The 55,860-nt window shown below is 72.2% G+C and carries 52 protein-coding genes and 1 tRNA gene (1 of these 53 only partly in view); 37 read left to right on the top strand and 16 right to left on the bottom strand.

The window, feature by feature from the left end; all coding sequences use genetic code 11:
- On the top strand, positions 1-992 hold the 3' portion of the coding sequence (locus ACGFZW_RS19200; RefSeq protein ID WP_393894321.1) for a LysR family transcriptional regulator. The gene continues 22 nt to the left of window position 1, outside the view; the window shows 992 of its 1,014 coding nt (coding positions 23-1,014); its start codon lies off the left edge, out of view; the stop codon is at positions 990-992.
- 60 nt (positions 993-1,052) lie between these two features.
- Here ACGFZW_RS19200 and ACGFZW_RS19195 read toward each other — a convergent pair whose 3' ends face one another.
- Complete coding sequence (locus ACGFZW_RS19195) at positions 1,053-2,354, bottom strand: uracil-xanthine permease family protein (RefSeq protein ID WP_393894320.1); 1,302 nt, start codon at positions 2,352-2,354, stop codon at positions 1,053-1,055.
- Positions 2,355-2,357: 3 nt separating this feature from the next.
- On the bottom strand, positions 2,358-3,479 hold the full coding sequence (locus tag ACGFZW_RS19190; protein ID WP_393894319.1) for an arylsulfotransferase family protein: 1,122 nt from the start codon (positions 3,477-3,479) through the stop codon (positions 2,358-2,360).
- A 97-nt stretch (positions 3,480-3,576) separates the two neighbouring features.
- On the opposite strand from ACGFZW_RS19190, the gene ACGFZW_RS19185 reads away from it, so the two are divergent.
- Positions 3,577-4,155: a helix-turn-helix domain-containing protein gene (locus tag ACGFZW_RS19185; RefSeq protein WP_393894318.1), complete on the top strand. Its 579-nt coding sequence runs from the start codon at positions 3,577-3,579 to the stop codon at positions 4,153-4,155.
- Positions 4,156-4,183: 28 nt separating this feature from the next.
- Here the strand turns inward: ACGFZW_RS19185 and ACGFZW_RS19180 are convergent, their stop codons facing one another.
- From ACGFZW_RS19180 to ACGFZW_RS19165, 4 genes are all read right to left on the bottom strand, one after another.
- Positions 4,184-5,203 (bottom strand): methyltransferase, encoded by a 1,020-nt coding sequence (locus tag ACGFZW_RS19180; RefSeq protein ID WP_393894317.1) that lies wholly within the window; start codon positions 5,201-5,203, stop codon positions 4,184-4,186.
- Between the two features lie 57 nt (positions 5,204-5,260).
- The gene (locus ACGFZW_RS19175; RefSeq protein WP_393894316.1) at positions 5,261-5,947 is read right to left on the bottom strand and encodes a gamma-glutamyl-gamma-aminobutyrate hydrolase family protein; all 687 of its coding nucleotides are present in this window, start codon (positions 5,945-5,947) and stop codon (positions 5,261-5,263) included.
- Between the two features lie 66 nt (positions 5,948-6,013).
- Positions 6,014-7,486 (bottom strand): ethanolamine permease, encoded by a 1,473-nt coding sequence (gene eat, locus ACGFZW_RS19170; RefSeq protein ID WP_393894315.1) that lies wholly within the window; start codon positions 7,484-7,486, stop codon positions 6,014-6,016.
- Between the two features lie 100 nt (positions 7,487-7,586).
- Positions 7,587-8,318, bottom strand: a complete 732-nt coding sequence (locus ACGFZW_RS19165; protein WP_393894314.1) for a FadR/GntR family transcriptional regulator — start codon at positions 8,316-8,318, stop codon at positions 7,587-7,589.
- Positions 8,319-8,391: 73 nt separating this feature from the next.
- Between ACGFZW_RS19165 and ACGFZW_RS19160 the strand changes: the two genes are divergently transcribed.
- The 4 genes from ACGFZW_RS19160 to ACGFZW_RS19145 all read left to right on the top strand — a co-directional run bounded on the left by ACGFZW_RS19160 (position 8,392) and on the right by ACGFZW_RS19145 (position 13,474).
- Complete coding sequence (locus ACGFZW_RS19160) at positions 8,392-9,780, top strand: glutamine synthetase family protein (protein WP_393894313.1); 1,389 nt, start codon at positions 8,392-8,394, stop codon at positions 9,778-9,780.
- Between the two features lie 10 nt (positions 9,781-9,790).
- Positions 9,791-11,167 carry an aldehyde dehydrogenase family protein gene (locus tag ACGFZW_RS19155; RefSeq protein ID WP_393894312.1) on the top strand — a complete coding sequence of 459 codons (1,377 nt, stop codon included), beginning with the start codon at positions 9,791-9,793 and terminating at the stop codon, positions 11,165-11,167.
- A gap of 1 nt (position 11,168) precedes the next feature.
- Positions 11,169-11,981, top strand: a complete 813-nt coding sequence (locus ACGFZW_RS19150) for a 3-oxoacyl-ACP reductase (protein WP_393894311.1) — start codon at positions 11,169-11,171, stop codon at positions 11,979-11,981.
- Positions 11,982-12,157: 176 nt separating this feature from the next.
- Positions 12,158-13,474: a haloacid dehalogenase-like hydrolase gene (locus ACGFZW_RS19145; RefSeq protein ID WP_393894310.1), complete on the top strand. Its 1,317-nt coding sequence runs from the start codon at positions 12,158-12,160 to the stop codon at positions 13,472-13,474.
- A gap of 43 nt (positions 13,475-13,517) precedes the next feature.
- Here the strand turns inward: ACGFZW_RS19145 and ACGFZW_RS19140 are convergent, their stop codons facing one another.
- Complete coding sequence (locus ACGFZW_RS19140) at positions 13,518-14,735, bottom strand: amino acid deaminase/aldolase (protein WP_393894309.1); 1,218 nt, start codon at positions 14,733-14,735, stop codon at positions 13,518-13,520.
- 202 nt (positions 14,736-14,937) lie between these two features.
- Between ACGFZW_RS19140 and ACGFZW_RS19135 the strand changes: the two genes are divergently transcribed.
- The 4 genes from ACGFZW_RS19135 (at position 14,938) to ACGFZW_RS19120 (ending at position 19,147) form a co-directional block, all read left to right on the top strand.
- A complete protein-coding gene (locus ACGFZW_RS19135; RefSeq protein WP_393894308.1) occupies positions 14,938-16,311 on the top strand; it encodes a hypothetical protein in 1,374 nt (457 codons plus the stop codon).
- Complete coding sequence (gene mycP / locus ACGFZW_RS19130; RefSeq protein WP_393894307.1) at positions 16,308-17,474, top strand: type VII secretion-associated serine protease mycosin; 1,167 nt, start codon at positions 16,308-16,310, stop codon at positions 17,472-17,474. The genes ACGFZW_RS19135 and mycP overlap by 4 nt, the downstream gene beginning before the upstream one ends.
- 71 nt (positions 17,475-17,545) lie before the next feature.
- Positions 17,546-18,277 carry an SseB family protein gene (locus tag ACGFZW_RS19125; RefSeq protein ID WP_393894306.1) on the top strand — a complete coding sequence of 244 codons (732 nt, stop codon included), beginning with the start codon at positions 17,546-17,548 and terminating at the stop codon, positions 18,275-18,277.
- Between the two features lie 117 nt (positions 18,278-18,394).
- The gene (locus ACGFZW_RS19120) at positions 18,395-19,147 is read left to right on the top strand and encodes an aquaporin (protein WP_393894305.1); all 753 of its coding nucleotides are present in this window, start codon (positions 18,395-18,397) and stop codon (positions 19,145-19,147) included.
- A gap of 113 nt (positions 19,148-19,260) precedes the next feature.
- On the opposite strand, the gene ACGFZW_RS19115 is transcribed toward ACGFZW_RS19120, so the two are convergent.
- Positions 19,261-19,653, bottom strand: a complete 393-nt coding sequence (locus ACGFZW_RS19115; RefSeq protein ID WP_393894304.1) for a DUF1844 domain-containing protein — start codon at positions 19,651-19,653, stop codon at positions 19,261-19,263.
- Between the two features lie 325 nt (positions 19,654-19,978).
- Between ACGFZW_RS19115 and infC the strand changes: the two genes are divergently transcribed.
- The 8 genes from infC to ACGFZW_RS19075 all read left to right on the top strand — a co-directional run bounded on the left by infC (position 19,979) and on the right by ACGFZW_RS19075 (position 29,136).
- Positions 19,979-20,692: a translation initiation factor IF-3 gene (gene infC, locus ACGFZW_RS19110; protein WP_393894303.1), complete on the top strand. Its 714-nt coding sequence runs from the start codon at positions 19,979-19,981 to the stop codon at positions 20,690-20,692.
- A 120-nt stretch (positions 20,693-20,812) separates the two neighbouring features.
- Positions 20,813-21,007, top strand: coding sequence for a 50S ribosomal protein L35 (gene rpmI, locus ACGFZW_RS19105; RefSeq protein WP_393894302.1), 195 nt, complete (start codon positions 20,813-20,815; stop codon positions 21,005-21,007).
- A gap of 105 nt (positions 21,008-21,112) precedes the next feature.
- A complete protein-coding gene (rplT, locus tag ACGFZW_RS19100) occupies positions 21,113-21,496 on the top strand; it encodes a 50S ribosomal protein L20 (RefSeq protein ID WP_052857680.1) in 384 nt (127 codons plus the stop codon).
- A gap of 132 nt (positions 21,497-21,628) precedes the next feature.
- Complete coding sequence (locus tag ACGFZW_RS19095) at positions 21,629-22,483, top strand: TrmH family RNA methyltransferase (protein ID WP_393894301.1); 855 nt, start codon at positions 21,629-21,631, stop codon at positions 22,481-22,483.
- A gap of 82 nt (positions 22,484-22,565) precedes the next feature.
- On the top strand, positions 22,566-23,723 hold the full coding sequence (locus ACGFZW_RS19090) for an ATP-binding protein (RefSeq protein WP_393894300.1): 1,158 nt from the start codon (positions 22,566-22,568) through the stop codon (positions 23,721-23,723).
- Between the two features lie 189 nt (positions 23,724-23,912).
- Positions 23,913-25,037: a phenylalanine--tRNA ligase subunit alpha gene (gene pheS, locus ACGFZW_RS19085; protein WP_393894299.1), complete on the top strand. Its 1,125-nt coding sequence runs from the start codon at positions 23,913-23,915 to the stop codon at positions 25,035-25,037.
- Entirely contained in the window at positions 25,037-27,562 is a 2,526-nt protein-coding gene (pheT, locus tag ACGFZW_RS19080; protein ID WP_393894298.1) for a phenylalanine--tRNA ligase subunit beta, read from the top strand. Before pheS ends, pheT begins: the two co-directional genes overlap by 1 nt.
- A gap of 323 nt (positions 27,563-27,885) precedes the next feature.
- The gene (locus tag ACGFZW_RS19075) at positions 27,886-29,136 is read left to right on the top strand and encodes a PP2C family protein-serine/threonine phosphatase (RefSeq protein ID WP_393894297.1); all 1,251 of its coding nucleotides are present in this window, start codon (positions 27,886-27,888) and stop codon (positions 29,134-29,136) included.
- Between the two features lie 131 nt (positions 29,137-29,267).
- Here the strand turns inward: ACGFZW_RS19075 and ACGFZW_RS19070 are convergent, their stop codons facing one another.
- The gene (locus ACGFZW_RS19070; protein ID WP_393894519.1) at positions 29,268-30,125 is read right to left on the bottom strand and encodes a 3-hydroxybutyryl-CoA dehydrogenase; all 858 of its coding nucleotides are present in this window, start codon (positions 30,123-30,125) and stop codon (positions 29,268-29,270) included.
- Positions 30,126-30,284: 159 nt separating this feature from the next.
- Here ACGFZW_RS19070 and ACGFZW_RS19065 point away from each other — a divergent pair, with 159 nt between their 5' ends.
- Positions 30,285-31,562 carry a glycoside hydrolase family 10 protein gene (locus ACGFZW_RS19065; RefSeq protein ID WP_393894296.1) on the top strand — a complete coding sequence of 426 codons (1,278 nt, stop codon included), beginning with the start codon at positions 30,285-30,287 and terminating at the stop codon, positions 31,560-31,562.
- A 48-nt stretch (positions 31,563-31,610) separates the two neighbouring features.
- Here ACGFZW_RS19065 and ACGFZW_RS19060 read toward each other — a convergent pair whose 3' ends face one another.
- Both ACGFZW_RS19060 and ACGFZW_RS19055 read right to left on the bottom strand, forming a co-directional pair.
- On the bottom strand, positions 31,611-31,820 hold the full coding sequence (locus tag ACGFZW_RS19060) for a DUF1918 domain-containing protein (protein ID WP_393894295.1): 210 nt from the start codon (positions 31,818-31,820) through the stop codon (positions 31,611-31,613).
- Between the two features lie 187 nt (positions 31,821-32,007).
- Positions 32,008-32,985 (bottom strand): DMT family transporter, encoded by a 978-nt coding sequence (locus ACGFZW_RS19055; RefSeq protein ID WP_393894294.1) that lies wholly within the window; start codon positions 32,983-32,985, stop codon positions 32,008-32,010.
- Between ACGFZW_RS19055 and ACGFZW_RS19050 the strand changes: the two genes are divergently transcribed.
- The 4 genes from ACGFZW_RS19050 to ACGFZW_RS19035 all read left to right on the top strand — a co-directional run bounded on the left by ACGFZW_RS19050 (position 32,984) and on the right by ACGFZW_RS19035 (position 36,675).
- Entirely contained in the window at positions 32,984-34,486 is a 1,503-nt protein-coding gene (locus ACGFZW_RS19050) for a PLP-dependent aminotransferase family protein (RefSeq protein WP_393894293.1), read from the top strand. The genes ACGFZW_RS19055 and ACGFZW_RS19050 overlap by 2 nt on opposite strands.
- Positions 34,487-34,576: 90 nt before the next feature.
- Entirely contained in the window at positions 34,577-35,029 is a 453-nt protein-coding gene (locus tag ACGFZW_RS19045) for a GNAT family N-acetyltransferase (protein WP_393894292.1), read from the top strand.
- Between the two features lie 43 nt (positions 35,030-35,072).
- On the top strand, positions 35,073-35,642 hold the full coding sequence (locus ACGFZW_RS19040; RefSeq protein WP_393894291.1) for a histidine phosphatase family protein: 570 nt from the start codon (positions 35,073-35,075) through the stop codon (positions 35,640-35,642).
- 232 nt (positions 35,643-35,874) lie between these two features.
- Positions 35,875-36,675: a hypothetical protein gene (locus ACGFZW_RS19035; protein WP_393894290.1), complete on the top strand. Its 801-nt coding sequence runs from the start codon at positions 35,875-35,877 to the stop codon at positions 36,673-36,675.
- 25 nt (positions 36,676-36,700) lie between these two features.
- On the opposite strand, the gene ACGFZW_RS19030 is transcribed toward ACGFZW_RS19035, so the two are convergent.
- The 3 genes from ACGFZW_RS19030 to ACGFZW_RS19020 all read right to left on the bottom strand — a co-directional run bounded on the left by ACGFZW_RS19030 (position 36,701) and on the right by ACGFZW_RS19020 (position 39,014).
- Positions 36,701-37,477: a hypothetical protein gene (locus tag ACGFZW_RS19030; RefSeq protein ID WP_393894289.1), complete on the bottom strand. Its 777-nt coding sequence runs from the start codon at positions 37,475-37,477 to the stop codon at positions 36,701-36,703.
- Positions 37,478-37,617: 140 nt separating this feature from the next.
- Positions 37,618-38,088 carry a YybH family protein gene (locus ACGFZW_RS19025; RefSeq protein ID WP_393894288.1) on the bottom strand — a complete coding sequence of 157 codons (471 nt, stop codon included), beginning with the start codon at positions 38,086-38,088 and terminating at the stop codon, positions 37,618-37,620.
- A gap of 179 nt (positions 38,089-38,267) precedes the next feature.
- Complete coding sequence (locus tag ACGFZW_RS19020; protein ID WP_393894287.1) at positions 38,268-39,014, bottom strand: response regulator transcription factor; 747 nt, start codon at positions 39,012-39,014, stop codon at positions 38,268-38,270.
- Positions 39,015-39,402: 388 nt separating this feature from the next.
- Between ACGFZW_RS19020 and ACGFZW_RS19015 the strand changes: the two genes are divergently transcribed.
- The 6 genes from ACGFZW_RS19015 (at position 39,403) to ACGFZW_RS18990 (ending at position 44,649) form a co-directional block, all read left to right on the top strand.
- Complete coding sequence (locus tag ACGFZW_RS19015; RefSeq protein ID WP_393894286.1) at positions 39,403-39,594, top strand: DUF1059 domain-containing protein; 192 nt, start codon at positions 39,403-39,405, stop codon at positions 39,592-39,594.
- 110 nt (positions 39,595-39,704) lie between these two features.
- Positions 39,705-40,733, top strand: coding sequence for an N-acetyl-gamma-glutamyl-phosphate reductase (gene argC, locus ACGFZW_RS19010; RefSeq protein ID WP_393894285.1), 1,029 nt, complete (start codon positions 39,705-39,707; stop codon positions 40,731-40,733).
- 85 nt (positions 40,734-40,818) lie between these two features.
- Complete coding sequence (gene argJ, locus ACGFZW_RS19005) at positions 40,819-41,970, top strand: bifunctional glutamate N-acetyltransferase/amino-acid acetyltransferase ArgJ (protein ID WP_393894284.1); 1,152 nt, start codon at positions 40,819-40,821, stop codon at positions 41,968-41,970.
- Entirely contained in the window at positions 41,967-42,884 is a 918-nt protein-coding gene (gene argB, locus ACGFZW_RS19000) for an acetylglutamate kinase (protein ID WP_393894283.1), read from the top strand. Before argJ ends, argB begins: the two co-directional genes overlap by 4 nt.
- Positions 42,881-44,098 carry an acetylornithine transaminase gene (locus ACGFZW_RS18995; RefSeq protein WP_393894282.1) on the top strand — a complete coding sequence of 406 codons (1,218 nt, stop codon included), beginning with the start codon at positions 42,881-42,883 and terminating at the stop codon, positions 44,096-44,098. Before argB ends, ACGFZW_RS18995 begins: the two co-directional genes overlap by 4 nt.
- Before the next feature lie 8 nt (positions 44,099-44,106).
- On the top strand, positions 44,107-44,649 hold the full coding sequence (locus ACGFZW_RS18990; protein WP_393894281.1) for an arginine repressor: 543 nt from the start codon (positions 44,107-44,109) through the stop codon (positions 44,647-44,649).
- 126 nt (positions 44,650-44,775) lie between these two features.
- Here the strand turns inward: ACGFZW_RS18990 and ACGFZW_RS18985 are convergent.
- A tRNA-Pro gene (locus ACGFZW_RS18985) sits at positions 44,776-44,849 on the bottom strand.
- A gap of 143 nt (positions 44,850-44,992) precedes the next feature.
- On the opposite strand from ACGFZW_RS18985, the gene ACGFZW_RS18980 reads away from it, so the two are divergent.
- The 6 genes from ACGFZW_RS18980 (at position 44,993) to ACGFZW_RS18955 (ending at position 52,816) form a co-directional block, all read left to right on the top strand.
- Positions 44,993-45,367, top strand: coding sequence for a DUF488 domain-containing protein (locus ACGFZW_RS18980; RefSeq protein WP_393894280.1), 375 nt, complete (start codon positions 44,993-44,995; stop codon positions 45,365-45,367).
- 117 nt (positions 45,368-45,484) lie between these two features.
- Entirely contained in the window at positions 45,485-46,678 is a 1,194-nt protein-coding gene (locus ACGFZW_RS18975; RefSeq protein ID WP_393894279.1) for an argininosuccinate synthase, read from the top strand.
- A 116-nt stretch (positions 46,679-46,794) separates the two neighbouring features.
- The gene (gene argH / locus ACGFZW_RS18970; RefSeq protein WP_393894278.1) at positions 46,795-48,243 is read left to right on the top strand and encodes an argininosuccinate lyase; all 1,449 of its coding nucleotides are present in this window, start codon (positions 46,795-46,797) and stop codon (positions 48,241-48,243) included.
- 120 nt (positions 48,244-48,363) lie between these two features.
- Positions 48,364-48,915, top strand: a complete 552-nt coding sequence (locus tag ACGFZW_RS18965) for a TetR/AcrR family transcriptional regulator (RefSeq protein WP_393894277.1) — start codon at positions 48,364-48,366, stop codon at positions 48,913-48,915.
- Entirely contained in the window at positions 48,912-50,537 is a 1,626-nt protein-coding gene (locus ACGFZW_RS18960; protein ID WP_393894276.1) for an MFS transporter, read from the top strand. Before ACGFZW_RS18965 ends, ACGFZW_RS18960 begins: the two co-directional genes overlap by 4 nt.
- 308 nt (positions 50,538-50,845) lie before the next feature.
- Positions 50,846-52,816, top strand: a complete 1,971-nt coding sequence (locus tag ACGFZW_RS18955) for a bifunctional metallophosphatase/5'-nucleotidase (RefSeq protein ID WP_393894275.1) — start codon at positions 50,846-50,848, stop codon at positions 52,814-52,816.
- A 78-nt stretch (positions 52,817-52,894) separates the two neighbouring features.
- Here ACGFZW_RS18955 and ACGFZW_RS18950 read toward each other — a convergent pair whose 3' ends face one another.
- Positions 52,895-53,566, bottom strand: coding sequence for a lysophospholipid acyltransferase family protein (locus ACGFZW_RS18950; protein ID WP_393894518.1), 672 nt, complete (start codon positions 53,564-53,566; stop codon positions 52,895-52,897).
- A gap of 283 nt (positions 53,567-53,849) precedes the next feature.
- On the opposite strand from ACGFZW_RS18950, the gene ACGFZW_RS18945 reads away from it, so the two are divergent.
- Together ACGFZW_RS18945 and ACGFZW_RS18940 are read left to right on the top strand one after the other, a co-directional pair.
- The gene (locus ACGFZW_RS18945; RefSeq protein WP_393894274.1) at positions 53,850-54,986 is read left to right on the top strand and encodes a glycerophosphodiester phosphodiesterase; all 1,137 of its coding nucleotides are present in this window, start codon (positions 53,850-53,852) and stop codon (positions 54,984-54,986) included.
- Between the two features lie 315 nt (positions 54,987-55,301).
- Positions 55,302-55,817: a GNAT family N-acetyltransferase gene (locus ACGFZW_RS18940; RefSeq protein WP_393894273.1), complete on the top strand. Its 516-nt coding sequence runs from the start codon at positions 55,302-55,304 to the stop codon at positions 55,815-55,817.
- The last annotated feature ends 43 nt before the right edge of the window (positions 55,818-55,860 follow it).

Here is a 55,860-nt window from a genome sequence, read left to right as displayed (position 1 = left end):
GGGACGCCGCACGGGGCGGCGGCAGCGGGCAGCCCGGGCCCGGGGCGGAGCCGGACGGCGCGCGCGACGGGCGTCCGCCCGAGCCCGCCGGGCCGTTGGCGCACCGGGTGCCGGACCTCGGGGCGCTGGAACTGCTGCTCGCGGTGGCCCGGCTCGGCAGCCTGGGGCGGGCCGCCCGCGCGACCGGGATCACCCAGCCCGCCGCGAGCAGCCGGATCCGGTCCATGGAACGGCAGCTGGGCGTGGCGCTGGTGGAACGCTCGCCCCGCGGATCCCGGCTCACCGACGCGGGCGCGCTGGTCACCGACTGGGCGCGGCGGGTCGTGGAGGCGGCCGAGGCGTTCGACGCGGGAGCGCAGGCGCTGCGCGGACGGCGCGACTCCCGGCTGCGGGTCGCCGCCAGCATGACCATCGCCGAATATCTGCTGCCCGGCTGGCTGATCGCGCTGCGCGCACAGCGTCCGGGCACCGCGGTCTCGCTGCTCGCGGGCAACTCCGGCGTGGTCGCCGAGCGGCTGCTGACGGGTGCGGCGGACCTGGGCTTCGTGGAGGGTCTGCGGGTGCCGGAGGGCCTGGACGGCGCGGTCATCGGCCACGACCGCCTGATCGTGGTCGCGGCGCCGTCCCACCCGTGGTCCCGGCGGCGTACGGAGTTGCCCGCGGCCGAACTCGCCGCGACCCCGCTGATCCTGCGCGAGCGCGGCTCCGGCACCCGCGAGGTGCTGGACGCGGCTCTCGCCGGGCACGGCGGACTGGCCGAGCCGCTGCTGGAACTCGCCTCCACCACCGCCGTGAAGTCCGCCGTCGTCAGTGAGGCGGCGCCCTCGGTGCTCAGCGAACTCGCCGTCGGCGAGGAGCTGAGCGCCCACCGGCTGGTGGAGATCCCGGTCCACGACCTCCGTCTGGGACGCGATCTGCGCGCAGTCTGGCCGTCCGGGCAGCGCCCTGCGGGCCCTGCACGGCAACTGCTGGGGTTGACGCGGGGGACGTGATGCCGTGGGGGACGGTCGACCACCGGCCTGCCCACCGACCGGCCAGCGGGAGCGCGGGGCTCAGCGCGCCTCGGGTGCCACCGCAGGCCGGGGTCCAAGTCGCCCGAAGAGCGCCGACAGCACGATCGCTGTCAGGGCCGCGGCCGGCACCCCGCTGCCGAAGAGAGAGCGGGCCCAGTCCGGCAGCGGCGCGTACAACTGCGGGGCCAGCAGCGGCAGGAGACCCGCCAGCAGGGTGAGGGCGACGACCGTCGAGGCGGCAGGGTCGGCGAGGTCGGTGCGCCGGAGCATGTCGAGGCCCATCGCGGCGATCACCGCGTAGATCACCAGGGCCGCGCCGCCCACCACGGCGGGCGGCAGGGCGGCGAGGAGCCGGGTGGCGGGGGCGAACACACCGCACAGGATGAGCATCACACCGGCGGCAGCGGTCACGAACCGGCTGCGCACACCGGTCAGTCGGACGATGCCGATGTTCTCCGCGCTGGTCACCATCACCGGCCCGCCGAGCAGCCCGGCGCCGAGGGTGGTGACGGCGTCCGCGCGGGCGGTGCGTGGCACATCGCGCGCCGGGTCGGGGGTACGCCCCACCGTCTCGCAGTTGAGGACGGTCTGACCGGTCGCCTCGGCCAGCGAGGCGAGGGCGAAGACCATCAGCGGGAGGGCGGCGAGCAGGTCGAAGTGCGGGGTGCCGTAGGGCAGAAGGCGGGGCAGCGAGACCAGCGTCTCGCCGGGGACGCTGCGGAAGGGACTGCCGGTGAGCGCGGCGGTCGCGGTACCGGCGGCGATGCCGATGAGCACCGACAGCTGCCGCCAGACGCCGCGCAACAGCAGGAAGCACAGGGTGGTGGCGGCGATGGTGACCAGCGCGAGCCGGCTGCCGCCGATCGCCATCGGGGCCGCGACGTGCACCATGGTGATGCCGATGACCAGGACCGTCGTGCCCATCACCAGCGGGGGGAAGAGTCGTACGAGACGCCCGTACAGCGGCAGGACGGCCAGCAGCAGCGCGGCCGCGAGAAGGACGGAGCCCGAGGCGGTGGCCGCGCCGTGTTCCTGCGCGATCCACAGGAACACGGCGACCGCCGCGCCGCCCGGCAGCATCATGAACGGCAGCCGGGCGCCGGTGCGCAGTACGCCGAGGGACTGCAGCAGCGCCCCGGCCCCGCACAGCACCAGCGTCGCGGTGAGCAGCGACGCGGTGCGGTCGGCGGACAGGCGCAGCCCGCCGGCGATCAGGAAGACCGTGGAGACGGGAGCGGCGATCATCGCCAGGACGTGCTGCGCGGCGAGCGGCAGCAGCCGGCCCGGCGGCAGCCGCTCATCCACCGGAGCGACGTCAGGCCGGCGCTCGGGCGCGCCCATGGCTCACACCTGCCGCTTCAGCCAGGGGAGTTGCCCGGCGTCGTAGCGGTAGGCGCGGAAGACCGCGTTGTTCAGGGACGGGAAGAGCGCGCCGATCTCCGGCTCGCGATAGCTGCCGAACTGCGGGACGACGTACTCCCAGCAGAGCGTGCCCTGCGCGGTCACCTCGAAGATCCGGCCGGCGGGGGAGTCGGTGATGAGGGTGTTGCCGTTGGGCAGCCGCTGAGCGCTGCCCATGAACGGCGCGAAGAACGCCTCCCGCGCGGGGTCGTGGTACTCCCACACCATCTTCCCCGACGGCCGCTCGACCTCGATGACGCGGGAGTACGGGACGTCCACGCCGGGCCGGAAGACGCCGTTGTCGAAGATCAGGATGTTGCCGTCGGCCAGCTCGGTGGGGTGGTGCTGCTGGGAGACCAGCCCCGGCTCGGTCCGCCAGAGGACCTCGCCCGTCTCCCGGCTGATGACGATCACGGCCGAGACACTGCGCAGACTGGCCAGGACATTGCCGTCGGCCAGCGGGAACACCGAGTTGATCAGCGGCCAGTGCTCGCGGGAGTAGTCCGGGTGCAGGGCGTACTCCTCCGGATCCAGGTGGTCGCTCACCCGCCAGGACCACAGCAAACGGCCGTCGGCGTCCACCTCGCGAAGGGTGTCGGCGTGGACGGTGCCGCCCGGCTCGGAGCCCGGGACGCCGCCGCGCACCGCCGCCGCCCGCGCTCCGGTCAACGGTTCCAGGGCGGTGTAGAGGATGCGGCCGTCGCCGTAATGGTGGGCGTCGTGGTGCTGGAGGGGGTCGGTGAAGGAACGCAGTACCGTGCCGTCGGGGGCGATCTCCTGCATCAGCCCGCCCCGGTACTTGTGCCACATCGGGAACAGGGCGTCCTGGTCCGGGAGGGTGGCGTTGTAGGCGAGGTTGCCATTGGGCAGGATGCGGGCGTGCCGGCCGGGGCGGTGCGGCAGCTGCCAGCGGTGCGCGACGGTGCCGTGCACATCGATGAGCAGCACCTCACCGCCACCGGTCAGCGGCGCGTAGAGGGTGTAACCGCCGTAGCCGGCCTGCTCGTCGAGCGCGATCAGGCCGGTGCCCCGGCGGCGGCGTGTGTTTTGATCGACTGTGGTCATCATTCCCTTTGTCAAACTTTGTTTGATGGGATCAAACAGCGTAGACGTGAGAAACGTGGTGTTGCAGCCCTGTGAACGCAGTAATAAGGAGTGACGGATGAGTGCGCCGCAGGACACTCCGCAGGACGGAGCGGGGCAGGCGCCCCGGGTCGGTGCGGAGGTACGCAGGCGGCGCCGCGCCCAGGACACGACGCTGGCCGCGCTCGCCGGCGCGACCGGTCTTTCGGCGCCCTTCCTGAGCCAGGTCGAGAACGACCGGGCCCGCCCCAGCATGCGTTCCCTCCAGCGGATCGCCGACGCCCTCGGCACCACCGCGGTACAGCTGCTCGCCGCCTCCGACGGGACGCGCACGGTCGATGTGGTCCGTGCCGACTCGGCGTCCGTGCCCGAGGACGGCGACCGGGGCAGGGTGCGGCCCCTGGTGCGCGGCCGGCAGCAGCTGCACGCCCTGGAGTTCACCGGCAGACACGACTGGCAGCGCGAATTCCGGCACCCGCACGACGAGTTGATGTACGTCATCGAGGGCGCGGTGGAGGCGGAGGCGGACGGTGACCGCCACCAACTGGGGCCGGGCGACACCCTCTACTGCTCCGGGGGCGTCACCCACCGCTGGCGGTCCCTGGTGCCCGAGAGCCGGGTCCTGCTGGTCGGGGTCGCGGACGACTTCCGCGGCTGAGCTCGGGCCGGTCCGGCCGGGCCCGCTGTCACGGCTTGACCGCGACCACCGCACCGTCCGCGCCGGGGCCCTCGAAGCGCACGGTCGTGACGTCCGCGAACCCGGCATCCGCCAGCCACCGGCCGTACTCCGCAGCCGTGTAGTTCCGCCCCCAGGTGCTCACCAGCATGTTCAGGCTCATCAGCGCGGGCAGCAGCGGCCCGTCCTTGCTGTCGGCGACGAGCAGTTCGCTGATCAGGATCCGGCCGCCGGACGGGAGCGCGGCGAAGCACTTGGCGAGGATCAGCCGGTTGGTCGCCTCGTCCCAGTCGTGCAGGATCTGCGAGAGCAGCACCGCATCGTGTCCGCCGGGCAGTTCGGCGTCGCGCAGGAAGTCGCCCGGCACGCAGGCGATACGGTCAGCGAGCCCGGCAGCGGCTACCCGTTCACCGGTCAGCTCGCAGACGAACGGCAGGTCAAGGACGGTACAGCGCAGGTCGGGGTGGGCGCGGCACAGTTCGATGTCGTACGCCGCCCCGCCGCCTCCGACGTCCAACAGCAGGCGCACCGGGGAGAAGTCGTACTCGGCGGCGAGCGCGCGGGCGCTGGTGGCGGAGAGCGCGTACATGCTCTTCCAGAAGGTGGCCGTCAGCGCCGTGTCCTCCGGATCGAACATGGACTCCTTCGCCGCGGGGTCGAAGTTGGTGGGGGAGTCGGTGCGCAGCGACTCCTCCAGCCGCATCCAGCCGGTGTAGCGGCGGTCCAGGGAGAGCACGGCGTCGCCGAAGTAGTCCGGCCGGCCGCGCACCAGATACTCCTCCGCCTCCGGGGTGTTGGCGTAGCCGTCTCCCGCGCGGCGCAGCAGGCCGAGTGCCGCGCAGGCGGTGAGGAGCAGGTCGGCCGGGCGCTCGGCGAGACCGTTGCGGGCGGCGACCTCGGCGGCGGTGGCGCACGGCGCCGCCGACAGCTGGGAGAACAGGTCGAGCCGGGTCGCCTCGGCGAGCGCCTTGGCCGCCCACACCCCGGTGGCGATCTCCATCAGGCGCTTCGGTGACCGGTGGTGCGGCATCGGGGCTCCTCGGGATCCTGGGCACGCCGCCGACGGTCGCGCCCCGGCCCCAGTGCATCAGCCGCGCGCCGCCGTCACCAGTGCGTCCATCACCCGCGTGTCGTCCCCGGCCTCCGGGTGCCACTGCACGGCGAGGGCGAAGCCGTGCTCCTCCGGAGGCAGCTCCACCGCCTCGATGGTGCCGTCCGGCGCGTACGCCGAAGGAACCAGCCCACTGCCGAGCCGGTCGATCGCCTGGTGGTGGTACGTCGGCACGGACACCGGCTCGGGCAGTGCCTTGCTCAGCTGTGTCCCGGGGACCGGTTCGATGTCGTGCCGGCCGAAGACGCCGGGCGGCCCGGTGTGTCCGTCCAGATGCTGGAGGAGGGTGCCGCCCCGGGCCACGTTCAGCAGCTGCAGCCCGCGGCAGATGCCCAGCAGCGGCAGCTCCCGCTCCAGGGCGGCCTCGATCAGCGCCAGTTCCCAGGCATCGCGTTCCACCGCGGGCGGCCCGGTCCTGGGGTGCGGCTCCGCGCCGTAGCGGGCCGGCTCGACGTCCGCGCCGCCGGCGATCACCAGGGCGTCCAGCCGGGCGACGGCCGCCGCGGCGGTGGCGGGGGCGTCGGGCGGCAGCAGCGCCGCCAGCCCGCCCGAGCGCTGCACCAGACGGTGGTACCCCGCCGGCAGCACCGCAGCGGGCAGCGTCCACACCCCCCACCGGGCCTCTTCCTGGTAGGTGCTGATGCCGATGAGGGGCTGGGACATCGGTGGTCCTCCGTGCGTGCGTACAGGGTTTCGTCGGGACCGGCCGGCCGCCGCGGCCGGCCGGCGTCAGTCGCGTGCGAGTTCCGCCTCGGCCTCCGCCAGTGCCGCGAACTCCTCCTCGGGCGCCGCGGCCACCAGCCGGTGCCGGGAGTAGCAGGCGAAGTAGGCGATGGCCACGGCGTAGACGCCGAGGGCGATGAAGGCCGCCTCCTTGTCGACCAGGAACGTCGCCACCAGCGCGGAGCAGGCCAGGACGAACGCGATGGACGAGGTCCACATGCCGCCGGGAGTGCGGTACGGGCGGTGCAGACCGGGCTCGCGGCGGCGCAGCACGAGGTGCGAGAGCGACATCAGGGCGTAGGAGATGGTCGCGCCGAAAACCGCGACATTGAGCATCCGGGCGCCGTCGCCGGTCGCCGCGGCGAGCCCGAAGCCCAGCGCGCCGGGGACCAGCAGGCCGAGATAGGGCGCCTTGCGGCGGCTGGTGAGGGACAGGAAGCGGGGGAGGTAGCCGGCCCGGGAGAGCGCGAAGAGCTGCCGGGAGCCGGCGAAGATCAGCGAGAAGAAGGACGCCACCAGACCGGCGAGACCCGCGTAGTTGACGACTCGGCTGACGGTGGTCGGCTTCCCCTGCGGCTGGAGTGCCTGCACCAGCGGGTCGCCCACGGACTGGATCGCGGCGGACCCGCGGGCCCCGGTCGCGGCCACGAAGGTGATCAGCGCGAGCAGGAGCAGCACGCCCATCGCGGCGGCCATGGCCTTCGGCAGGACCCGGGCCGGATCCTTGGTCTCCTCCGCGGCCAGCGGTACTCCCTCGATGCCGAGGAAGAACCACATGCCGAACGGGAAGGCCGCCCAGATGCCCAGAATGCCGAACGGCAGCCAGGAGTTGGCGCCGAACGCGCCCGCCTCGACGGGTATGTCGTTGAGGGTGTCCACATGGAAGTCGGTGAACGCGGCCAGGGCGAAGACCACCAGGGCGGCGACCGCGACGGCGGTGACGATCAGGCTGAAGCGCAGCGCCTCGCCCACACCCCACAGATGGATCCCGATGAAGATCACGAAGCAGGCGAGGTAGACGGGCCAGCTGGAGTGCAGTCCGAACAGGCCGAGCGACTCGACGTAGTCCCCGATGAAGATGGAGATCGCGGCCGGCGCCAGCACGTATTCGATGAGGATGGCGGTCCCGGTCAGGAAGCCGCCCCAGGTACCCAGGGCGCGCCGGGCGAAGCCGTAGCCGCCGCCCGCCGTCGGCAGGATCGAGGCCAGCTCGGCCAGCGCGAAGACCAGGCAGGTGTACATCAGGCCCATCAGCACGGCGGCGATGGCCAGGCCGCCGAAGCCGCCCTGCGCCAGGCCGTTGTTCCAGCCCGAGAAGTCACCCGATACGACATAGGCGACACCCAGGCCGGTCAGCAGCAGTGGACCCGCGCTGCCGCGCCGCAGGGTCCGGCGCTCCAGGTAGGTGTCCCCGGGCGGCTCCGAGCCGGCCGTGGAGGGGTCGGGCGGTGCGGTGTGCGCGTCGGTGCTTTCGGCCATGAGCCGCTCCTGCCTCGCCGAAGGAATCCGGAGTAAAGGTTTAGCCGCATACCTTTGCTGTCCTGCCGCGTCGGCGCAAGACCCATGCGTAAAAGACTTGTTACGCCGCGGGTGCGGTGAGGAATCCGCGCAGCAGTGCGGCGGTACCGCAGCAGTGCTCGCGCATCACCTCGCGGGCGCCGTCCGCGTCGCCCTCCAGCACCGCATCCACCAGCGCGGAGTGCTGCGTCTGGGAGTGCTCCAGATTCCGCACCAGCAGCGGGATGCAGTCCAGCAGATCGTTCACGCCCGCCCGCACCGCCGCGTACTGGGCCGCGAGCGAGGGCGAGCCGGACAGCTCGGCGAGGGTCAGATGCAGCAGGGTGTCGAGCCGGCGGTAGTCGGCCAGCGGGGCGTCCTGCGTCGCCGCGAGCGCCGAGCGCAGCCGGTCGGCCTGTTCCGTGGACAGCCCGTGCGCGGCGCACAGCCCGGCCGCCCCGACCTCCAGCACCTCCCGGAAGCGGAGGGTGTCCTCGACGTCGATCTTCCCGATCCGGCGCCGCAGCTCGGCCTCGCCCGGGTTCTCGGTGCGCACCCGTACGAACGTGCCGCCATAGCGACCGCGCCTGCTCTCCACCATGCCCTCGTCCTGGAGCACCTTGAGCACCTCGCGCAGCGTCACCCGGCTGATCTGGAGGCGCTCGGCCAACTCCCGCTCCGCGGGCAGCCGTTCCCCCTGCGGCACCAGGCCGAGCCGGACGATCTGGAGTATCTGCTCCAGGGCCTCCTCGAATCCGTTGCCTGCCCGCACGGGTCGCAGCACCGGCGCCAGCCGGTCCGCCGCACCGTCCATCGGAACCCCTTCCCAATCAATGGTTCGTGTGCCTACCTTATGACCTCCGGATGCAGTGACAGGAGGCAACACCGTGGCAGACCGCACGCCCCCACTCTCCGTCGAGGAACTGAGAGTCCTCGTCGACGCCGGGGAGATCGACACTGTCGTCCTCGCCTTCACCGATATGCAAGGCAGGCTCCAGGGCAAGCGGTTCGCCGCCCGCTACTTCCTCGACACCGTCCTGGAACACGGCACCGAGGGCTGCAACTACCTCCTCGCCGTGGACGTGGACCTCAACACCGTCGAGGGCTACGAGATGTCCTCGTGGGAGCGCGGCTACGGCGACTTCGCCATGCACGGCGACACCGCCACCCTGCGCCGCACCCCCTGGAACCCGGGCACCGCCCTGATCACCGCCGACCTGGCCTGGCACGACCGCTCGCCGGTCGTAGCCTCCCCCCGCCAGATCCTGCGCCGCCAGCTCGACCGGCTGCGTGAGGCGGGTCTGGAGCGCACCGGGAGCGGCTGGAGCGCGTACGCCGGCACCGAGCTGGAGTTCCTGCTCTTCAAGGACACCTACGAGGACGGCTGGTCCCGCGGCTACCGCGGCATGAACCCGGCCAACCAGTACAACGCCGACTACTCCGTCCTGGGCACCGGCCGTGTCGAGCCCCTGCTGCGCCGCATCCGCAACGAGATGGGCGCGGCCGGCATGACCGTCGAGTCCGCCAAGGGCGAGTGCAATCTCGGCCAGCACGAGATCGTGTTCGTCTACGACGAGGCGCTCACCACCTGCGACCAGCACAGCATCTACAAGACCGGGGCCAAGGAGATCGCCGCGCAGGAGGGCATGTCGCTCACCTTCATGGCGAAGTACGACGAGCGGGAGGGCAACTCCTGTCATATCCACCTCTCCCTCCAGGACGACGAAGGCCGGCCCGTACTGGCCGACGACGACGGCCCTTACGGCATGTCACCGACCATGCGCCACTTCCTCGCGGGCCAGGTCGCCGCGATGCGGGACTTCACGCTCTTCTACGCCCCCAACATCAACTCCTACAAGCGCTTCCGCCCCGGCTCCTTCGCGCCCACGGCGGCCGCCTGGGGCCCGGACAACCGCACCTGCGCCCTGCGAGTCATCGGCCACGGCCGCTCGCACCGCCTGGAGAACCGCCTGCCCGGCGGCGATGTGAACCCCTACCTCGCGGTGGCCGCGATGGTCGCGGCCGGCCTGTACGGAATAGAAAACGAGCTGGAACTCCCCGAGGCGACGACCGGCAACGCCTACACCGGCGACGCCGCGCACGTGCCCACCACGCTGCGGGAGGCCGCCGAGCTGTGGGAGAACAGCCCGATCGCCCGTGCGGCCTTCGGCGACGAGGTCGTCGACCACTACCGCCACATGGCCCGTGTCGAGCAGAACGCCTACGACGCGGCCGTCACGGACTGGGAGCGCTTCCGCTCCTTCGAGCGCATGTAAGGAACCCCACGTGTCCGATGGTCTGCACGAGCTGAACATCATCAACCCGGCGACCGAGGAGGTGGTGGCCACCGTCCCCACCACCTCCCCCGCCGAGGTCGACGCCGCGGTCCGGCGGGCCACCGCCGCCCAGCCGAAATGGGCCGCCCTCGCGCCCGGCGAACGGGCCCGGATCCTGCGCCGGTTCGCCGACGTCGTCGAGGCCAACATCCGCCCGCTGGCCGAGCTGGAGCTCCAGGAGGCCGGCCACCCGCTGGGCAACGCCGAGTGGGAGGCGGGCAACGTCCGCGACCTGCTTCACTACGCCGCAGGGGGAGTGGAGCGCCTGAACGGCACCCAGATCCCGGTCGCCGGCGGACTGAACATCACCCTCCAGGAGCCGCTGGGCGTCGTCGGCGTCATCGCACCCTGGAACTTCCCGATGCCGATCGCCGCCTGGGGCACCGCCCCCGCGCTCGCGGCCGGCAACGCCGTCCTCCTCAAGCCCGCCGAGACCACACCGCTCACCGCCCTCCGGCTCGCCCGGTACGCGCTGGAGGCCGGGCTCCCCGAGGGTCTCTTCCAGGTGCTGCCGGGCGAGGGGCCGGTCACCGGGACCGCGCTCGTCGACCACCCGGGCGTCGCCAAGATCGTCTTCACCGGATCCACCGCCACCGGCCGGGGCATCGCCGCCCGCTGCGCGGAACAGACCAAGCGGCTGACCCTGGAACTCGGCGGCAAGAGCCCCAACATCGTCTTCGCCGACGCCGACATCGAGGCCGCGGCCGCCGCCACACCCGGCTCCTTCCTCGACAACACCGGCCAGGACTGCTGCGCCCGCAGCCGCATCCTCGTCCAGCGCCAGGTCTACGACCGCTACATGGAGCTGCTGGAACCGGCGGTCAAGGCGTTCGTGGTGGGCGACCCTGCGGACCCGGCGACCATGATGGGACCGCTGATCTCGGCGGCGCAGCGCGAGCGCGTGCGGTCCTACGTCCCCGAGGACGCCCCCGCCGCCATCCGCGGCGAGGCGCCCGCGGGCAAGGGCTTCTGGTACCCGGCCACCGTCCTGGAGGGGCGGCCGGAGGACCGTACGGCCATCGAGGAGATCTTCGGGCCGGTCGCCGTCGTCATCCCCTTCGACGACGAGGCCGACGCGGTCCGGATCGCCAACGCCACCGACTACGGCCTCTCCGGCTCCCTGTGGACCCGGGACGTCAGCCGCGCGATCCGCGTCTCGCGTGCCGTCGCGGCCGGCAACCTCTCCGTCAACTCCCACAGCAGCGTGCGCTATTGGACCCCCTTCGGCGGGTTCAAACAGTCCGGACTCGGCCGCGAGCTGGGCCCGGACGCACTGTCCGCCTTCACCGAGACGAAGAACGTCTTCATCAGCACCGAGGAGCACTGAAGTGACCGACCCGACCCTCCCCGCGCCCTCGGCCGAGACGGCCCCCGTGTGCCGCCGCCTGGTCGGCCGCACCGCAGTGATCACCGGAGCCGGCAGCGGGATCGGCCTGGCCACCGCCCGCCGGCTCGCCTCCGAAGGCGCCAACATCGTCTGCGCCGACATCGACGACACCGCGGGCAAGGCGGCCGCCGACGAGGTCGGCGGCACCTTCGTCCAGGTCGACGTGACCGACGACGAGCAGGTCGAGGCGCTCTACCGGACCGCCTTCGAGACCTACGGCTCGGTCGACATCGCCTTCAACAACGCCGGCATCTCGCCCGCCGACGACGACTCGATCCTCACCACCGGCCTGGACGCCTGGAAGCGGGTCCAGGAGGTCAACCTCACCTCGGTCTACCTCTGCTGCAAGTACGCCCTGCCCTACATGCGCGACCAGCGGCGCGGCTCCATCATCAACACCGCCTCGTTCGTCGCCGTGATGGGCGCCGCCACCTCGCAGATCAGCTACACCGCCTCCAAGGGCGGCGTGCTGTCGATGTCCCGCGAACTGGGCGTGCAGTTCGCCCGCGAGGGCATCCGGGTCAACGCCCTGTGCCCTGGGCCGGTCAACACCCCTTTGCTGAAGGAGCTGTTCGCCAAGGACCCGGAGCGGGCCGCCCGCCGCCTGGTGCACGTTCCGGTCGGCCGGTTCGCCGAGCCCGAGGAGATCGCCGCCGCCGTGGCCTTCCTCGCCAGCGACGACTCCTCGTTCGTCAACGCGGCCGAATTCCTGGTGGACGGCGGTATCGCCGGTGCATATGTGACGCCCGTGTAGTCCCCGCTGGGTAAAGTCACCCGACGCGCCACACAGGAGACCACACGCACCACGCACCACACGCACCACGCACCACCGCACCACGCACAACCGCACCACGCATGACGGGACCGGCGCCGAAAGGTGCCGGTCCCGCCGCTTCCCGCTGTTGACCGCCCCCGGACATCGGAGCATCCATGCGCAACAGGCGCGCCCTCGCCCTGGGCCTCACCGTCACCGCGCTCCTCGCCGGCAGCCTGCCGGCCACCGCGTCCGCCGCTCACCGTGCGGCGCCCGGCCAGGGCACCCCCGCGGCCCAGAACGCCACGCGTTGCCCGCAGCTCTCCAAGGACCTGACGTGGTACGGCCACAACCGGGCCAAGCTGCAACGCACCATCGACGAGCGCGGCACCTGCGGCAACCCCGGTCTCGCCGACGGCCACGGACGCGCCCCCGTCGCCGCGTTCGACTGGGACAACACCATGACCAAGAACGACGTCACCGACGCGACGATCGAGTGGTCCCTGCTGCACGACAAGGTCCTGCGCCCCGCACGCTGGCGCGACACCAGCAAGTGGCTGACCCCGGCGGCCGACCGCGCCCTGACCACGGCCTGCGGCACCTCCGTACCGGTCGGTGCGCCGCTGCCCACCTCCACCGACGCCGACTGCGCCGACGAGATCCTGGAAATCCGCGGCGAAGCCAGGACCATGGGAGGCGAGGAAGCCTTCGCGGGCACCTGGAACCACCGGCACACGGTGCCCGAATACGCCTGGGTGCCGCAGCTGTTCGCCGGTCACACCGACGCCGAGCTCCGCTCCTATGCCGCCGCCGGACGCAAGGCCGCGCTCGCCGCGCCGGTGGGCAGCACACAGAAGATCGGCACCCACACCGTCCCCGCCTACGTGCGCTACTACGCCCAGCAGAAAGACCTGGTGCGCACCCTGCGGCGGGCCGGCTTCGACGTCTACATCGTCTCCGCCGGGTCCGAGCCGGTCACCGAGGTGTGGTCGGAGTCGGTCGGCTTCGACCGCGACCACACCATCGCCATCCGCAGCCTGCTCGACCACGGCAAGATCACCTACGGCATGCAGGGCTGCGGCGACGTCCCCGACTCCAAGGGCGAGGCGATCCCGTACATCGACGGCAAGCGCTGCTGGATCAACCAGGAGATCTTCCACATCAAGGGTGCCGAGGCCTGGCGCCTGCAGGACCCCGCGCACCGCATCGCGCTCGGCGGCGGTGACGCCGACACCGATGTGACGTTCGTGAACGATGCCACCGGCGCCCACCTGGCCATCAACCGCAACAAGAACGAACTGATGTGCCGCGGCTACGACAACGCCGACGACCGCTGGGTGGTCAACCCGATGTTCATCGAGCCGCTGCCCCGCAAGTCCGGCGGCTACCCCTGCGCCACGGCCGCCTACATCAACACCGACGGCGTCCTCGGCCCGGTGCGCCGCCCCGACGGCACCGTCGTGCCCGACCAGCGCGACCGCATCCACGGCTGACAGCGACGGGCCGCGCCGGACACGACCGGCGCGGCCCGGCCGCTCACAGGAAGGTGTGCCCCTCGCCGCGGTACGTCGGCACCGTCTCCACCACCCGGTCCCCGTCGATCAGGTGCAGCGCCGCGAAGCGCTCGCACAGCTCACCGGCCTTCGCATGCCGGAACCACACCTTGTCGCCGATCCGCAGCGTGTCGGCGGCCGGCCCCAGCAACGGGGTCTGCACCTCGCCGGGCCCCTCCTGCGGGTCGTAGGACAGCCCCGCCGGGAGATAGGGCACCGGCAGCCGGTCCGCCCCCGCCGCACCCGACGCCGGATACCCGCCGCCCAGTACGGTCACCACCCCCGGCCCGGGCCGGCGCACCACGGGCTGGGCGAACAGCGCCGCCGGACGTCCGCTGAACGAGCGGAAGTTGTCGAACAGCCGCGGCACGTAGAGCCCGGACCCGGCCGCGATCTCGGTGACCGCCGCCTCCGCCGCCGTGTGCTGCACGCTGCCGGTGCCGCCGCCGTTGACGAACTCCAGCCCTGGCGCCACCGCCCGCACCGCCCGCACGGCCTCCCAGCGCCGCTGAGCCAGCTCCTTGCGGGCCGCCGCCTGCATCACCCGGATGGCCCGTGAGAAGACCGGCTTGCCGGCCACCTCGTCGCCCACACCCGCCACATGCCCCTCGTACGCCATCAGGCCCACCAACCGGAAGCCGGGACGGCGCGCCACGGTACGGGCCAGCGCGGCCAGTTGGGCGGGAGTGCGCAGCGGTGAGCGCCGGGCACCCACCCGCACCTTTCCGCCCAGCACGCGGTAGGAGGTGTCCAGTTCCAGACAGACCCGCACCTCCTCGCCGCCGCCGGCCGGCCGGGCCGCGTCGATCAGGTCCAGCTGCACCGGGTCGTCGACCATCACCGTCACCGACCCGGCCAGCTTCGGGCCGGCGGTCAGCTCGGCGTATCCGGCCCGGTCCGCCGACGGGTACGCCAGCAGGATGTCGGTGAAGCCCGAGCGTGCCAGCCACAGCGACTCACCGAGGGTGAAGCTCATGATCCCCGCGAAGCCGTCCCGTGCCAGCACCCTCTCCAGCAGCGCCCGGCAGCGCACCGATTTGCTCGCCACCCGGATCGGCTTGCCCTTCGAACGGCGCACCAGATCGGCGGCGTTGGCGTCGAAGGCCTGCAGGTCGACGACTGCCAGCGGGGCGTCGAGATGGGCGGTGGCCCGGGAGTAACGGGCTTTGTCGCCATACGCGTCGGCGGAGTACTGGGACATGGCCGCAGCCTGCCAGAGACGCCTACCACTGGGTAGGGGGAGGGATCGCGACAGAGTGGACACAGGGTTGGAGGAGCGGCCGCACCTGCCCGTAGAGTGGCCGGACGTCACAACCAGCAGGTCAGTGGCGTGATGTCCGGATACGAACCACCCTGCCCCCATTGCGGATCGCGGCGGGGACACGGCGCGAAGGGGAGCGCGGGTGAGCACCGACGCCGATTACGCCGACGCGCATGGCGTCCCGCCCATACCCCCGCAGCCGCCCCGGCGGCCCGCCGCGGCCGCCACCCCCGACGAGGACCCGCAGACCACGGTCCTGCGCCCGGTGCCCGCCGACCAGTCCGTCCCGCCGCCGGCCGCTCCGCCCGCGCCGTCCGAGCCCCCGCGTGGCACGGCCCCCGAAACCGCCCGGGCCCCCGCGCCTCCGGCTGCCGCTCCCGCCGCCCCGCCCCGCCCGACCGCCCCACCTTCCGTGCCGCCCCGCCCCCGGGCGGAGCCGCCCGCGGCCCGGTCCGCCGCGCCGCAGACCCCGGCGGGCCGCCCCGACGCCTTCCGGGACACCGCCGCCTTCCACCTGGCCAACAGCCAGGAACTGTGGGGTGGCGGCCGCGACACCCGCCCCGCCGCCGAACCGCAGCCCGCTCCCCGAGGCGCCGCCGCCCCGCCCGCCGGACCGGGCCCCGGTCCCTCGCACCCCGCCCCCGAGCGCCCGACCGAGGCGCCCTGGCCGCGAACGCCTCTCCCGCCGCAGGGAGTTGCCCCCGCCCCCGGCATGCCGGCCCGGCCCCTGAGCCTGTCGTCCACGAGCCGCGGGCCCGGCGGGCGCGTGCTCGCCTCGGCCGCCTGTCTCGTTCTCGGCTTCGGCCTCATCTTCGGTGCTTTTGCCGGGAGTTGGCTCACCGAGGAATCCGAGGCACCTCCCACGGCGGAGGCCGCGTTCGACAAGGGCCACGACGTCTGGCACGCCACCCCCGTCGACACACTCTTCCCCCGCGTCCTCAACGGCCTCGGCGTCGGCCCCGGAGGCGCCGACCGCCGCTGGGCCCGGATCGCCGTCGCCCCCGACAGCGGCTGCACGGCCGGTTTCGACCCGCTGCTCGCCAAGGCGCTCGCCCCGGCGGGCTGCGGCCGCCTGCTGCGCGCCACCTACCTCGACACCACCCGCACCCACGTCATCACCGTCGGGGCGCTCACCACCAAGGCGGACCAGACCGCGATGCTGGCGCTCAACACCCGCTTCAGCACCGGCGGCCTCGGCAGCCGCACCGACCTGATGCCCCTGCCGTACGCCGCCAAGGGCACCCCCGCCGCGGACTTCGGGCCCGACCAGCGCACCAGCTGGACGGTGCGGATCCTCACCGACGTACCCGTCGTCGTCTACGCCGTCTCCGGCTTCGCCGACGGCCGCAAGGTCACCGACCCGCAGCCCGCCGAGGAAGCGGTCCGGGAAGGGGTCACGACCGCCCCCGGCGAGTCCGGGCTCGGACACGACGCCAAGAACATCGCGGACCGCGTGGAGGCCGCCTTCCGCAAGGCGGCCGGCGTCCCCACCCAGGCAACGGAGGAGTCGCCGTGACCAAGGCCCTGCTGCGCGGCACGGCGCTCGCGCTGGCCTCCGCCGGACTCGCCGTGCTGCCCGCCGTCCCCGCCCGTGCCGCCGACGGCATCCGCGCCCAGGAATGGGCCCTGGAAGCCGTACACGCCCAGGACGCCTGGCGCACCACCAAGGGAGACGGGGTCACCGTCGCAGTACTGGACACCGGTGTCGACGCCAACCACCCCGACCTCAAGGGACAGGTGCTGCCCGAGACCGACCTCGTCGGCTTCGGCGCCGGTCCCGGCGACCGGGCCTGGGCGCAGCACGGCACCGCCATGTCGGGCATCATCGCAGGTCACGGCCATGGCGCCGGCGGCGCGGACGGTGTCCTCGGCATCGCCCCCGAGGCGAAGATCCTGCCGGTCCGGGTGATCCTCGAAGACAGCGACCCCCAGCGAAACCGGGCCCGCACGGAGAAGGCAGGGGCGCTCGCCGACGGCATCCGCTGGGCCGCCGACCACGGCGCCGACGTCATCAACCTCTCCCTGGGCGACGACAGCGAGTCCGCCCACCCCGAGCCGCGGGAGGACGCCGCCATCCAGTACGCGCTGGGCAAGGGCGTCTCCGTCGTCGCGTCCGCGGGCAACGGCGGCAAGAACGGCTCTCCCGCCTCGTACCCCGCCGCCTACCCCGGCGTCATCGCGGTCACCGCCGTCGACCGCGAGGGCGCCCGCGCTCCGTTCTCCACCCGCCACTGGTACGCCACGGTCTCCGCGCCCGGCAGGCAGATCGTCATCGCCAATCCGGACCGCACGTACTACGAGGGCTGGGGCACCAGCGCAGCGGCCGCCTTCGCCTCGGGCGCCGTCGCCCTGATCCGCTCCGTACACCCGGACCTGAGCCCGGCGCAGATCCGCCGGCTGCTCACCGACACCGCGCAGAACGCCCCCGAGGGCGGACGCGACGACGACTTCGGTGCCGGCCTGATCGACCCGGCCGCCGCCATCAAGGCCGGCCGCAGCATCAAGCCCACCCCCCAGAAGCCGGCGGCCGTCGCTTACACCCACCGCTACTTCGGTCCCGGCCCGACCGCAGAATCCGAGGACACCGGCGGCATTCCCTGGCTCCCCTGGACCGCGGGAGCCGCAGGGCTCGCCCTCGTGGCCACCGCCGCGGTGCTCTGGCGCGGCCGCCACCGCTGACCGCCCGGGAGGGCCACCGGGCCCCGGCACCTCCAGCCGTCCGTCCAGGGCCGAGCAGATAGGCTCGACCGGTGCAGAAGAACATCCCCGACCCCGGCTTCTCCGACGACGACGGCTCCGCGGATCCCGCGCTCGCCGCAGCCCTTTCGGCCTACGCCAGCGACCGTGGCGCCGAGTCGCAGCTGCTGTCGGCCCTGGCAGGTGCGCGCGTGCTCGTGCCCGTGGTGGCCGTACTGGGAGAGACCGAGACCGGGCCGGACGGCCTGCGGCGCGAGAAGACCAGCGATATGGCCGTCCCCACCCTCCAGGCCCCGGACGGCCGCCGCGCGCTGCCCGCCTTCACCTCCACGGAGTCCCTCCGGCGCTGGCGCCCGGACGCCCGCCCCGTGGCCGTACCCCTCCCGCAGGCGCTGCTCGCCGCGTCACACGAGAAGGCCGACACCGTCGTCCTGGACCTGGCGGGACCGGTGACCTACCAGCTCACCGGCGCCGCCCTGCGCGCCCTCGCCGAGGGCCGGACCAGCGCGGATCCGCTCACCGACCCGGCCGTCGCGGACGCCCTGCGTGCCCTGCTCGCCGCCGAGCCCGGCGTCCTCGTCGCCCATCTCGCCCCCTCCGACGAAACCGACGCCACCCTCGCCCTCGGCCTCGCCCCCGACGCCGACACCGGCGAGGTGGCCCGGCGCCTGGCACGGTCGCTGGCCGACGACGAGGTGCTGCGCGACCGCCTCGTGCGCGGCCTGGACCTGGCCCTTCTGCCGCCCGGCGCCGGTACGGCGGGGGAGCCCCTCTACCGCCGCTGACGCACCGGCTCCCGCTCGCGGATCTCCCCGCGGGGCCCTCCTCGCCAACGGGCGCGTTCGCCTCCTCGGCCGCACAATCTCCAGGAGAGCTCAAGATCCACGCGAGGAGAGCCCCACATGGAGACCACTACCGAGACCCGCACGCTCGTCACGGAATTCCTCGGCACGCTGCTCCTGGTGTTGTTCGCCGTCGGCGCGGCAGTGCTGGCGGGCGAATACATCGGCACCTTCGGCATCGCCCTGGCCTTCGGCTTCACCATGCTGGCCCTTGCCTATGCCCTCGGCCCGATCTCGGGTTGTCACATCAACCCCGCGGTGACCCTCGGCATGCTGCTGGCCCACCGCATCACGCTCCGCAGCGCCGTCGAGTACTGGATCGCCCAAGTGGTCGGCGGCATCGTCGGCGCCGCCGTGCTCTTCCTGATCGCCAAGCAGGTGCCCGGTCTGGCCACCGACGGCGCCTTCGGCACCAACGGCTGGGGTGACCGCTCCGCGGTGCACATCAACCTCGGCGGCGCGTTCGTCGCGGAGATCGTGATGACCTTCGTGTTCGTCTTCGTCGTGCTGGCGGTGACGCACAAGGTGGCCGTCATCGGCTTCGACGGTCTGCCCATCGGCCTGGCACTGGCCACCGTCCACCTCTTCGGCATCCCGCTGGACGGCACCTCGGTGAACCCGGCGCGAAGCATCGGCCCGGCCTTCTTCGCGGGCGGCGCGGCCATCACCCAGCTGTGGCTGTTCATCGTCGCCCCGCTGATCGGCGGCGCGCTGGCGGCCGTGGTGCACCGGATCACCCATCCGCCGCAGGAGCCCCGCGTCGTCGCCGACCAGGCGTCCCCCGACGAGCCGCAGCCCGACACCCGGGTCTGACGGGCTCGGGGCGGGTCCCCGGCCGGCTGCGTTCGGCGCGCTCCGCCTCCCCGCATGCGAGGAGCCCCGGCCGTGGTGGCCGGGGCTCCTCTCATGCGGGTGATGCCGGCGGATCAGCCGTGGACGGGCCCGGTGTACTTCTCGCCGGGGCCCTGGCCGGGCTCGTCGGGGACGACGGACGCCTCACGGAAGGCCAGCTGCAGGGACTTCAGCCCGTCCCGCAGCGGCGCCGCGTGGTACGAGCCGATCTCGGTGGCGCTGGCCGTGACCAGCCCCGCCAGCGCCTGGATGAGCTTGCGCGCCTCGTCCAGGTCCTTGTGCGCCTCACCCTCCTCGGCGAGACCGAGGTTGACCGCCGCCGAGCTCATCAGGTGGACCGCGACCGTCGTGATCACCTCTACCGCCGGCACATCCGCGATGTCACGGGTCATGGCGTCGAAGTCCGGCTCCGCCGGGTTCGAGGCGTCGGGCTGCTGCTCCGGCTGCTGCGGGGTCTGGTCGCTCATGTCTTCGGGCTTCACTTCCTGCTGAGGGGATCACGTCCAGACTATGGCCCGCGCCTCCCGGCCCCGCGTCCGGGAGTACGGCACCCCGCGGACCGGCTTCCCCACGGGCACACGTGTGGGTATCGCTCCTGGACTCGTGTATTCTGGTGTTCCGACCGGCCGGACACTCATGTGACCGGCCCACAAGTGGAGGCTCCGATCTCCCACCCGCACCGACCTCCGGGCCGGCGGGTCAACGGTCTGGCTGCGCCCCGCGGAGACATTCGCGGCGGTGCTCCTGAACCTTTCACGGAGCCCCGCCTGTGTCCCGTCCGGGGCGTTTTTCATGTACCGGCGCGGTTGGTCACACCGAAACAGACGTTACGCGGCAGTCCGCCAGGCCGTCGCGTGGTGCTACCGAGGAGGATCCATCAGCGCCGAGCCCCGCATCAACGACCGGATTCGCGTCCCTGAGGTGCGACTCGTCGGTCCCAGTGGCGAGCAGGTCGGCATCGTGCCGCTTGCCAAGGCCCTGGAGCTTGCGCAGGAGTACGACCTCGACCTGGTCGAGGTGGCGGCGAACGCACGTCCGCCGGTCTGCAAGCTCATGGACTACGGAAAGTTCAAGTACGAGTCGGCCATGAAGGCCCGTGAGGCGCGCAAGAACCAGGCGCACACGGTCATCAAGGAGATGAAGCTCCGGCCGAAGATCGACCCGCACGACTATGACACCAAGAAGGGTCACGTCGTCCGGTTCCTCAAGCAGGGTGACAAGGTCAAGATCACGATCATGTTCCGTGGTCGCGAGCAGTCCCGCCCCGAGCTGGGCTTCCGTCTGCTGCAGCGGCTCGCGTCCGACGTGGAGGACCTCGGCTTCATCGAGTCGAATCCGAAGCAGGACGGCCGAAACATGATCATGGTCCTCGGTCCGCACAAGAAGAAGACCGAGGCGATGGCCGAGGCCCGCGAGGCGCAGGCCGCCCGCAAGGCGGAGCGCCAGGGTGGAGTTCCCGCGGAGCAGTCCGTGGAGGAGCCCGCCGAGGAGCCCGCCGAGGCGTGAGCCCGGGTGTGAGCCCCGGATTCACGCCGGGGCACTCGCCCCGGAACACCAACCAAAACATCTGACGCTCCCGCAGGCCGGTTTCCGGTGGGGGCGCCACTGACGAGGAGAGAACGGCGCATGCCGAAGAACAAGACGCACAGCGGTGCCAGCAAGCGTTTCAAGATCACTGGCTCCGGCAAGGTGATGCGCGAGCGCGCCGGCAAGCGCCACCTGCTCGAGCACAAGTCGTCCCGCGTGACGCGTCGCCTCGCAGGCAACGCCGAGATGGCCCCGGGCGACGCCGCGAAGATCAAGAAGCTTCTCGGCAAGTGAGTCCCGGCGCCCCGCCGACGGCCGGGGCGCAGGACTTGAGGACCGGGACCCAATCGAACCGGGCCGCGTGAAGACAACCGCGGCCCCGCTACAAGGAGTTAACAAGTGGCACGCGTCAAGCGGGCGGTCAACGCCCACAAGAAGCGCCGGGCGATCCTCGAGCAGGCCAGCGGCTACCGCGGCCAGCGCTCGCGCCTCTACCGCAAGGCGAAGGAGCAGGTCACCCACTCCCTCGTCTACAACTACAACGACCGCAAGAAGCGCAAGGGCGACTTCCGTCAGCTGTGGATCCAGCGCATCAACGCCGCTGCCCGCGCCAACGGCATGACGTACAACCGCTTCATCCAGGGTCTGAAGGCCGCCAACGTCGAGGTGGACCGCAAGATCCTGGCCGACCTCGCGGTGACGGACGCCAACGCGTTCGCCGCGCTCGTCGAGGTCGCCCAGAAGGCGCTTCCGAGCGACGTCAACGCCCCGAAGGCCGCCTGAACACCGGCCTGACGACGTGATGACGCGGACCCGCAGGCCCCGGCCTGCGGGTCCGCCGCCGTTTGCCGGACCGCAGGGCCTGCGTCAGGCCGCGGTCCGCCCGCACAGAACGAAAGAAGCGAGCCTCCGCCCATGGGCACCCCCGAGCTGATCTCCCCGCGCTCCCCGCGAGTCGCCGCCGCCCGACGGCTGGCCCGGCGCGCCTTCCGCGGCAAGGAACGCCGGTTCATCGCCGAGGGCCCGCAGGCGGTACGGGAGGCCATCGCGCACCGCGTCGACGGCGAGCCCACGCTCATCGAGCTCTTCGCGACAGTCGAGGCCGCCGAGCGGCACACCGAGATCGTCGAGGCGGCCCACGCGGCCGGGGTGCGCGTCCACCACGCCGACGACCGGACGGTCGCCGACATCTCCCAGACGGTCACCCCGCAGGGCCTGCTCGGTGTCTGCCGGTTCCTGGACTCGCCGTTCGAGGAGATCCTTGCCGCCCGCCCCCAGCTGATCGCGGTGCTCGCCAACGTCCGGGACCCCGGCAACGCCGGTACGGTCCTGCGCTGCGCGGACGCCGCGGGCGCCGACGCCGTGGTCCTGACCGACGCCTCCGTCGACCTCTACAACCCCAAATCGGTCCGGGCCTCGGTCGGTTCGCTCTTCCACCTCCCGGTCGCGGTGGGCGTCCCGGTCGAGCGGGTGATGGACGGACTCCGGGCCACCGGGGTGCGCCTCCTGGCCGCCGACGGTGCGGGTGACCGTGATCTGGACGGCGAGCTGGACGCGGGCGCCATGGGCGGGCCCACCGCCTGGGTCTTCGGCAACGAGGCGTGGGGGCTGCCCGAGGAGACCCGCGCGCTGGCGGACGCGGTGGTCCGGGTCCCCATCCACGGGAAGGCCGAGAGCCTCAACCTCGCGACGGCCGCGGCGGTCTGCCTCTACGCCTCGGCGCGTGCCCAGCGCACCGTCGGCGGCTGCCGCTCCGTGTCACCCGCCTGAGGGGCGTCCAGCGGATCTTCGCGGCGCATCCGAACCGAGCTAGTAGTGTGGCGTGCTCGGGGCCCGGAAGGGGGTATCGGGGATGAGTGTGAGGACTTCCGGCATCACCGTCGCCGCTGACAGTCAGCTGTCCGGCGGACCCGTGCGCGGGCCGTCGCCCGCCACCGTGGCACCGAACGCCTTCGGCACGGGACTCGCTCTCGATCCCGACGACCTCCCCGACGGCCTGGTCGTCGCCGACGGGAGCGGCCGCGTGGTCTGCTTCAACGCCGCGGCGGTCAGGATCACCGACATCGCCTCGCAGGACGCCCTGGGGCTTCCGCTGGAGGACGCCCTGCCGCTGCAGGACGTCGAGGGGCGCCGCTGGTGGCAACTGACCGATCCCTACGGCGGGCTCGCCATCCGGCGCGGACAGCCGGAGCGCAATCTCGTGCTGGGCGGCCGCGAGGTGCTGGTCTCCGCCCGCTACGTCCGCAGCCGCCCCACCGGGCCCGTGCAACAGCTGGTCATCACCCTGCGCGGCACCGAGGCCCGCCGCCGCACGGAGCTGAGCCACGCCGAGCTGATCGCCACCGTCGCCCATGAGCTGCGCTCCCCGCTGACCTCCGTCAAGGGCTTCACGGCCACCCTCCTGCAGAAGTGGGAGCGCTTCACCGACGACCAGAAGCGTCTGATGCTGGAGACCGTGGACGCCGACGCCAACCGCGTCACCCGCCTCATCGCCGAGCTGCTCGACATCTCCCGCATCGACTCCGGGCGGCTGGAGGTGCGGCGGCAGCGGGTCGACATGATCGCCGCGGTGCGCCGGCACGTCCAGGCGCAGACCACCGCGGGCCAGCGGCCCGACCGCTTCCTGATCCGGATGTGCGAACCACTGCCCGATCTGTGGGCGGATCCGGACAAGGTGGACCAGGTGCTGGGGAACCTGCTGGAAAATGCCGTGCGCCACGGCGAGGGAACGGTCACCATCGAGGTCGGACCAGCACCGGATGCGACCAGCGCGGAAGGGACGACCGTCACCGTGAGCGACGAGGGCCCCGGCATTCCCGAGGAGTCGATGAGCCGCGTCTTCACCCGCTTCTGGCGGGGCAGCAAGCGCGGCGGCACCGGCCTGGGCCTCTACATCGTCAAAGGCATCGTCGAGGCACACGGCGGCACGATCACGGTCGGCCGGGCGCCGGCCGGTGGTGCGGAGTTCCGATTCAGCCTGCCCGTCGCGGCCCCGGCCTTCATGGCCTGAGAGGAAGCGGCGGGCGCCCCGCAGGGGCACGGGCCCGCCGTGGTGGGCCCGCCCCTTAGACTTGACCTTTGGCACCTTTGGCGCACAAGCATCGCGGGCACAGAGCGGGCTCGGCATCCGACGTTTGTGATCGAAGAGCCGAGGCGAAGCGAGCCAAGCCAAGCCAGTCCACCGGAAGCACGGGAAGAGATGTCCGCACCCAATAAGTCCTACGACCCTGTCGAGGTCGAAGCCCTGAAACCGGAAGAGGTCGCCAGGCGCACCGACGAGGCGCTGGCCGCCGTCGCCGCCGCGGCCGACCTCGAGGAGCTGCGCGAGGTGAAGGTCGCGCACACCGGCGACCGCTCGCCGCTCGCCCTCGCCAATCGGGAGATCGGCGCCCTGCCCCCGCACGCCAAGGCCGACGCAGGAAAGCGCGTCGGCCAGGCCCGCGGCCGGGTGAACCAGGCGCTCAAGGTCCGCCAGGAGGAGCTGGAGGCGGAGCGCGACGCGCGGGTGCTCGTCGAGGAGGCGGTGGATGTCACGCTGCCCCACGACCGCATCCCCGCCGGCGCCCGGCATCCGCTGACCACCTTCATGGAGCGGGTCGCGGACGTCTTCGTCGCGATGGGCTACGAGATCGCCGAGGGCCCCGAGGTCGAGGCGGAGTGGTTCAACTTCGACGCGCTCAACTTCGTGCCCGACCACCCCGCGCGCCAGATGCAGGACACCTTCTTCATCCAGGGCGAGGGCACCAAGGGCGACGAGTCCGGTGTCGTGCTGCGCACCCACACCTCGCCGGTCCAGGCGCGTACGCTCGTCGACCGCGAACCGCCCGTCTACGTCGTCTGCCCGGGGCGGGTCTACCGCACCGACGAGCTGGACGCCACGCACACCCCGGTCTTCCACCAGATCGAGCTGCTCGCCATCGACGAGGGCCTGACCATGGCGGACCTCAAGGGCACCCTGGACCACATGGTGCAGGCGCTCTTCGGGCCGGACATGAAGACCCGCCTGCGGCCCAACTTCTTCCCGTTCACCGAGCCGTCCGCCGAGATGGACATGCTCTGCTACGTCTGCCGCGGCGAGTCCGTCGGCAACGCGGACCGGCCCTGCCGCACCTGCGGCAGCGAGGGCTGGATCGAGCTGGGCGGCTGCGGCATGGTCAACCCCAAGGTGCTCATCGCCTGCGGCGTCGACCCGGAGAAGTACAGCGGATTCGCCTTCGGGTTCGGCATCGAGCGGATGCTGATGTTCCGCCACAACGTCGAAGACATGCGAGACATGGTCGAGGGTGACGTCCGGTTCACCCGGCCGTTCGGGATGGAGATCTGATGCGGGTCCCGCTTTCTTGGCTGCGGGAGTACGTCGACCTGCCGGCGACGGAGACCGGTCGTGACGTACAGGCCAAGCTCATCGAGGTCGGCCTGGAGGTCGAGACCGTCGAGCGGGTGGGCGACGGCCTCAAGGGCCCGCTCGTCGTCGGTCAGGTGCTGACCATCGAGGAGCTGGAGGGCTTCAAGAAGCCGATCCGCTTCTGCACCGTCGACGTCGGCACCGCCAACGGCACCGGCGAGCCGCAGGAGATCGTTTGCGGCGCCCGCAACTTCGCGGTCGGCGACAAGGTCGTCGTGGTGCTGCCGGGCGCCGTGCTGCCCGGCGACTTCAAGATCGCCGCGCGCAAGACGTACGGCAAGACCTCGCACGGCATGATCTGCTCCGGTGACGAGCTCGGCATGGGCGACGACGGCTCGGGCGGCATCATCGTGCTGCCGGCCGAGCACGAGGTGGGCACCGACGCCATCGAGCTGCTCGAACTCGTCGACGAGGTGCTGGACATCGCCGTCACGCCCGACCGCGGCTACTGCCTGTCGATGCGCGGCGTCGCCCGCGAGACGGGCACCGCCTACGGTCTGCCGCTGCGCGACCCGGCGCTGCTCGACGTCCCGCCGCCGAACTCCGACGGCTACCCGGTCAAGGTCGCCGACCCGGTCGGCTGCAGCCGCTTCACCGCCCGGACGGTCAGCGGCGTGGAGCCCGAGGCGCGTACCCCGATCTGGATGCAGCGCAGGCTGCAGAAGGCCGGCATGCGCCCGATCTCGCTGGCCGTCGACATCACCAACTACGTGATGCTGGAGATCGGCCAGCCGCTGCACGCCTACGACCGCTCCAGCGTCGACGGTCCGATCGGCGTCCGCCGGGCCACCCCCGGCGAGAAGCTGACCACCCTGGACGGCGCCAAGCGGGTGCTGGACGGCGAGGACCTGGTCATCACCGACGACCGGGGTCCCATCGGCCTCGCGGGCGTCATGGGCGGCGCGCACACCGAGATCGCGGACGCGGTCGCCGACCCCGAGTCCGGCCGGCTCGGCGGTACCACCGAGATCGTCGTGGAGGCCGCGCACTTCGACGCGCTCTCCATCGCCCGTACTGCCCGCCGCCACAAGCTCTCGTCCGAGGCGTCCAGGCGCTTCGAGCGGGGAGTGGACCCCGAGGCCACGTCCGCCGCTGCGCAGCGCACCGTCGATCTGCTGGTGCTGCTCGCCGGCGGCAAGGCGGAGCCCGGCGTCACCGAGTTCGTCGCGCCCAGCGGGCCGCGCACGATCAGCCTCTCGGCGAACCACCCGGACAAGGTCGCCGGTGTCGACTACGGCCGGGAGACCGTCGTACGCCGACTCCAGCAGGTCGGCTGCGATGTCTACGGGCAGGACGAGCTGGTCGTCACCGTGCCGTCCTGGCGGCCCGACCTGAGCGAGCCCAACGACCTCGCCGAAGAGGTCATCCGGCTGGAAGGCTACGAGAATCTGCCCTCCACCCTCCCGCGGCCGCCGGCCGGCCGTGGCCTGACCGAGCGTCAGCGGCTGCACCGCAGGGTCGGCCGCGCCCTCGCGGGCGCCGGCTATGTCGAGGCCCTGAACTACCCGTTCACGGGTTCGGCGATCCTCGACCAGCTCGGCATCGAGCCGGACGACCCGCGGCGCAACGCCGTCACCCTCGTCAATCCGCTCTCCGACGAGGAGCCCGACCTCCGCACGACGCTCATCCCGGGGCTGCTCAACGCGCTGCGCCGGAACGTCGGCCGGGGCACCCACGACCTGGCTCTCTTCGAGACCGGTCTGGTCTTCCGGCCGACCGGCGACGAGAAGCCGCCCGCCCGGCTGCCCGTCGACCGCCGGCCGACCGACGAGGAGATCGCGAGCCTGAACGCGTCCCTCCCGCAGCAGCCGCGGCGCGTCGCCGTGGTGCTCGCCGGAGCCCGCGAGCAGGACGGCTGGTGGGGCGGCGCACGTCCCGCCGGCTGGGCGGACGCCGTCGAGGCGGGCCGTACGGTCGCCCGGGAGGCGGGTGTCGAGCTGATCGTCCGTCAGGACCAGCACGCCCCGTGGCACCCGGGCCGGTGTGCGGCGCTGCTCGCCGTCGTCGACGGCGAGGAGATCCTCGTCGGCAACGCCGGTGAACTGCACCCGCGCGTCATCAAGGCGCTCGGCCTGCCGGAGCGCACCAGCGCGATGGAGATCGACCTGGACCGCGTCGAGCGGGCATCGGACGGGCCGATGCGGGCGCCGCGGATCTCGACCTTCCCGGTCGCGACCCAGGACGTCGCGCTCATCGTCGACCACACGGTCCCGGCGGCGGACGTCGAGGCCGCGCTGCGCGAGGGCGCGGGGCAACTCCTGGAGTCGCTGCGCCTGTTCGACGTCTTCACCGGTGAGCAGGTCGGCGAGGGCAAGAAGTCCCTGGCGTACGCGCTACGATTCCGTGCCGCCGACCGCACGCTGACCGCCGAGGAAGCCTCGGCGGCCCGTGACGCGGCGGTGGCGGCGGCGCAGGAGCGCACCGGAGCGACGCTGCGCGGCTAGCGGACGCTGCCGGCTGACGGCATGAGGAGTGAGGGCGTGGACGGCACCTGGTGCGGTCCACGCCCTCACCCCTTTCCGTCCTTCGGCGGGTGCGGACCGGTGCGGGGAGCGGATGCCGTGGCCGGTCTCCGTGCCCCGCGAAGGAGACCGGGGATATCCGCACACCATCACTCAATCGGGTGGTACGGCACGGATCGTCGCCGCACGGACACGCACCGTGGTGACAATCGATCCGGTCGGTGCAGCCTGCGCGACCGCGCGGAGGGGCCGGCCGACCGCCTCGTTGCCTGCTAAGGGGACCACCGGCTAGGGGGACCATCGGCATGATCCGAACCTGGGCGAGGGGCGGAGCACGCGCGGGTGCCGCTCGCGCGCAGCGCGCCTTCGTCTTCGTCCTGCCCGGCCTGTGGGTGCTCGGGGTGGTGGTCTGGGAGCTCAGTCACCCCACCAGTGGCCAATTCCTCCAGCTTCTCGCCGCAGCCCCGGCCATCGCGTGCGCGGGCACCGGCCGCCGCCAGTGCGTGGTCCTCGGTGGTCTGTGCGCGCTGCTCGCCCTGGTCCCGCTCGGCGAGTGGGAGCCGGCGGCGGGGCCCGGGGTGCGGGTGACGGCCTGCGGCGCGATCCTCGCGGTGGTCTGTGCCAGCTATCTGACCGCCGGCCGGCGGATGCGGCTGCTGCGGGAGCTGGAGCGTGCCCAGGAGGTCGCGACCGCCGCGCAGCGGGTGCTGTTGCGTCCGTTGCCGCCGCGGATCGACGGGATGGCCCTGGCCGCCGACCACCTCTCGGCGAGCGAGGGGGCCGCGGTCGGCGGTGACCTGTACGAGGTCGTGGGGACCCGGCACGGCGTCCGGGTGGTGATCGGGGATGTGCGTGGCCACGGTCTGGAGGCGATCGGCACGGTCGCGGCGATGCTGGGCAGTTTCCGCGAGGTGGCGCACGACGAGCCGGAACTGACCGGTGTGCTGCGCCGATTGGAGCGCTCGCACCAACGGCATCTGCGGGAGCGGGCGCGGGCCGAGCATCCGTCGGCCGGCGGCGGCGAGCCGGTGAGCCCCCTGGCGGAGGAGTTCGTGACGGTGCTGCTGCTGGAGGTCGCGGGGGACGGCTCGGTCACGGCGCTGAACTGCGGGCACCCCTGGCCCTACCGCGTCGGCTGCCGGGCGGTGGCGCCGGTCGCGCCCACCGAACCGATGCCGCCGCTTGGCCTCTTCCCGCTGCCCGAGGACCTGACGGCGGTCCGCTGCGGCCGGCTGCGGCCCGGCGAGGGGCTCTTCCTGCACACCGACGGCGCGGCCGACGCCCGGGACGCCGCGGGGGAGTTCTTCCCGCTGACCCAGGAGCTGCGCAGCAGCGTCGAGTCGACCGGTGTGGCGTCGGGCGCGGCGCAGCCCGGCCCCTCACCGACGGGCGTGGTGGAGGACGTACGGGAGGCGCTGTTGCGGCATGCGGGCGGACGGCTGACCGACGATGTCGCCCTGCTGATGATGCGCAACGACCGGGTGCGGGTGCCGACGCAGGGGCCCACCACCCAGCTGGCCGTGCCGGGCTGCGTGGAGGCGGGGCGCCCTGAGTAGCGGTGCCGGCGTGCCGCTGAGGGCCTTGCGAGCGGCGGCTGTTGGGGCGGCCGTTCATGCCGGGTGAGAGGCGCGGTACGCGAGACGGCCCGCACCCCGGTGGGGGTGCGGGCCGTCCCGGCGTTGCGTGCTCAGTACGCGTAGAAACCCGAACCGGCCTTGCGGCCGAGCCGGCCCGCGTCGACCATCCGCGCGAGCAGCGGGGGAGCGGCGTACAGGGGCTCCTTGTACTCCTCGTACATCGAGGCCGCGACCGAGGCCACGGTGTCGAGGCCGATCAGGTCGGACAGCTTCAGCGGGCCCATCGGGTGGGCGCAGCCCAGCTCCATGCCGTTGTCGATGTCCTCGCGGCTGGCCATGCCCGACTCGAACATCCGGATCGCGGAGAGCAGGTAGGGGATGAGGAGCGCGTTGACGACGAAGCCCGAGCGGTCCTGGGCGCGGATCGCGTGCTTGCCCAGGACGTCCTGCACCAGTGCCTCGGAGCGCTTGATGGTGTCCTCGCCGGTGGTCAGGGCGGGGATCAGCTCGACGAGGTTCTGCACCGGTGCCGGGTTGAAGAAGTGGATGCCGATGACCTGGTCGGGGCGGGAGGTCGCCACCGCCAGCTTCACCAGGGGGATGGAGGAGGTGTTGGACGCCAGGATCGCGTCGGGCCGCGTGACGACCTGGTCGAGGACCTGGAAGATCTCGGTCTTCACCTGCTCGTTCTCCACGACGGCCTCGATGACGAGATCGCGGTCGGAGAACTCCCCGAGGTCGGTGGTGAAGCTGAGCCGGCCGAGCGTCGCGTCGCGTTCCTCAGCAGTGATCTTGCCGCGTTCCGCGGCCTTGCCGAGCGAGTTGGTCAGACGGGTGCGACCCAGTTCCAGGGCTTCGCCGGTGGTCTCGGCGACCATGACGTCCAGCCCGGCGCGGGCGCACACCTCGGCGATGCCTGCGCCCATCTGGCCGCAGCCGACCACTCCGACGCGTTCGATGTCGGTCACATCGTGCCTTTCGCTGATCATCAGGACTGGCGGTATGCCGTAAGGGTCCGGCGCCCACCTCGACCCCGACGTTACTCCGCACGGTGCTGTGCTAAGGGTGCCGGGGGAGGCATCCTGAGCCCTCAAGACGGGATGAAACGGACAATCTGAGGGTTTTTCATGAGACGGATCACACGAAGAGGGTTCGCGGCGGCAGCGCTCGGCGCGGCCTCGTCGGTACTCGCCGCGGGGACGGCGGCGACCGCGGGCGGCCCGGCGGGCGCTCCGGCCGGCGACCGGAAGGACGGTACCGGTCGCTCGCGGCCCGAGATGCGCGGCATGTGGCTGGCGACGATCGGCAACCGGGACTGGCCCTCCGCTCCGGGGCAGAGCGCCGCACGCCAACAGCAGGAACTTCTCGCCCACCTCGACGCGGCCGTCGAGAGTCGGCTGAACACGGTGATCTTCCAGGTCCGCCCGAGCGCCGACGCCCTGTGGCCTTCCCCGCACGAGCCGTGGGCGGAGTGTCTGACAGGTGTGCAGGGCCGCGACCCGGGCTGGGACCCGCTGGGCTTCGCCGTCCGCGAGGCGCACCGGCGGGGCCTGGAGCTGCACGCCTGGTTCAACCCGTACCGGGTGGCCAACCACGCCGATCCCGGGCGGCTGGCTCCCGCCCACCCCGCACGCCGTCGCCCCGACTGGTTGGTTCCGTACGGCGGCAAGCTCTACTACAACCCGGGGCTGCCGGAGGTCCGCCGCTTCGTCCAGGAGGCGATGCTCGACGCGGTGCGGCGCTACCCCGTCGACGGGGTGCACTTCGACGACTACTTCTATCCGTACCCGGCCAAGGGTGAGCCCTTCCGCGACGACGCCGCCTACGCGGCGCACGGCAAGGGCTTCGCGAACCGAGCGGCCTGGCGGCGGGACAACATCAACCGGTTGGTGCGGGAGACCGCCCAGCAGCTCGAAGGCGTCGAAGGGCGGCGGGCGGGGCGGCAGGTGCGGTTCGGCATCAGCCCGTTCGCGGTCTGGCGCAACGAGGCGACCGATCCCGCGGGCTCAGCCACCCGGGCCGGGGTGGAGACGTACGACGATCTGTACGCCGACAGCCGCCGCTGGGTGCGGGAGGGCTGGGTCGACCACATCGTTCCGCAGGTCTACTGGAACATCGGAGCGGCGGGCTCCGACTACGCGGAGCTGGTGGAGTGGTGGGCGCGGACCGTCGAGGACACCGGTGTGGACCTCTTCATCGGTGAGGCGCTCTACAAGGCGGGCGACCCGGCGCAGCCGGCCGCCTGGCGGGACCCGGCCGAACTCTCCCGCCACCTCACCCTTGCCCGGAAATACCCGCAGGTCGGCGGCCATGTCTTCTTCTCGGCGAAGGAGGTGTCCGCGGACCGGGTCGGTGCGTTGGCGCGGGTCGTCCGCGACCACTACGGCAGCGCGGAGCGACCGTAGTGGCGGACCGGTGGCCTGAAGGGCGGGGCCGGCCGGTTGCCGGCTCCGCTAGCGGGCGGGGCCGACGTCGACGGACTTTCCGTGCTGGACGACGCAGTCCGGGCCGGGCGACATGATCGCCTCGTGCCCGTCCTCGGCGCGGACGCGGTAGGGCGGATCGCCGTTCGTGCCCAGTACCTCGATGATCTCGACGACCCGGTCGTGATGCCCGACGGTTCTGCCGTGCACCAGCAGCCGGTCGCCCGTGTTCGCGTGCATCAGAGTTCCTCCCGCTTCGGGCGGCCGCGCGACCGGTGCGGCCGACACAGCAGCGGCCAAGCGGTTGAACGGCCAACGGATACGGGCTGGAGCGGCCCGGACGGCGTAAGAGCCGTCGCGGCAAGTTTACGTCCGGGGGCGGATGACGCACCCGGTGCACAGCGGCGGGCCGGTGTCCGGGAGGGGGTCAGCCGCGCGTGCGCTGGGTGACCGCGATGCACATCAGCACCGCCAGGGCCGCCGCGGGCGCGGCGGGCGGCAGTTGCTCTCCCAGCAGCAGCACGGACCACACCAGGGTCAGCAGGGGCTGGGCGAGCTGCAGCTGGCTCGCCTTGGACACACCGATGGCGGCCATGCCGCGGTACCAGACGACAAGCCCGAGGAACTGCGAGCCGATCGCGAGCCACAGCAGCCCCCCGACGGCGTGCGCCGTCAGGTGCAGCGGCTCGGTGGACACCGCCACCGCAGCGCCGGCCACCGTCACCGGCAGGGCCGCCACCAGCGCCCAGCCGATCACCTGCCAGCCCGGCAGATGACGGGCCAGCCGACCGCCCTCGGTATAGCCGGCCGCGCACACCAGCAGCGCGGCGAAGAGGAAGAGGTCACCGGAACTCGGCGCCCCGCCGCTCTGCTGCACCGCGAAGCCGATGACGACGGCGGCGCCGATCAGCGAGGCGACCCAGAAGGTGCGCGAGGGGCGCGCGCCGGTCCGCAGTGCCGAGCAGGCGGCGGTGGTGAGCGGCAGCAGTCCGACGACGACCGCCGCGTGCGAGGTGGTGGACGTCTGCAGGGCGAGGGTGGTCAGCAGCGGGAAGCCGAGCACGACACCGCCCGCCACGACCGCGATGCCCGCCCAGTGGCGCCGCTCGGGGATCCGGACGCGAAAGGCCGCGAGGCAGCTGCCGGCGATCGCCGCGGCCAGCACGCTGCGCAGCATCACCACCGTCCACGGGCCCATACCTTCCAGGGCCCAGGCCGTCGCGGGAAAAGTGAGGGAGAACGCGGCGACGCCGAGAGCGGCGAGGAGCGCGCCACGGCCGACGGGCGTACCGCGAGGGACGGTCGGGGTGGCGGCGTCGCCGGTGAGGTCACGGGGGCCGGTGGACACGTCCGGGGCGGTGACCGCTATCGCGGCCGAAGCGATAGCGCTATCGTTGTCTCTCATGCATGAGCGTAGCAGTGTCGGTGAGCTGGCCGCGATCCTCCGTGGCGGGCTGAACCGCTACTCTCCGGGTGAGAAGCTGCCATCGAGTCGCGCACTGATCGAACGGCACCACGTCAGCCCGGTGACCGTCTCCCGCGCGCTGGCACAGCTGGTCGCCGAGGGGCTGGTGGTGACCCGGCCCGGCGCAGGTGCCTTCAGGGCGGAGCCACGCACCGAGGCGGCCCGGCCGGCCGACACCTCCTGGCAGGAGATCGCGCTGAGCGCGGAACCGGCCGGCGATCAGGTGCCGCGCAGTGTCGACGCCTCGGGGGTGCTGGCCACCCTCGCCGTGCCGGCGCCCGGTGTCATCGAACTCAACGGCGGCTATCTGCACCCGGACCTGCAACCGGCACGCGCACTGGCCGCGGCCCTGGCGCGCGCGGGACGGCGGCCCGGCGCCTGGGGCCGTCCCCCGGTCGAGGGCGTGCCGGAACTGCGGGCCTGGTTCGCCCGCGAGATCGGCGGACCCGGCGGCGTGCTGGCCGCCAGCGACGTCCTGGTCACCGCCGGCGGCCAGAGCGCGCTGACCGCCGCCCTGCGGGCGCTGGCGCCACCCGGTGCGCCGGTCCTCGTCGAGTCCCCCACCTACCCCGGCATGCTGGCCGTCGCGCGCGCCTCCGGGCTGCGGCCGGTCCCGGTGCCGATGGACGCGGACGGCGTGCGTACCGATCTGCTCGCCGACGCCTTCCGGGCCAGCGGCGCACGGCTCTTCGTCAGCCAGCCGCTGTTCCAGAACCCGACGGGCGCGGTGCTCGCGGGGGAGCGGCGGCGCGAGGTGCTGCGGGTCGCCCGCGCGGCGGGCGCGTTCGTGATCGAGGACGACTTCGCCCGGCGGCTGGTGCACGACGACGCCCCCGCGCTCCCGCCGACCCTCATGGCGGACGATGCGGACGGCACGGTCGTGCACGTCTGCTCCTTGACCAAGGCCACCTCGCCCAGCCTGCGGGTGGGCGCGCTGGCCGCACGGGGCCCGGTCCTGGACCGGCTGCGCGCCATCCAGGTCGTGGACAGCTTCTTCGTGCCGGGGCCGCTCCAGGAAACCGCCGTGGAACTCGTCGGCTCACCCGCCTGGACACGTCATCTGCGCCTGATCGCAGGCGAGTTGACCGCGCGCAGGGATGTGGTGGTCGCCGCCCTGCACCGGGAGCTGCCCGCGCTCGTGGAACGCCGTCCAGGCCAGGCGGAGGGCCTCGGCCGTGCGCGGGAAGGCGGGCTGCACGTCCCGCCCGGCGGCTACCACCTGTGGCTGCGACTGCCGGACGGTACCGACGAGGCTGCCCTGATCTCCGCGGCGTCGCGTGCGGGCGTCGCCGTCGCGGCAGGCCGGCCCTATTTCGCCGCCGAGCCGCCGGCACCGCATCTGCGCCTGAGCTTCGCCTCCGCGGCCGGCACCGGCGAACTCGTCGAAGGTGTCCGCCGGCTGCGCGCCGCCTGCCAGGAGCTGGGTCTGGAGACCGGATGACCGGCCGGGCGGGGCCGCTCCGGGCGGCCGGATCCCGCGGCCGTCCGCAACCGGTTCGACGCCGGCGCGCGGTTCTGCCAACCTCCCGGCATGAACGATCACGCCCTCGACGGCTACCACCTCTCCACCGACCCGGTCCGCCTGGACGCGGACCTCGTCCACAGGTGGCTGTCCACCGACGCCTACTGGGCCCTGGACCGCCCTCGTGACCTGCACGACCGCGCCGTCGCGGGCTCGCTCAACTTCGGCCTGTACGACACCGAATCGGGCAGGCAGGTCGCGTACGCCCGGGTGGTCACCGACCACGCCACCTTCGCCTGGCTCTGCGACGTCTACGTCTGCCGGGACCACCGGGGAAAGGGGCTGGGCACGGCGCTCGTCGAGGCGGTCGCCGATCACCTGACGCCCTGCGGGCTGACCCGGATCACGCTCGCCACCAAGGACGCCCACGGGGTCTACGAGAAGATCGGCTTCCGTGGCCTGGTCGCGCCGAAACAGTGGATGACGCTCGGGCTGGTCGATCCCGGACCCATCAACCTCTGATCAAAGGGGTTGATCCGGGCGGTGCTGCTCTTACCATCGGCGAATGCATGTTCGCCTCACGTTGCTCGCCGCGGCCCGCAGCTCCTCGCTGCTGGAGACCCGGTTCGACGACGACCGCCCCCTCGGTGCCGCCGGATGGCGTGAGGCCGAGCGTGCCGCCCCCGTACTGTGCCGGCTCGCCGCCGCCGAGCTGCGCTACCGCTCGCCGTCGGAGCGCTGCCGGGAGACCGGGGACGCCCTCGGCCTCGGCCCGCTCGCCCAGCCGGCGCTGCGCGACTGCGACATGGGGCGCTGGCGGGGCCGGACCCTGGGGGAGGTGACCGCGACCGAACCGCGCGCGGTGGACGCCTGGCTCGCCGATCCGCGCTCCGCGCCGCACGGCGGGGAGTCGCTGCTGGCCTTCATCGGCCGGGTCGGCGAATGGCTCGACACGCGCCCCGTCGAGGAGGGCGCACGGCTGCTGGCGGTCGCGGAGCCCGGCGTGGTGCGCGCCGCCCTCGTCTACGCGCTCCAGGCGCCGCCGCACACGTACTGGCACATCGATGTCCAGCCGCTGTCGGTGACCACGCTCACCGGGCGGGCCGGCATGTGGAGCCTCCGTCTTGACGGGTGAGCCGCACGCCCGGGACGGGAGGCCGCGCGCCGTGGACGCCGGGTCGGCGGATGGTGACGGAGAGCGACCGGCGCCACCCGGAAAGCCCATCAGGGCCGTACCGCCGTACGGGGCGAGCGTAACCGTGTGACCTGCGGGAACGATGACTGAACGGTGGTCGTACGCGTCAGTCGGCCCGTTCGGCGCCGGTCATCGACATGCACTCCGACCGGCCGGGCGCTTCGCTCTGGATATGCACATACGTCACTTCCTTCGCTGTGCCGCCACTGCCGGCACCGTCCTGGCGTCCGCTTCGCTGCTCGGTTCCGGCACCGGCGCCGCGGCCGCCCCGGCGGACGGCCACAAGGTGATCATCGAGCCCGATCCGGTGGCTCCGGGGGGTGAGTTCTCCGTCTTCGACGGCGGCAACTGCCCCGGCGAGACCGGCGTCGCCACGTTCGACGGTGCGGGTATCCCGGAGATGAAGCTGTCCATGCTGCGCAACCAGGTCGGCGGCACCGGCCGGGTGCCCGAGACCACCCCGCCGGGCACCTACACCGTCACCCTCGTCTGCGGGAAGGACGGCGCCGAGGGGCACGGCAAGGACCACGGCAAGGACCACGGCAAGGACCACGGCAAGGACCACGGCGGGGAGAGCGGCAAGGTGCCCGGCGAGGAGAGCGGTGAGGGTCACCCCGAGGCCGGCGTCGAGCAACCCGCGCGGACGAACAGCGACGATGGACTCGCCGATGAGTACGACCCCGGCACGGAATGGGGGACCGACCCCGGTGCGGAGCCCGGTGGCGAGCCCGGGACGGAATCCGGCGGCGAGCCGGGAAAGTCGAACGGCGACGGTCGGCTGACGCTCACCGGGACCATGACGGTCGCCTCCAAGGCCGGCACCCCCGTCCCCAAAGGCGGTTCGCACACCGGCATGGGCGGCGGCTCCGGCGTGAGCGCGGGCACCACGGCGCTCGGCGGCGCACTGCTGGCCGGCGCGGTCACCTGGGGAGTCGTTCTCCGGCGGCGCGGTCGGGCCGCCCGGCAGCGCTGACGGCGCCGACCCACCGGCTGCCGGCTCAACCGGCCCGCCACCACACCCGCAACGGGCCGATGGGCAGGCAGCCGTGGCCAACGGCGGCCTCCAGGTCGGCGCCCGATTCGTATCCGACGACCGCCTTGCCGGCCCACCGCGAGGCGACCGTGGCGAGGGCGCCCGCCCACGCGCCGCGCGGATCGCCGTCGGCCGCGAAGACATTGGACAGGCCCACCACGGGCCCCTCAGGGCTTGCGACCGCGCCCGCCACCACCGTGTCGCCGCGCCGCCCCCGCAGGAAGAACGTCCCGTCGTCGGCGAGCAGTTCGCTCCGGAACGGCCCGTTGTCCGGCCTCCGCTGTGCGGTGTCGTCCCGGACCGACCCTGCCGGCTCTCCGCTCCAGGCGGCCGCCCACGTCGCCAGATCCTTGTCGTCGCGGACCACGTCCCAGCGGACGTCCGCCGTCGGCACCGGTGCCGTGGCCCCGGCCGGGCGATGGATCCACTGGGCCTCGAAGAGCACCTCGAATCCCGCGGAGGCCAGATTCAGGCGCGCGAAGCTGTCCTTGACCGAGCAGCCGGGGGAGCGGGTGTCGACCCGGGGCAGGAGCTCCGCGGCCGAGGCCTCGGGCGTCAGCGTGACGGCATCCGGATAGAGCGGCGGCGTCCGGCGTGCGCTTGCCCAGACATGGTCGTCGAAGGAACCGGGGACGCCGTGCGCCCGGCAGACGGCGTCGCACCAAGTGGCGTTGTTCCGGGCGGCGATACGCACCCACCGGTCGCGGTCGGCGGATGTCGGCGGCACACATGACTCGATCATGGGCCGATGGTGGCAGGGCGCACCGGACACCACCAGCGGATTCCGGTGCCGGCCCGGGCCGTACGCCGACGGCCGGCCCGCGCGTTCGGCCTGTCCACCGGATTCCGGGCCCGCCCGCGCGGGCCCGACTGCCGTCCCCGCTACGGCGTCAGGTCCAGCGCGGCCAGCCCCGACCCGTCCATCAGGAAGGGCACCGAGTCATGGGTGTGGGTGATGCGCCAGGTGCCGCCGGTCCTGCGGAAGCCGACGGTCCCCCTGCTCCACAGCTCCACCTGCGAGCCGTCCGACTTCGTCCCGTGCATGCGGTTGATGCTGTGACTGAAGGCGACGTCGTCGCCGACCGCGATCTCGACCTCGGTCAGGGTGATCTCGATGGTGCCGTCCCACGTCGCGTACCAGGCTTCGACGGCGCCGCGGTCCAGTGCCTCCGCGCCCTTGGACTGCAGGGGAGGGGCCAGGTCGAACTGCACGATGTCCGGCGCGCAGGGGGCGAGGAACCGCCGCGCGTCGCGGGCCTCCGTCGCGGCCACCCGTTCCTCCAGCAGTGCCCGGAGTGCGGTCTCGTCGGCCGATCGCCCGGTCTCCCGGGTCGTGCCGGTGTCCGTGGTCATGGGTTTCTCCCGTCGTCCGGCGCCGGAGCGCTCCCTGTCGCTGTCCAACGGGTAGACCGCGGTGGGCGTCGCGATTCATCGGTGGCTGCGGACGCGGCCGGGTGGGCCGACAACGGGAGCGGGCCGGGGCGATGCCAGGGCCCCGGACTCGCGGCGAGGTCGGACCCACCCCTCCGGGCCTAGAACCCAGGCCGCATCGGCCCCCCGCCGTTCCGCCATGCGTTCGCCGCCTGGACCCGGCCTCCGACGTGCAGCTTGGCGTAGGCGTGTTCCAGGTGCTTGTCGACGGTGCGGGGGCTGATCGCCAGGCGGTTCGCGATCTGCTGGTTGGTCAGGCCGTGGGATAGCAGGCCGAGTACGGCGGACTCCCGGCCGGTGACGAGATCCGGCCCGGGCATCGGAGGGGCGAGCCGGTTCAGGGCGCGGCCGAGCCTGCCGCGCAGCAGGGCGGCCACCGCCACATCGGCATCGGTGAAGTCGCTGCCGCTGCGGTTGACCGCCAGACACACGCTGCGCGGTGTGCCGTCGGCGGAGCCGCCGGGGAAGGCCATCGCCAGCTGGTGCTCGGCCCCGATCGGCCGGTAGACGTCGGCATAGGTGGCCAGGGCGTGGTATTCGCCGCTGGTCTGCAGGGTGGAGCGGCGTATCGGGGCGCCGGTGCCGGTGGTGGTGTGGATGACCAGCGCGTCGGCTGCCGCATGGCGCGCGAACGCCTCCAGCGCGGCGCGGTCCAGCAGGCCGTCCGGCAGGGTGCGCATCCGCTCGGCCGGATCGGGGCGGGGAGTCCAGACGATGCTGTCGCCCGGTACGGCGCGGAGCAGCAACGGCAGGAGCGCCGGGACCAGGCTGTCCTCGTCGACGGCGTCGATCAGGAGGTCCACGACGGCCAGTACGCGTCGCAGGCCGACCTCCCCGGCCGCGTTCATGTCCTCAGCGTGGCGAGCGCGGCGAGGGGAGTCAAGGGCCGCCCGGCCGGCCGGGGGAAGACCGGCCGGGGGCGTCGGCCGCGGTGAGCGGCCGACGGCATGGACGCGGCGGGCTCTCGGTGGCGAGCTGCCTGCGGCGCGAGCCCGGCTGCGTCGGCGATGTGCGCACCGCCTACGCACCCGCGTGAATTCCCCCGTGCCCGAGGCCCGTGCTGCGCGGGGACGGACGGCGGGCGCGGAAGCCGAAATCAATCCCTCCGGTCGTGCGAAGAGGGTGCCCCATTTCTACCGTCCACTCCAGCAGGGCACGGGGCCGGAGCGCCATACGGGATTCGCCGTATGCGTGGGCCCGGGGGCGGGCCGACACTGGAAGGAGAGGAGGTGCGACATGCGCAAGATGGTCGACTGCCGGGACTACCCGAGCGAGATGAACTGCACCCTCGTGATCGCGGGCGAGGAGGAGGAAGTGGTGCGCGCGGCGAGCGAGCACGCGGTTTCCGTCCACGGCCACATGGACTCCCCGGAGCTGCGCGAGCAGATCCGGTCGAGCCTCAAGGACGAGATCCCACAGCACGCCTGAACCACGGCCCGCCGGGCGCCGCCCTCGATGCGGGGTGGCCGCCCGGCGCACGACAGCGTTGCATAAAACTGCCGCTATCCGTATAGTCATGCCATCGAGGAGGAGGGTCCATGGCGGTACGTGCAGCAGTGGCCGGTGCGAGTGGGTACGCGGGAGGTGAGGTCCTGCGCCTGCTTCTGAGCCACCCCGAGGTGGAGATCGGCGCGGTGACCGGGTACTCCAACGCGGGGCAGCGCCTGGGCTCACTGCAGCCCCACCTGCTCCCGCTCGCCGACCGCCTGGTCGAACCGACCTCGACCGAGGCGCTCACCGGGCACGACGTGGTCTTTCTCGCCCTGCCGCACGGCCAGTCCGCGGCGGTCGCCGAGGAACTCGGGCCCGATGTGCTCGTCGTCGACTGCGGGGCGGACTTCCGGCTGGCGGACGCCGCGGACTGGGAGGCGTTCTACGGCTCGCCCCACGCCGGCACCTGGCCCTACGGCCTCCCGGAACTGCCCGGCGGCCGCACCGAGCTCCAGGGCGCCCGGCGCATCGCCGTCCCCGGCTGCTACCCCACCGCCGTCTCCCTCGCGCTGTTCCCGGCGTACGGAGCCGGCCTCGCCGAACCCGAGGCCGTGATCGTCGCGGCGTCCGGCACCTCCGGCGCGGGCAAGGCGGCCAAGCCGCACCTGCTGGGATCCGAGGTCATGGGCTCCATGAGCCCGTACGGCGTCGGCGGCGGGCACCGGCACACCCCCGAGATGATCCAGAACCTGAGCGCGGTCGCCGGTGAGCGGGTCGGGGTCTCCTTCACGCCGACCCTCGCGCCCATGCCGCGCGGCATCCTCGCCACCTGCTCGGCGAAGGCGAAGCCCGGCGTGGACGCCGACGCGGTGCGCGCCGCGTACGAGAAGGCGTTCGCCGACGAGCCGTTCGTCCGGCTGCTGCCCGAGGGGCAGTGGCCGTCGACCGGTGCCGTGTACGGCTCCAACGCCGTGCACCTGCAGGTGACACTCGACCCCGCGGCCGGCCGGATCATCGTGATCTGCGCCCTGGACAACCTCACGAAGGGCACCGCGGGCGGAGCGGTACAGAGCATGAACATCGCCCTCGGGCTCCCCGAGGGGACGGGGTTGCCGGCGGTCGGGGTCGCCCCGTGACCCGCACGGGTACCGGGATCGGGGAGCAAGGGGAGGCCGGCACGCCCACCAGGGGCGCGGCCGGGGTAGCGACGGAGGAGAAGCAGTGAGCGTCACGGCAGCACAGGGATTCACGGCGGCGGGTATCGCCGCCGGAATCAAGGAGAACGGAAACCCGGACCTCGCCCTCGTGGTGAACAACGGTCCGCGACAGGCCGCCGCCGGCGTCTTCACCTCCAACCGCGTCAAGGCCGCGCCGGTCGTCTGGTCCGAGCAGGTCCTCAAGGGCGGCCAGGTCTCCGCCGTCGTCCTCAACTCCGGTGGCGCGAACGCCTGTACCGGCCCCCTCGGCTTCCAGGACACCCACGCCACCGCCGAGAAGGTGGCCGAGGTACTGGGCCACAGCGCCGGCGAGGTGGCCGTCGCCTCCACCGGCCTGATCGGCCTGCGCCTGCCGATGGGCAAGCTGCTGCCGGGCGTGGAGCGGGCCGCGGCCGAACTGACCGAGCACGGCGGCGAGCGGGCCGCCATCGCGATCAAGACCACCGACAGCGTGCACAAGACGGCCGTCGCCGGCCAGGACGGCTGGACGGTCGGCGGGATGGCCAAGGGCGCGGGCATGCTCGCGCCGGGCCTTGCCACCATGCTGGTGGTGCTGACGACCGACGCCGACGTGCCGGCCGCCGAGCTCGACGCGGCGCTGCGCGCGGCCACCCGGACCACCTTCGACCGGATCGACTCCGACGGCTGCATGTCGACGAACGACACGGTGCTGCTGCTCGCGTCGGGCGCCTCCGGCGTCGTGCCGGACGGCGCCGCGTTCGCCGCAGCGGTCCGCACGGTCTGCGATGACCTCGCCCGGCAGCTGATCGGCGACGCCGAGGGCGCAAGCAAGGACATCCGCATCGAGGTCGTGGGCGCCGCGAGCGAGGACGACGCCGTTGAGGTGGGCCGCTCCATCGCCCGCAACAACCTCCTCAAGTGCGCCATCCACGGCGAGGACCCCAACTGGGGCCGGGTGCTCTCCGCCATCGGCACCACCTCCGCCGTCTTCGAGCCCGACCAGCTGAACGTCGCCATCAACGACGTATGGGTGTGCAAGAACGGCTCCGTGGGCGAGGACCGCGACCTGGTCGACATGCGCTACCGGGAGGTGCGGATCACCGCCGACCTCTCCGCCGGCGCCGAGTCCGCGGTCATCTGGGCCAACGACCTCACCGCCGACTACGTCCACGAGAACAGCGCGTACTCCTCATGAGCACCCGTAAGCACACCGCGCTCCCCAAGGCCCGCACCCTCATCGAGGCGCTGCCCTGGCTGACCCGGCATCACGGCAAGACCGTCGTCATCAAGTTCGGCGGCAACGCGATGATCGACGAGGAGCTCAAGAGCGCCTTCGCACAGGACGTCGTCTTCCTGCGGCACGCCGGGCTGCGCCCGGTCGTCGTGCACGGCGGCGGCCCCCAGATCAACGCGCAGCTCGATCTGCTCGGCCTGGAGTCGGAGTTCAAGGCCGGTCTGCGGGTCACCACGCCCGAGGCGATGAACGTCGTCCGGATGGTGCTCGCCGGCCAGGTGCAGCGCGAACTGGTCGGGCTGCTCAACGAGCACGGCCCGCTCGCCGTCGGGATGACCGGCGAGGACGCCCACCTGATGACGGCGACCAAGCACTACGCCGAGATCGACGGCGAACGGGTGGACATCGGCCGGGTCGGTGAGATCACCTCGATCGACCCCGGCGCGGTGCACGCGCTCCTGGACGACGGCCGGATCCCGGTCATCTCCTCCATCGCCCGCAGCAGCGACGAGGGGGACGGCTCGGGCGTCTTCAACGTCAACGCCGACACCGCGGCGGCCGCCCTGGCCGCCGCGCTGGGCGCCGAGACGCTGATGGTCCTCACCGATGTCGAGGGTCTCTACGAGGACTGGCCCGACAGCGACGAAGTGATCTCCCGGCTGACCGCCACCGAACTGGAGAAGCTGCTGCCCGACCTGGCCAGCGGCATGGTGCCGAAGATGCGCGGCTGCCTGCACGCCGTCCGCAACGGCGTGCACACCGCCCGCGTGATCGACGGACGGGTCCAGCACTCGATCCTGCTGGAGATTTTCACGGACGAGGGAATCGGCACGATGGTCGTGCCGGACAGCAACACGATCGAGGGGGCGACATGAGCGAGCCGATGACCAACGCGGGCCTCAGCGGGCGCTGGCAGAGCACCATGATGGACAACTTCGGCACGCCCCGCGTCCCGTTGGTGCGCGGCGAGGGCGTCAAGGTCTGGGACGCCGACGGCAACGAATATCTCGACTTCCTCGGCGGCATCGCGGTCAACGCGCTCGGCCACGCCCACCCCGCGGTGGTCCGCGCCGTCTCCGACCAGGTGGCCACCCTCGGCCATGTCTCCAACCTCTTCGTCACCGAGCCCACCGTGGCGCTGGCGGAGCGGCTGATCGCGCTGGCCGGACGCCCGGGCCGGGTGTACTTCTCCAACTCCGGCGCCGAGGCCAACGAAGCCGCCTTCAAGATCGGCCGGCTGACCGGCCGCACGCACATGGTCTCCACGGCGGGCGGCTTCCACGGCCGCACCATGGGCGCCCTCGCCCTGACCGGACAGCCCGCCAAACAGGCACCGTTCGCCCCCCTCCCGGGCGACGTCAGCTACGTCCCGTACGGGGACGCCGACGCCCTGCGCGCCGCCGTCACCACCGACACCGCGTTCGTCATCCTGGAGCCCGTGCAGGGCGAGAACGGCGTCATCGTGCCGCCGCCCGGCTACCTCCGGGCGGCCCGCGAGATCACCGCCGCCACCGGCACGCTGCTCGTCCTGGACGAGATCCAGACCGGCATCGGCAGGACAGGGCACTGGCTCGAGTCGCAGGCACAGGGCGTCGAGGCCGACGTCATCACCCTCGCCAAGGGCCTGGGCGGCGGCCTCCCGATCGGCGCGACGCTGGCGTTCGGCCCGGCCGCCGACCTGCTCACGCCCGGCTCGCACGGCTCGACGTTCAGCGGCAACCCGGTCGTCTGCGCCGGCGCCCTCGCCGTCCTCGACACCATCGAGGCCGACGGGCTCCTCGACCACGTCAAGCGCGTCGGCGAGCGGCTGCGCAGCGGAATCGAGGCTCTCGGGCACCCGTTGGTCGGCCAGGTCCGCGGCGCGGGACTGCTCCTGGGTATCGTCTTGACCGAGCCGCTGGCGCCCCGGGCGCAGCAGGCGGCTCAGGACGCGGGTCTCCTGGTGAACGCGGTCGCGCCGGACGTCGTCCGGCTCGCGCCGCCGCTGATCGTCTCGGACGACGAGGCGGACACGTTCCTCCGGAAGCTCCCCGCCGTCCTCGACACGGCCCTCGAAGGGGCCCACGGGGAACAACGATCCGGAGACTGACGACAACGATGACCGAGCCGCAGGAGAACGAGTCGCTGAACGGCGGCCAGGCCGTACCGCAGACCCGCACCGCCCGCCACCGCCGGATCGTGGACATCCTCAACCGGCAGGCGGTCCGCTCCCAGAGCCAGCTCGCCAAGCTGCTCGCCGATGACGGGCTGTCCGTCACCCAGGCGACGCTCTCCCGGGACCTGGACGAACTCGGCGCCGTGAAGATCCGCAACACCGGTGGTGAGCTGATCTACGCGGTGCCCAGCGAGGGCGGCGACCGCAAGCCGCGGGCGCCGCTGGGGGAGTCGGCCAAGGAGGAGCGGATGCGCCGGCTCTCCGGCGAGCTGCTCATCTCGGCCGAGGCGTCGGCCAATCTCGTCGTCCTGCGCACGCCGCCGGGGGCCGCACAGTTCCTGGCCTCGGCCATCGACCAGGCCGAACTGCACGACATCCTCGGCACCATCGCGGGCGACGACACGCTGATGCTCATCAGCCGCGACCCCGCGGGCGGCCAGGCGCTCGCGGATCATCTGCTGCGACTGGCGCAGAAGGCGCACTAGGGGAGCCGGGGGAGCGGCGTACGAGCACCGTGCGCCGCCCGCCCGGCTCCTGCACGTCCCCACACACCCACGGAAAAAGCCCGCTGACCAGGAGAATCATCTCCCTGTCAGCGGGCTTTCGCACCGTCGGGACGACAGGATTTGAACCTGCGACCCCTTGACCCCCAGTCAAGTGCGCTACCAAGCTGCGCCACGTCCCGGTGCTCGTACCGACCGGAATTCTCCCGGCCGGGGCGTGCAGAAGAAAAATACCCTGTCCTGGCCCCTGAATCCAAAGCGGGTCCCCCTGAGCCCGTTTCCCGGCCCTGCGGCGGGGGCCGCGCTTCCGTGCTTCGATGAAGGTATGGCCGATATGTCCCGGGGGAATGTGCGGGTGCGCCGGGTGTACGACGCCGTGGAGCCGTCGGACGGCGCCCGGGTGCTGATCGACCGGCTGTGGCCGCGTGGGCTGTCCAAGGCGGACGCGCGGCTCACCGAGTGGTGCAAGGACGTGGCTCCTTCCACGGAGCTGCGCCGCTGGTACGACCACCGCGAGGAGCGGTACGAGGAGTTCGCGACTCGTTACCGGGCGGAGCTGGCAGCTCCGCAGGCGCGGGCCGCGCTCGACGGCCTTCGGAAGCTGGCGGCGGACGGCCCGCTGACGCTCCTGACGGCCACGAAGGAGACGGCGTACAGCCATGCGTCCGTCCTTCTCGACGGTCTGAGCGAGGACTCCTGAGGGCGCGCGACACTCCGTCGAACCGCCGCTGACCTGCGCTTTCCCGGTGGCGTTGACGAACCATACGGTGGAGTGCATACTTATACCCATCAGCGTATGCATCGTAAGGAGAAACCCGTGACCGAGCGCGTCGTACTCGCCTACTCGGGCGGCCTGGACACCTCTGTCTGTATCGGCTGGATCGCCGAGGAGACGGGCGCCGAGGTCATCGCCGTTGCCGTGGACGTCGGCCAGGGCGGCGAGGACCTGGACGTCATCCGCAAGCGCGCCCTCGCCTGCGGCGCCGTCGAGGCCGAGGTCGCGGACGCCAAGGACGAATTCGCCGACGAGTACTGCCTCCCGGCGATCCAGGCCAACGCCCTTTACATGGACCGCTACCCGCTGGTCTCCGCGCTGTCGCGGCCGACCATCGTCAAGCACCTGGTGGCAGCGGCCAAGAAGCACGGCGCCACCACCGTCGCCCACGGCTGCACCGGCAAGGGCAACGACCAGGTCCGCTTCGAGGCCGGCATCTCCTCCCTCGCCCCCGACCTGAAGTGCATCGCCCCGGTCCGCGACTACGCGATGACCCGGGACAAGGCCATCGCCTTCTGCGAGGAGAAGAACCTCCCGATCGCGACCACCAAGAAGTCGCCGTACTCCATCGACCAGAACGTCTTCGGGCGTGCCGTCGAGACCGGCTTCCTGGAGGACATCTGGAACGGGCCGATCGAGGACGTCTACGAGTACACCGAGAACCCGGCCATCGCGCGGGAGGCCGACGAGGTCATCATCTCCTTCAAGGAGGGTGTCCCGGTCGCCATCGACGGCAAGCCCGTCACCGTCCTGCAGGCCATCCAGCAGCTCAACGAGCGCGCCGGCGCCCAGGGCATCGGCCGGATCGACATGGTCGAGGACCGCCTGGTCGGCATCAAGTCCCGCGAGGTGTACGAGGCGCCCGGCGCCATCGCGCTGATCACCGCGCACCAGGAGCTGGAGAACGTCACCGTCGAGCGCGAGCTGGCCCGCTACAAGCGGCAGGTCGAGCAGCGCTGGGGCGAGCTGGTCTACGACGGTCTGTGGTTCTCGCCGCTCAAGCGCGCCCTCGACGGCTTCATCGCCGAGGCCAACCAGCAGGTCACCGGCGACATCCGGATGACCATGCACGGTGGTCGCGCGGTCGTCACCGGCCGGAAGTCCGACAAGTCGCTGTACGACTTCAACCTGGCGACGTACGACACCGGCGACACCTTCGACCAGTCGCTCTCCAAGGGCTTCATCGAGCTCTTCGGAATGTCGAGCAAGATCGCGGCGAAGCGCGACCAGGCCTGAGCCCTCAGGCTCGGTAGCCTCACTTTACGAACGCCGCCTCCCCGCCCTCGTGGCGGGGAGGCGGTGCAGGTCCGGGCACGCCCCGGAAGACCCCGTCACAGCCTTGAGGAGCAGCAGTGAGCAACGGCGCCGATCCGACGAAGAAGAGTTCCGGCGACGTCCGGCTCTGGGGCGGCCGTTTCGCCGACGGGCCGGCGGAGGCGCTGGCCCAGCTGTCGGCCTCGGTCCACTTCGACTGGCGGCTCGCGCCGTACGACATCGCCGGCTCCCGCGCCCACGCCCGGGTGCTGCACACCGCCGGTCTCCTCACCGCCGACGAGCTGGAGCGGATGCTGGCCGGCCTCGACCGGCTCGAAGCCGATGTGGCGGACGGCTCCTTCACGGGCACCGTCGCCGACGAGGACGTGCACACCGCCCTGGAGCGCGGTCTGCTGGAGCGTCTCGGCGCGGACCTCGGCGGCAAGCTGCGGGCCGGCCGGTCGCGCAACGACCAGGTCGCCACCCTCTTCCGGATGTATCTGCGCGACCACGCCCGGATCATCGGCGGGCTGATCGCCGACCTCCAGGAGGCGCTCGTCGGCCTTGCCGAGACCCACCCGGACGTCGCGATGCCGGGTCGCACCCACCTCCAGCACGCCCAGCCCGTGCTCTTCGCCCACCACGTCCTGGCGCATGCGCAGTCGCTGTCGCGGGACGCGGAGCGGCTGCGTCAGTGGGACGAGCGCACCGCCGTCTCGCCGTACGGCTCCGGCGCGCTGGCGGGCTCCTCGCTCGGCCTCGACCCGGAGGCGGTGGCCGCGGATCTCGGGTTCGAGCACGGCTCGGCCGGGAACTCCATCGACGGCACGGCCTCGCGTGACTTCGTCGCGGAGTTCGCCTTCATCACCGCGATGATCGGCGTCAACCTCTCCCGGATCGCGGAGGAGGTCATCATCTGGAACACGAAGGAGTTCTCCTTCGTGACCCTGCACGACGCCTTCTCCACCGGCTCGTCGATCATGCCGCAGAAGAAGAACCCGGACATCGCCGAGCTGGCGCGCGGCAAGTCGGGCCGCCTGATCGGCAACCTGACGGGCCTCATGGCCACGCTCAAGGCGCTGCCGCTCGCGTACAACCGCGACCTGCAGGAGGACAAGGAGCCGGTCTTCGACTCCTGTGACCAACTGGAGGTTCTGCTTCCGGCGTTCACCGGCATGATGGCCACGCTGACCGTCAACCGTGAGCGCATGGAGGAGCTGGCCCCGGCCGGCTTCTCACTGGCCACCGACATCGCGGAGTGGCTGGTCAAGCAGGGTGTGCCGTTCCGGGTGGCGCACGAGGTCGCGGGCGAGTGCGTCAAGGAGTGCGAGGCGCACGGCATCGAGCTGGACCAGCTCACCGATGAGCAGTTCGCCAAGATCTCGCCCCACCTGACTCCCGAGGTCCGTACGGTCCTCAACGTCCCCGGCGCGCTTGCCTCGCGCAACGGGCGCGGCGGCACCGCCCCTTCGGCGGTGGCCGTCCAGCTCGCCGAGGTGCGGGCCGACCTGGTGACGCAGCAGACCTGGGCAGCGGCCAAGAAGTGACGCGAACCGCCGACGCGCGGTGACCGGCGGCCCCCATCCGTAAGGGTGGGGGCCGCTGTCATATGCCGTGATCCAAAAAAAGGTGAGACATTCATGTCTCATTCGGTTAGCCTGTGTCTCATGGCCGTCGATCGTGAACAGGTGCTCAGGAAAGCCGCCGCCCTGCTGGCTCGCAGGGCGACGACATCGATGGACGACATCGCCCGCGCCGCCGGCATCAGCCGCGCGACTCTGCACCGGCACTTCGCCGGCCGGGACGCGCTGATCCGGGCCCTGGAGGAGCTGGGAATCGCACAGTTCGCCCAGGCGATGGACGCGGCCGGGCTCGACGACGGCAACGCCTCCGACGCCCTGCGCCGGCTGATCACCGAGGCCGAACCGGTCGCCGCGGTGCTGGCCTTCCTCTTCACCGAGAACCAGCTCTTCGAGGGCGCCGAGGTCAACGCCGGCTGGGCCCGGCTGGACGCCAGGATCACGGCCCTCTTCCGGCGCGGCCAGGAGGAGGGCGACTTCCGTATCGACCTCAGCTCGGCCTGGCTCACCGAGGCGCTCTACGGCCTCATCGGCGCCGGCTCCTGGGCCGTGCAGGAGGGGCGCGTCGCCCGCAACGACCTCAACCACTCGATCGCCGAGCTGCTGCTCGGCGGCATCCGACGGAGCATGGAGAAATGAGCGAGACCATAGCGTCAGGGCCGGTGGGTTCGGGCCATGTGGACGATCAACCGCGCCCGGGCCGTTGGCTCGCCCTCGCCGTCCTCGTCCTGGCCGTCCTGCTCGTCGGCGTCGACGTCACCGTCCTCGGTCTGGCCACGCCGTTCCTCAGCGAGGATCTGCAGCCCTCGGGGGCCCAGCTGCTGTGGATCGGTGACATCTACTCCTTCGTCATCGCCGGGCTGCTGGTCTCCATGGGCGGTCTCGGCGACCGGATCGGCCGCAAGAAGCTGCTGCTGGTGGGCTCCACCGCGTTCGGCGCGGTATCGGTGCTGTGCGCCTACGCCACCAGCCCGGAGATGATGATCGCCGCCCGCGCCCTGCTGGGCGTGGCCGGTGCGACGCTGATGCCGTCCACCCTCGCGCTGATCCGCAACCTCTTCCACGACCCCAAGGAGCGCAGCCTCGCGGTCGGCATCTGGGGCGCGATGGCTTCGGCCGGCACCGCCGTCGGCCCGGTCCTCGGCGGCTTCCTCCTGGGCCACTTCTGGTGGGGTTCGGTCTTCCTGATCAACCTGCCGGTGATGGCGCTGTTGGTGGTCGTCGGTGCCAAGGTCATCCCGGAGTCCCGCAGGTCCGATCCCGGCCCCTGGGACCTCCCCAGCGTGCTGTTGTCGCTGGTGGGCATCATCGCCGTCGTCTACGCCATCAAGGAAGTAGCCGTCCACGGCTACCGCTGGGACATCGCGCTGTCGGCCGTCGTCGGCGTCGCGGCACTCGTGTGGTTCGTCCGCCGGCAGCTCACGCTCAGCTCGCCGCTGCTGAACATGAAGCTCTTCCACCACCGGGGCTTCTCCGGGGCGGTCCTGGCCGACCTGCTGACCATCCTGGGCCTCTCCGGACTGGTCTTCTTCCTCTCCCAGTTCCTCCAGATGGTCCAGCTGCGCTCACCGCTGGACGCCGGGCTGACCGAACTTCCCGCCGCCGTCGGCGCGGTGGGAGCGGGCCTCGCCGCCGGTTATGTCGCCCGGCGCCTGTCCGTGCGGATCGTGGTCTCCGGCGGCCTCGCGGTGGTCGGCCTCTCCCTCGCCGGCTGTATGACCCTGCACGCCGACACCGGCACCTTCGCGCTGGGCACGATCCTCTTCGTCGTCGGAATCGGCGCCGGATTCTCCTTCACCGTCACCGCCGATGTGATCCTCTCCAGTGTCCCCAAGGAAGAGGCGGGCGCCGCCTCCGGGGTCTCCGAGACGGCCTACGAGCTGGGCGCCGCGCTCGGCATCGCGCTGCTCGGGTCCATCGTCACCGGCATCTACCGCGGCTTCACGGTGCCGCCGGGGCTGTCCCCGGAGGCCACGGAAGCCGCCCGTGAGTCGCTCGGCGGAGCCTTCGAGCAGGCCGAGGAGCTCCCCGGCGCCCAGGGCCAGATGCTGATCAAGGCCGCCCAGGACTCCTTCGTCGACGGGCTGGACATCGCGGCCGGTGTGGCCGCGGTGATCCTGCTGTCCGCCGCGGTGGCCGCCTGGTTCCTGCTGCGCGGCCAGGAACTGGGCACCAGCCGGCCGAAGCCGGCCGGCGAGCCGGAGTCCGGAGCGTCGGCCGAGTCCGGCTCCGCGGCCGGCGGCCCCTCGACGCGCCCGTAGCCCACCTGGCGGAACGCACACCGCCGCTCCCGCAACGCCGCGGTGCTCTCCGGGGCAGGAGGCGCGCCCCCCTCCCGTGCGGCTGCCTGGCGGGCGAACGAGGGACAGCACCGGCCTGCTGAGCGCGAGCTGGCGTGTCCTGTGGATCAAGACGGCGGGCAGCGGCAATGATCCACGGGACACGCCCCGGGGGCGACCGTCCCCGTCCGTTCACGCCCGGTACCCGCCCAGGTGGCCCGGCGTCTCGCGCGGCGCGCAAGACTCTCCCGTCGTCCCCCTTCGGCCGGCCCGCTCAGGAGAGTGACGCAGTGCGAGACATCGGACGACGCTTCTTCTTCACCGCGGCGGGGGCCATGGCCACCGCCAGCGCGATCGGCAGCAACGCCTACGCCACCGGACACGCCCGCGACGCGGCCACCGCCGACGAATACGTCGACGTCCAACTGCTCAACATCACCGACCTGCACGGCTATCTCCAGGGCGCACCCGGCGGCAACGCGGTCATCACCGGGGCCGGGGGCAAGACCTACACCGTGGGCGGGGTCGCCTACATGGCCACCCACCTCGAACGACTGCGGACCGGCCGGCGCAACTCCCTGTTCTTCGCCCCCGGAGACCTCTTCTCCGGCTGGGAGTTCGACGCCTCCTCCTTCGCCGACGAGCCCACCATCGAGGCGCTCAACGCCATGGGGCTGGACTTCGCCTCGGCCGGCAACCACGAGTTCGACAAGTCCGCCACCTTCCTCACCTCCCACATGGAGGACGGCGAACCCTTCCCGGTGGTTGACCGGGACGACGCCTTCGCCGACTCCACCGGACGCCGCTTCCACGGCGCGGACTTCCCCTACTACAGCGCCAACATGGTGTGGCGCTCGACCGGCAAGACCGTGCTCCCGCCGTACAACATCGCGTACGTGGACGCCGGGGGCGGCCGGCGGCTGCCCATCGGGTTCATCCATCTGACCGCCATCGGCAGCGAGTCCTTTCCCGGCTCCTACCAGCCGGGGCTGCGCACCCTGGACGAGGTGGAGACCGCCAACCGCTGCGCCGCGGAACTGAAGTCACGCGGGGTCAACGCGATCGTGCTCAGCATGCACGACGGCGCGGTCGCCGGCAGCGACTTCTCCAGCGGCACCAACCCCTCGGGACCCGCCTACGAGCTGGCCCTGCGCGTCACCCCCGACATCGACGCGATCGTCACCGGCCACTGGCACAAGGCGTTCACGATGATGGTGCCCGACCCCAAGGGCAACCCCCGCCCGTTCGTCGAGGCCGGCTGCTACGGCCAGATCGTCAACGAGATCAATCTGCGCCTCGACCCCGTCACCGGCGAGGTGATCCGGCCCCTGACCACCGCCACCAACCACCCCAACACCCGGGATGTGGCACCGCACGCCGGGCTCCGGTCGATCGCCGACTACTGGGCGGGCTACGCCACCCGGCGCGCCCGCGCCCCGATCGGCAAGCAGAGCGCCTCCTTCACCCGGCGGCGCAATGCCGCGGGGGAGAGCACCATGGGCGACCTGGTGGCCGACTGGGCGCTGTGGGCGGGCAGGCAGCCCGCCGATGCGATGGCCGACCCCGGAAGCGATCCGGGCGCCCCGGCGGATCTCGCCGTCATCGCCGTGGCGCCGCGCGTCGGCCAGGCCGTGATCGCCGCGGACCTCGTGCACGACGGGGCGACGGGCGGCACCGTCACCTTGGGGCAGGCATGGCACGCGGTCGGCTTCGGCGACCCGATCCTGACCGTGACGGTCACCGGTGCGCAGATCCACGACGCCTTGGAGGAGCAGTGGGCGCCGACCGCGGGCGGCGGGCTCGGCTTCGCGCCCCTGGCCGTCTCCGCCAACGTCCGCTACACGTTCGACGCGTCGGGTCCGGTCGGACGGCGGGTCGACCCCGCCGATGTGTACATCAACGGCACCGCACTCGACCCGGCCCGCAGATACCGCCTCGCGGCCCCCTCGTACACCCTCATCAACCAGGACGGCTTCAGCGCCTTCACCGGGTTCACCGCGGCCGTCAGGCACCAGCGGGACTACGAGAGCTTCGTGGCGTTCGTCCGCGCGCAGCGGCAGCTGGCGCCCGCGCCGCTGAACCGGGTGGCGGTCAAGAACGCGGACGCGCCCGGCGCCCGGGCCGGCTCCGTCGTCGAACGGCTCCAGATGCTCCAGCCCGACGGCAGCGAGGTGCCGCGTCCCGAGGCGGCACTGCGCAGGGCGTCGACCGCGGGCCCCGAGGGGCAGCGCGCCCACCGTGGGATCCGGGTGCCCTGCTGATCCGCACCGCCGAGGCAACGAAACGGCCGGGCCCCGTCCGACGAACGGACGGGGCCCGGCTGCTGCGGTAAGGGGAGGTCAGGCGGCGGCCCTGGCCTTGGTGGCGTAGATGTCGACGTACTCCTGACCGGACAGCTCCATGACGTCGCTCATCACCTCGTCGGTGACGGCCCGCAGGACGTAACGGTCGCGGTCCATGCCGTCGTAGCGGGAGAAGTCCAGCGCCTCACCGAAGCGGACCGTCACCGGGGCGACGCGCGGCAGGCCCTTGCCGCCGGGCTGCACCTTGTCCGTGCCGATCATCGCGAACGGTACGACCGGCGCGCCGGTCATCAGCGCCAGCCGGGCGATGCCGGTACGGCCGCGGTAGAGCCGGCCGTCGGGGGAGCGGGTGCCCTCGGGGTAGATGCCGAAGACCCGGCCCTCCTCCAGGATGCGGCGGCCCGTCATCAGGGCGGCGACACCACCGTGGCCGCCGTCGCGGTCCACCGGGATCATGCCGGAACTGGTGAAGAACCAGGCCATCAGCCGGCCCTTGAGGCCCGTGCCGGTGACGTACTCGTCCTTGCCGATGAAGAACACCGGGCGCTTGACGATCAGTCCGAGGAAGAGCGAGTCGATGAACGTGACGTGGTTACCGGCGAGGATCACCGGCCCACTGCCCGGGATGCGCTCCATGCCCTCCACCTTCGGGCGGTACAGGACACGCATGACGAATCCGAGAATCGCCTTCAGCACAATGCGGGACAACGGGCCCTCCGGGTCGTGGGTGGTCAGATCGAGCAAGCGCAGAGTTTCTGCAGCCCAGGACGATACTCGCGGGTTGTCCCGCCTCGCACGTCGGGTTCACACGGTCGATACGCAGAGTTGACGCGTGTTACCTCCATCTTCTCCCGGAAGTCGTCCCGCGTCTCCCCGACGCGGCCCGTCCGTGCCTACGATCACCCCGTCCCGTTGACAGGTGCGGGACACATGCGAATCACCTGGAATGACCGGACATACTCCCGGACACCTCACAGCAAGGAGCACGGGCATGCAGAAGCGGCAGCAGCCGGGACGGCGCACGGTGCTGGGAGCGGCGGCACTCGGCGCGGGCGCGGCGGTACTGGGCGGAGCCGGCCGCGCGAGCGCCGGCGAACGGGGCGGCCGGGGCCACGAGCTGCCGGTGCCGCTCGTCGTCGGCCACCGCGGCGCCAGCGGCTACCGGCCCGAGCACACCTTCGGCTCCTACCAACTCGCCCTGGACATGGGCGCGGACGTCATCGAACAGGACCTCGTACCCACCAAGGACGGGCACCTGGTCTGCCGCCACGAGAACGACATCACCGCCACCACCGATGTCTCGGCGCATCCCGAGTTCGCGGACCGCAGGACGACCAAGACCGTCGACGGCGTGAAGCTCACCGGCTGGTTCACCGAGGACTTCACCCTCGCCGAGATCAAGACCCTGCGGGCCAAGGAGCGCATTCCGGGCACCCGGCAGCACAACACCCTCTACGACGGCCGGTGGGAGGTCCCCTCCTTCGAGGAGGTGCTGCAGTGGGCCGAACGCGAGGGCCGCAAGCGGGGCCGCCGTGTCTGGCTGCACATCGAGACCAAGCACCCCACCTACTTCCGCAAGCTGGGCCTCGGCCTGGAGGAGCGGGTGGCGAAGGCGCTGCGTGCGCACGGACGGCACAAGAAGAACTCCCCGAACTTCCTGCAGTCCTTCGAGCCGGACAGCATCCAGCGGCTGGACCGGCTGGTCGACTGCCCCAAGGTCGTCCTGCTCTCCACGCTCACCAGCAGGCCCTGGGACTTCGTCGAGGCCGGTGACCCGCGCACGGTCGCCGATCTGGTCACGCCCGAGGGCCTGAAGTGGATCGCCGGCTTCGCCCAGGGCATCGGCCCCGACCTCACGGTGATCATCCCGCGCGACAAGGACGGCAAGCTGGGCGAGCCCACCTCCGTCGTCGCCGACGCCCATGCCGCCGGGCTGGTCCTGCACCCGTACACCGTCCGCAACGAGAACACCTTCCTGCCGGCCGACCACCGCCGCGGCACCGACCCGAACGCCTACGGCGACGCCCTGGGCGTCTTCAAGGCCTACCTCGCCACCGGCATCGACGGCCTCTTCTCCGACAACCCCGACACCGCGCTGCTGGCGGCCGCGGAGTTCCGCAGGGGCTGACCACCTCGACCGCGTCGAGGGCCCCACCACCCCCGGACCGGCGCCCGCTCCTCCTGTCTTCTCATCTGAGTTGGGAATGTCACAGGAGAGCAGGGGGCCGGTCCGTTCCCCTTGTCCCGAATGCCTGCGCAGAATGCTCGCGGCAAAGATTGCCGCTGCACGAATCCGGGGACTGACGGAGGAGCGGTGGCAGTCCTGCCACGGCGGCGGCGTGACACCCATGGCGCCGTCGGTCAGGGCACACAGCTCCGGGCGCGGCACCCTCCACCCTCAGCGGGCCCGGACCAGCGAACCGAAAAGGGGAGGCATACGCGCATGGGCACGAGCGTGACCATCTCTGCGGCGACCGACCAGGACGCCGAGCAGATCCTCAAACTCCAGTACCTCTGCTATCAGCAGGAAGCCGCGCTGTACGACGACTACGGCATCGAGCCGCTCACCCAGAGCCTGGACGCCCTGCGCGCCGAACTCGGCGAGGGCTGCGTCGTGGTGGCACGGCTCGGCGAGGAGGTGGTCGGGTCGGTGCGCGGCACGGTCGACGCGGACGGCACCGCCGCCATAGCCAAGCTCATCGTGCACCCCCGGCTGCAGCGCCACGGACTCGGCGGCCGGCTGCTCGCCGCGGTCGAGGAGCGGCTGACGGCCGAGCGGTCGGCCAAGCGCTTCCGCCTCTTCACCGGCCACCGCAGCGAGGGCAATCTGCGCCTCTACCGCAGCCGCGGCTACGCGCCGATCGGCACCGAGCAGGTATCCCGCCGGCTGAGCCTGATCACCCTGGAGAAGGAGCTGGTGGCGAAGGAGCCCGCCGAGGTGTTCGTGGCCGGGGCGTAGCGACGAGGTGACGGGCCCGCGGTGTGCCGCCGGGCCCGTCCGT

Origin of the sequence: Streptomyces sp. NPDC048248 (assembly GCF_043201875.1) — a bacterium.
In the GTDB taxonomy this organism is placed as follows: domain Bacteria; phylum Actinomycetota; class Actinomycetes; order Streptomycetales; family Streptomycetaceae; genus Streptomyces.
Note: the sequence above shows the minus strand (reverse complement) of the source record. Positions and strands in the feature narration are given on the sequence as shown.

Excerpts from the sequence above, each read along its gene's own strand:
- ACGFZW_RS19025 (WP_393894288.1), bottom strand. The coding sequence starts at position 38,088 with ATGACCACGGACACCGGCACGACCCGGGAGACCGGGCGATCGGCCGAC.
- ACGFZW_RS19145 (WP_393894310.1), top strand. The coding sequence starts at position 12,158 with ATGCGCAACAGGCGCGCCCTCGCCCTGGGCCTCACCGTCACCGCGCTC.
- ACGFZW_RS18960 (WP_393894276.1), top strand. The coding sequence starts at position 48,912 with ATGAGCGAGACCATAGCGTCAGGGCCGGTGGGTTCGGGCCATGTGGAC.
- ACGFZW_RS19185 (WP_393894318.1), top strand. The coding sequence starts at position 3,577 with ATGAGTGCGCCGCAGGACACTCCGCAGGACGGAGCGGGGCAGGCGCCC.
- pheS (WP_393894299.1), top strand. The coding sequence starts at position 23,913 with ATGTCCGCACCCAATAAGTCCTACGACCCTGTCGAGGTCGAAGCCCTG.
- infC (WP_393894303.1), top strand. The coding sequence starts at position 19,979 with ATGTACCGGCGCGGTTGGTCACACCGAAACAGACGTTACGCGGCAGTC.
- argC (WP_393894285.1), top strand. The coding sequence starts at position 39,705 with ATGGCGGTACGTGCAGCAGTGGCCGGTGCGAGTGGGTACGCGGGAGGT.
- ACGFZW_RS19090 (WP_393894300.1), top strand. The coding sequence starts at position 22,566 with ATGAGTGTGAGGACTTCCGGCATCACCGTCGCCGCTGACAGTCAGCTG.
- ACGFZW_RS19180 (WP_393894317.1), bottom strand. The coding sequence starts at position 5,203 with ATGCCGCACCACCGGTCACCGAAGCGCCTGATGGAGATCGCCACCGGG.
- ACGFZW_RS19030 (WP_393894289.1), bottom strand. The coding sequence starts at position 37,477 with ATGATCGAGTCATGTGTGCCGCCGACATCCGCCGACCGCGACCGGTGG.
- ACGFZW_RS19095 (WP_393894301.1), top strand. The coding sequence starts at position 21,629 with ATGGGCACCCCCGAGCTGATCTCCCCGCGCTCCCCGCGAGTCGCCGCC.
- ACGFZW_RS19040 (WP_393894291.1), top strand. The coding sequence starts at position 35,073 with ATGCATGTTCGCCTCACGTTGCTCGCCGCGGCCCGCAGCTCCTCGCTG.
- ACGFZW_RS18995 (WP_393894282.1), top strand. The coding sequence starts at position 42,881 with ATGAGCGAGCCGATGACCAACGCGGGCCTCAGCGGGCGCTGGCAGAGC.
- ACGFZW_RS18940 (WP_393894273.1), top strand. The coding sequence starts at position 55,302 with ATGGGCACGAGCGTGACCATCTCTGCGGCGACCGACCAGGACGCCGAG.
- ACGFZW_RS18990 (WP_393894281.1), top strand. The coding sequence starts at position 44,107 with ATGACCGAGCCGCAGGAGAACGAGTCGCTGAACGGCGGCCAGGCCGTA.
- ACGFZW_RS19115 (WP_393894304.1), bottom strand. The coding sequence starts at position 19,653 with ATGAGCGACCAGACCCCGCAGCAGCCGGAGCAGCAGCCCGACGCCTCG.
- ACGFZW_RS19020 (WP_393894287.1), bottom strand. The coding sequence starts at position 39,014 with ATGAACGCGGCCGGGGAGGTCGGCCTGCGACGCGTACTGGCCGTCGTG.
- pheT (WP_393894298.1), top strand. The coding sequence starts at position 25,037 with ATGCGGGTCCCGCTTTCTTGGCTGCGGGAGTACGTCGACCTGCCGGCG.
- ACGFZW_RS18980 (WP_393894280.1), top strand. The coding sequence starts at position 44,993 with ATGGCCGATATGTCCCGGGGGAATGTGCGGGTGCGCCGGGTGTACGAC.
- argB (WP_393894283.1), top strand. The coding sequence starts at position 41,967 with ATGAGCACCCGTAAGCACACCGCGCTCCCCAAGGCCCGCACCCTCATC.
- ACGFZW_RS19120 (WP_393894305.1), top strand. The coding sequence starts at position 18,395 with ATGGAGACCACTACCGAGACCCGCACGCTCGTCACGGAATTCCTCGGC.
- ACGFZW_RS19035 (WP_393894290.1), top strand. The coding sequence starts at position 35,875 with ATGCACATACGTCACTTCCTTCGCTGTGCCGCCACTGCCGGCACCGTC.
- rpmI (WP_393894302.1), top strand. The coding sequence starts at position 20,813 with ATGCCGAAGAACAAGACGCACAGCGGTGCCAGCAAGCGTTTCAAGATC.
- ACGFZW_RS19195 (WP_393894320.1), bottom strand. The coding sequence starts at position 2,354 with ATGGGCGCGCCCGAGCGCCGGCCTGACGTCGCTCCGGTGGATGAGCGG.
- ACGFZW_RS19175 (WP_393894316.1), bottom strand. The coding sequence starts at position 5,947 with ATGTCCCAGCCCCTCATCGGCATCAGCACCTACCAGGAAGAGGCCCGG.
- ACGFZW_RS19050 (WP_393894293.1), top strand. The coding sequence starts at position 32,984 with ATGCATGAGCGTAGCAGTGTCGGTGAGCTGGCCGCGATCCTCCGTGGC.
- ACGFZW_RS19045 (WP_393894292.1), top strand. The coding sequence starts at position 34,577 with ATGAACGATCACGCCCTCGACGGCTACCACCTCTCCACCGACCCGGTC.
- ACGFZW_RS19015 (WP_393894286.1), top strand. The coding sequence starts at position 39,403 with ATGCGCAAGATGGTCGACTGCCGGGACTACCCGAGCGAGATGAACTGC.
- ACGFZW_RS18945 (WP_393894274.1), top strand. The coding sequence starts at position 53,850 with ATGCAGAAGCGGCAGCAGCCGGGACGGCGCACGGTGCTGGGAGCGGCG.
- ACGFZW_RS19190 (WP_393894319.1), bottom strand. The coding sequence starts at position 3,479 with ATGACCACAGTCGATCAAAACACACGCCGCCGCCGGGGCACCGGCCTG.
- ACGFZW_RS19140 (WP_393894309.1), bottom strand. The coding sequence starts at position 14,735 with ATGTCCCAGTACTCCGCCGACGCGTATGGCGACAAAGCCCGTTACTCC.
- eat (WP_393894315.1), bottom strand. The coding sequence starts at position 7,486 with ATGGCCGAAAGCACCGACGCGCACACCGCACCGCCCGACCCCTCCACG.
- ACGFZW_RS19055 (WP_393894294.1), bottom strand. The coding sequence starts at position 32,985 with ATGAGAGACAACGATAGCGCTATCGCTTCGGCCGCGATAGCGGTCACC.
- ACGFZW_RS19065 (WP_393894296.1), top strand. The coding sequence starts at position 30,285 with ATGAGACGGATCACACGAAGAGGGTTCGCGGCGGCAGCGCTCGGCGCG.
- ACGFZW_RS18965 (WP_393894277.1), top strand. The coding sequence starts at position 48,364 with ATGGCCGTCGATCGTGAACAGGTGCTCAGGAAAGCCGCCGCCCTGCTG.
- ACGFZW_RS19060 (WP_393894295.1), bottom strand. The coding sequence starts at position 31,820 with ATGCACGCGAACACGGGCGACCGGCTGCTGGTGCACGGCAGAACCGTC.
- ACGFZW_RS19165 (WP_393894314.1), bottom strand. The coding sequence starts at position 8,318 with ATGGACGGTGCGGCGGACCGGCTGGCGCCGGTGCTGCGACCCGTGCGG.
- ACGFZW_RS19075 (WP_393894297.1), top strand. The coding sequence starts at position 27,886 with ATGATCCGAACCTGGGCGAGGGGCGGAGCACGCGCGGGTGCCGCTCGC.